47 protein-coding genes (1 of these 47 cut by a window edge) are annotated in these 57,671 nt (G+C 41.5%); 37 read left to right on the top strand and 10 right to left on the bottom strand.

Going from position 1 to position 57,671, the window contains the following annotated elements; all coding sequences use genetic code 11:
- The 7 genes from ABD930_RS06575 to ABD930_RS06605 form a co-directional block, all read right to left on the bottom strand.
- Positions 1-57, bottom strand: partial view of a Crp/Fnr family transcriptional regulator gene (locus tag ABD930_RS06575; protein WP_345230929.1) — the beginning only. Its footprint begins 510 nt before the window's first position; only the first 57 of its 567 coding nucleotides appear in the window; it begins with the start codon at positions 55-57; its stop codon lies off the left edge, out of view.
- Positions 58-113: 56 nt separating this feature from the next.
- Positions 114-854, bottom strand: coding sequence for an SDR family oxidoreductase (locus tag ABD930_RS06580; RefSeq protein ID WP_345230930.1), 741 nt, complete (start codon positions 852-854; stop codon positions 114-116).
- A gap of 51 nt (positions 855-905) precedes the next feature.
- Positions 906-1,409 (bottom strand): Crp/Fnr family transcriptional regulator, encoded by a 504-nt coding sequence (locus ABD930_RS06585; protein ID WP_345230931.1) that lies wholly within the window; start codon positions 1,407-1,409, stop codon positions 906-908.
- A complete protein-coding gene (locus ABD930_RS06590) occupies positions 1,390-1,998 on the bottom strand; it encodes a YdeI/OmpD-associated family protein (RefSeq protein ID WP_345230933.1) in 609 nt (202 codons plus the stop codon). Before ABD930_RS06590 ends, ABD930_RS06585 begins: the two co-directional genes overlap by 20 nt.
- A gap of 464 nt (positions 1,999-2,462) precedes the next feature.
- Complete coding sequence (locus tag ABD930_RS06595) at positions 2,463-2,675, bottom strand: hypothetical protein (RefSeq protein WP_345230935.1); 213 nt, start codon at positions 2,673-2,675, stop codon at positions 2,463-2,465.
- Between the two features lie 19 nt (positions 2,676-2,694).
- A complete protein-coding gene (locus ABD930_RS06600; RefSeq protein WP_345230936.1) occupies positions 2,695-3,453 on the bottom strand; it encodes an SDR family oxidoreductase in 759 nt (252 codons plus the stop codon).
- A gap of 266 nt (positions 3,454-3,719) precedes the next feature.
- Positions 3,720-3,941, bottom strand: a complete 222-nt coding sequence (locus ABD930_RS06605) for a hypothetical protein (protein ID WP_345230937.1) — start codon at positions 3,939-3,941, stop codon at positions 3,720-3,722.
- A gap of 108 nt (positions 3,942-4,049) precedes the next feature.
- Here ABD930_RS06605 and ABD930_RS06610 point away from each other — a divergent pair, with 108 nt between their 5' ends.
- From ABD930_RS06610 to ABD930_RS06760, 31 genes are all read left to right on the top strand, one after another.
- The gene (locus tag ABD930_RS06610; RefSeq protein ID WP_345230938.1) at positions 4,050-4,601 is read left to right on the top strand and encodes an RNA polymerase sigma-70 factor; all 552 of its coding nucleotides are present in this window, start codon (positions 4,050-4,052) and stop codon (positions 4,599-4,601) included.
- An 87-nt stretch (positions 4,602-4,688) separates the two neighbouring features.
- Positions 4,689-5,636, top strand: coding sequence for a FecR family protein (locus ABD930_RS06615; protein WP_345230939.1), 948 nt, complete (start codon positions 4,689-4,691; stop codon positions 5,634-5,636).
- 259 nt (positions 5,637-5,895) lie between these two features.
- Entirely contained in the window at positions 5,896-6,111 is a 216-nt protein-coding gene (locus ABD930_RS06620; protein WP_345230940.1) for a hypothetical protein, read from the top strand.
- A complete protein-coding gene (locus ABD930_RS06625; RefSeq protein ID WP_345230941.1) occupies positions 6,062-7,870 on the top strand; it encodes a TonB-dependent siderophore receptor in 1,809 nt (602 codons plus the stop codon). The genes ABD930_RS06620 and ABD930_RS06625 overlap by 50 nt, the downstream gene beginning before the upstream one ends.
- A gap of 3 nt (positions 7,871-7,873) precedes the next feature.
- Positions 7,874-9,025 (top strand): PepSY-associated TM helix domain-containing protein, encoded by a 1,152-nt coding sequence (locus tag ABD930_RS06630; RefSeq protein ID WP_345230942.1) that lies wholly within the window; start codon positions 7,874-7,876, stop codon positions 9,023-9,025.
- A gap of 158 nt (positions 9,026-9,183) precedes the next feature.
- On the top strand, positions 9,184-10,245 hold the full coding sequence (locus ABD930_RS06635; RefSeq protein ID WP_345230943.1) for a LacI family DNA-binding transcriptional regulator: 1,062 nt from the start codon (positions 9,184-9,186) through the stop codon (positions 10,243-10,245).
- Positions 10,246-10,477: 232 nt separating this feature from the next.
- Entirely contained in the window at positions 10,478-11,467 is a 990-nt protein-coding gene (locus ABD930_RS06640; RefSeq protein ID WP_345230944.1) for a Gfo/Idh/MocA family protein, read from the top strand.
- 33 nt (positions 11,468-11,500) lie between these two features.
- Complete coding sequence (locus ABD930_RS06645; RefSeq protein WP_345230945.1) at positions 11,501-12,856, top strand: DegT/DnrJ/EryC1/StrS family aminotransferase; 1,356 nt, start codon at positions 11,501-11,503, stop codon at positions 12,854-12,856.
- 3 nt (positions 12,857-12,859) lie between these two features.
- Positions 12,860-14,233 (top strand): neutral/alkaline non-lysosomal ceramidase N-terminal domain-containing protein, encoded by a 1,374-nt coding sequence (locus tag ABD930_RS06650; protein WP_345230946.1) that lies wholly within the window; start codon positions 12,860-12,862, stop codon positions 14,231-14,233.
- Positions 14,234-14,429: 196 nt separating this feature from the next.
- Entirely contained in the window at positions 14,430-17,567 is a 3,138-nt protein-coding gene (locus tag ABD930_RS06655; protein ID WP_345230947.1) for a SusC/RagA family TonB-linked outer membrane protein, read from the top strand.
- A gap of 29 nt (positions 17,568-17,596) precedes the next feature.
- Entirely contained in the window at positions 17,597-19,372 is a 1,776-nt protein-coding gene (locus tag ABD930_RS06660; RefSeq protein WP_345230948.1) for a RagB/SusD family nutrient uptake outer membrane protein, read from the top strand.
- An 8-nt stretch (positions 19,373-19,380) separates the two neighbouring features.
- A complete protein-coding gene (locus ABD930_RS06665) occupies positions 19,381-20,676 on the top strand; it encodes a ligand-binding sensor domain-containing protein (RefSeq protein ID WP_345230949.1) in 1,296 nt (431 codons plus the stop codon).
- A 166-nt stretch (positions 20,677-20,842) separates the two neighbouring features.
- Complete coding sequence (locus ABD930_RS06670; protein WP_345230950.1) at positions 20,843-22,198, top strand: Gfo/Idh/MocA family oxidoreductase; 1,356 nt, start codon at positions 20,843-20,845, stop codon at positions 22,196-22,198.
- A 73-nt stretch (positions 22,199-22,271) separates the two neighbouring features.
- On the top strand, positions 22,272-23,648 hold the full coding sequence (locus ABD930_RS06675; RefSeq protein ID WP_345230951.1) for a sugar MFS transporter: 1,377 nt from the start codon (positions 22,272-22,274) through the stop codon (positions 23,646-23,648).
- Positions 23,649-23,675: 27 nt separating this feature from the next.
- Complete coding sequence (gene nagA, locus ABD930_RS06680; protein ID WP_345230952.1) at positions 23,676-24,887, top strand: N-acetylglucosamine-6-phosphate deacetylase; 1,212 nt, start codon at positions 23,676-23,678, stop codon at positions 24,885-24,887.
- An 8-nt stretch (positions 24,888-24,895) separates the two neighbouring features.
- A complete protein-coding gene (locus ABD930_RS06685; protein ID WP_345230953.1) occupies positions 24,896-25,690 on the top strand; it encodes a 6-phosphogluconolactonase in 795 nt (264 codons plus the stop codon).
- Positions 25,691-25,955: 265 nt separating this feature from the next.
- Positions 25,956-26,795 carry a hypothetical protein gene (locus ABD930_RS06690; RefSeq protein ID WP_345230954.1) on the top strand — a complete coding sequence of 280 codons (840 nt, stop codon included), beginning with the start codon at positions 25,956-25,958 and terminating at the stop codon, positions 26,793-26,795.
- Positions 26,796-26,883: 88 nt separating this feature from the next.
- Positions 26,884-28,086 carry an MFS transporter gene (locus ABD930_RS06695; protein ID WP_345230955.1) on the top strand — a complete coding sequence of 401 codons (1,203 nt, stop codon included), beginning with the start codon at positions 26,884-26,886 and terminating at the stop codon, positions 28,084-28,086.
- A 213-nt stretch (positions 28,087-28,299) separates the two neighbouring features.
- Positions 28,300-29,142 carry a TlpA family protein disulfide reductase gene (locus ABD930_RS06700; RefSeq protein WP_345230957.1) on the top strand — a complete coding sequence of 281 codons (843 nt, stop codon included), beginning with the start codon at positions 28,300-28,302 and terminating at the stop codon, positions 29,140-29,142.
- An 80-nt stretch (positions 29,143-29,222) separates the two neighbouring features.
- Positions 29,223-29,588: a hypothetical protein gene (locus ABD930_RS06705; protein ID WP_345230958.1), complete on the top strand. Its 366-nt coding sequence runs from the start codon at positions 29,223-29,225 to the stop codon at positions 29,586-29,588.
- A gap of 66 nt (positions 29,589-29,654) precedes the next feature.
- A complete protein-coding gene (locus tag ABD930_RS06710; RefSeq protein ID WP_345230960.1) occupies positions 29,655-31,247 on the top strand; it encodes a TonB-dependent receptor in 1,593 nt (530 codons plus the stop codon).
- A 21-nt stretch (positions 31,248-31,268) separates the two neighbouring features.
- Positions 31,269-31,631 carry a hypothetical protein gene (locus tag ABD930_RS06715; protein WP_345230961.1) on the top strand — a complete coding sequence of 121 codons (363 nt, stop codon included), beginning with the start codon at positions 31,269-31,271 and terminating at the stop codon, positions 31,629-31,631.
- Positions 31,631-32,482 carry a hypothetical protein gene (locus ABD930_RS06720; RefSeq protein ID WP_345230962.1) on the top strand — a complete coding sequence of 284 codons (852 nt, stop codon included), beginning with the start codon at positions 31,631-31,633 and terminating at the stop codon, positions 32,480-32,482. Before ABD930_RS06715 ends, ABD930_RS06720 begins: the two co-directional genes overlap by 1 nt.
- Positions 32,483-32,486: 4 nt before the next feature.
- Positions 32,487-33,626, top strand: coding sequence for an adenylosuccinate synthetase (locus ABD930_RS06725; RefSeq protein WP_345230963.1), 1,140 nt, complete (start codon positions 32,487-32,489; stop codon positions 33,624-33,626).
- A gap of 450 nt (positions 33,627-34,076) precedes the next feature.
- Complete coding sequence (locus ABD930_RS06730) at positions 34,077-37,121, top strand: SusC/RagA family TonB-linked outer membrane protein (protein ID WP_345230965.1); 3,045 nt, start codon at positions 34,077-34,079, stop codon at positions 37,119-37,121.
- Positions 37,122-37,137: 16 nt separating this feature from the next.
- A complete protein-coding gene (locus ABD930_RS06735; RefSeq protein WP_345230966.1) occupies positions 37,138-38,712 on the top strand; it encodes a RagB/SusD family nutrient uptake outer membrane protein in 1,575 nt (524 codons plus the stop codon).
- Positions 38,713-38,743: 31 nt separating this feature from the next.
- Positions 38,744-40,369 carry an arylsulfatase gene (locus tag ABD930_RS06740; RefSeq protein ID WP_345230967.1) on the top strand — a complete coding sequence of 542 codons (1,626 nt, stop codon included), beginning with the start codon at positions 38,744-38,746 and terminating at the stop codon, positions 40,367-40,369.
- 76 nt (positions 40,370-40,445) lie between these two features.
- Positions 40,446-42,278: an arylsulfatase gene (locus ABD930_RS06745; protein WP_345230968.1), complete on the top strand. Its 1,833-nt coding sequence runs from the start codon at positions 40,446-40,448 to the stop codon at positions 42,276-42,278.
- A 27-nt stretch (positions 42,279-42,305) separates the two neighbouring features.
- Complete coding sequence (locus ABD930_RS06750; RefSeq protein ID WP_345230969.1) at positions 42,306-43,007, top strand: thioredoxin domain-containing protein; 702 nt, start codon at positions 42,306-42,308, stop codon at positions 43,005-43,007.
- Between the two features lie 118 nt (positions 43,008-43,125).
- Positions 43,126-43,311 (top strand): hypothetical protein, encoded by a 186-nt coding sequence (locus tag ABD930_RS06755; RefSeq protein ID WP_345230970.1) that lies wholly within the window; start codon positions 43,126-43,128, stop codon positions 43,309-43,311.
- A gap of 16 nt (positions 43,312-43,327) precedes the next feature.
- Positions 43,328-44,254, top strand: a complete 927-nt coding sequence (locus ABD930_RS06760; protein WP_345230971.1) for a sterol desaturase family protein — start codon at positions 43,328-43,330, stop codon at positions 44,252-44,254.
- 63 nt (positions 44,255-44,317) lie between these two features.
- Here ABD930_RS06760 and ABD930_RS06765 read toward each other — a convergent pair whose 3' ends face one another.
- Entirely contained in the window at positions 44,318-46,675 is a 2,358-nt protein-coding gene (locus ABD930_RS06765) for an ABC transporter permease (RefSeq protein ID WP_345230972.1), read from the bottom strand.
- 507 nt (positions 46,676-47,182) lie between these two features.
- On the opposite strand from ABD930_RS06765, the gene ABD930_RS06770 reads away from it, so the two are divergent.
- Complete coding sequence (locus tag ABD930_RS06770; protein ID WP_345230973.1) at positions 47,183-47,695, top strand: hypothetical protein; 513 nt, start codon at positions 47,183-47,185, stop codon at positions 47,693-47,695.
- Between the two features lie 19 nt (positions 47,696-47,714).
- Here the strand turns inward: ABD930_RS06770 and ggpS are convergent, their stop codons facing one another.
- Both ggpS and ABD930_RS06780 read right to left on the bottom strand, forming a co-directional pair.
- Positions 47,715-49,949, bottom strand: a complete 2,235-nt coding sequence (gene ggpS, locus ABD930_RS06775; RefSeq protein WP_345230974.1) for a glucosylglycerol-phosphate synthase — start codon at positions 49,947-49,949, stop codon at positions 47,715-47,717.
- Position 49,950: 1 nt separating this feature from the next.
- Positions 49,951-51,000 carry an NAD(P)H-dependent glycerol-3-phosphate dehydrogenase gene (locus ABD930_RS06780; RefSeq protein WP_345230975.1) on the bottom strand — a complete coding sequence of 350 codons (1,050 nt, stop codon included), beginning with the start codon at positions 50,998-51,000 and terminating at the stop codon, positions 49,951-49,953.
- 319 nt (positions 51,001-51,319) lie between these two features.
- Here ABD930_RS06780 and ABD930_RS06785 point away from each other — a divergent pair, with 319 nt between their 5' ends.
- The 5 genes from ABD930_RS06785 to ABD930_RS06805 all read left to right on the top strand — a co-directional run bounded on the left by ABD930_RS06785 (position 51,320) and on the right by ABD930_RS06805 (position 56,781).
- Positions 51,320-51,646: a magnetosome magnetite crystal formation protein family gene (locus tag ABD930_RS06785; RefSeq protein WP_345230976.1), complete on the top strand. Its 327-nt coding sequence runs from the start codon at positions 51,320-51,322 to the stop codon at positions 51,644-51,646.
- A 15-nt stretch (positions 51,647-51,661) separates the two neighbouring features.
- Positions 51,662-52,267: a zinc ribbon domain-containing protein gene (locus tag ABD930_RS06790; RefSeq protein ID WP_345230977.1), complete on the top strand. Its 606-nt coding sequence runs from the start codon at positions 51,662-51,664 to the stop codon at positions 52,265-52,267.
- 131 nt (positions 52,268-52,398) lie between these two features.
- Positions 52,399-53,595 carry an ankyrin repeat domain-containing protein gene (locus ABD930_RS06795; RefSeq protein WP_345230978.1) on the top strand — a complete coding sequence of 399 codons (1,197 nt, stop codon included), beginning with the start codon at positions 52,399-52,401 and terminating at the stop codon, positions 53,593-53,595.
- Between the two features lie 25 nt (positions 53,596-53,620).
- Positions 53,621-54,967, top strand: coding sequence for an ankyrin repeat domain-containing protein (locus ABD930_RS06800; RefSeq protein WP_345230979.1), 1,347 nt, complete (start codon positions 53,621-53,623; stop codon positions 54,965-54,967).
- A 146-nt stretch (positions 54,968-55,113) separates the two neighbouring features.
- A complete protein-coding gene (locus ABD930_RS06805; RefSeq protein WP_345230980.1) occupies positions 55,114-56,781 on the top strand; it encodes a sulfatase family protein in 1,668 nt (555 codons plus the stop codon).
- The last annotated feature ends 890 nt before the right edge of the window (positions 56,782-57,671 follow it).

A 57,671-nucleotide genomic window follows, 5' to 3' on the forward strand; every position in this document is an offset into this window, starting at 1 on the left:
AATTTGCTGTTGGTTAATATTCCCAAACTGCAATATGTACGCAATCAGTTCTTTCATTGTAACAAAATTAGCAAATGAATTAGAATAGCGTTTTATGTTTATTCATTTAATACTTACCACGGAATTTCACCCGTTTCCGGATTAGTTTCCTCACTAAAAAATTTTCCGGTAGGACCATCCTGTCCTATGAGCGCATATTTTGAAATACGTTTAGCTGCTACTTCCACCTCGCCACCATTTCCGAACGTAAAATCGGTCTTTGTATAACCTGGGCAAACGGCATTTACTTTAAATGGTGTATCCCGTAGTTCATAAGCCAGATGAACGGTGTACATATTCAGCGCTGCTTTGGATGAAGCATACACTCCATATTTTGCATAGTCGTACGCCGGCCAATGCGGATTACTTTGCAGTGTTAACGACCCTACGCTGGTGCTTACGTTGACAATTCTTGGTTCGGTGGATTTACGCAATAAATCAATAAATGCTTTTGTAACTCTTGCCGTACCCAATACATTGGTATTGAATGCTGAAAGAAATTCTTCGGAAGTGGCTTCCAATACGGTGTAAGGAGCACTGCCTCCGTTTACGCCTGCATTGTTAATTAATACATCTAATACATCCGTTTTTGCACCGACGGTTTCCCGTGCTACCTTTACAGAGTTATCATCGCTTACGTCAATTTGAATGGCTTCGACATGGGTCAGATTTTCCGCTCTTAGTTTTTCAACGGCTTGTAATCCATTTTCTAAACTTCTGCTTCCAATATAAACAAAAAGTCCTTTTTCTAATAATTGCTTTGCTGTTTCAAAGCCAATGCCTTTGTTGGCTCCAGTGATAAATGCTGTTTTCATTTTCATTTAAAATTTATAATGCAAAATTGCATTACATACAAATGAAAGCATTTACCAAATGGTAAAAAGCGCTTTTCGAGGATTTTGAGCTGCTGCATAAGCCCGTTGATAAACAAACCGGAAATAGCGTTCCATTTTGGGGAATGCTTTCAGCAATTTTTCCTGATTGTCTTGCGAAATGTAAAGTATCTGTGATTTTTCTAAAGCTTGAATGTAAAATTCAGTAGGTAGTTTATGTTCATAAGCAATATTATCGGTAAGCCACCAGGTTTCGACAGCAAATTCCGTAGTTTGTTCAATACCTTTTTCGTTAATGAAAAATTTGCGTAGCAATCCATTCAACACAAAATAATGGTATCTGCAAGTTTGCCCTTCTTCCAATAAGTTTTCTTTTTTCGACACCTGTTTTGTCTCAAAGAATTTCAAAATCTCTTCAAATTCTAAAAATTCGTTCACGATTTCGACTTTGCTATCAGTAGAAGCTTTGGCGGTGCTTTTCGTTGCAGTACTCAGGCACTGTTGAGAACGTTTTAATTTACGGATGAAATTTTTCACCTTTCTTTAACATCTCAAGTATTGTTTGGATTCGTTTATTTCTTGTTTCAGGTTTTTTGGCGGTTTGCAGTCGCCACACAATTGAATAGATATTTGTTTTGTTAAGTGTTTTGAAAAACGCTTCTGCCTTTTTATCCTTAGCTAATTCATTTAGAAAGTCCGTAGGTACAACCATGTTGCTTGACGATTCGTACGCTTGCTCCCATCTGCCATCTGCTTTTGCTGTTTCTACTTCTTCAATACCTGCTGCTTGCATCATTCCTAATTTGTCAAGTCGTTCAACATGCTCCCGATTTCTTTTAGACCATATGCTTTTATGTCTTCTTGGCGTGAATTTTTGAAGCCATGATGCTGTATCATAAGTTTTTTTTTGTCCATCAATCCAACCATAACATAATGCTACATCAAGTGCCTCCGCATATGTGATTGTTGTCACTCCAGATTTTATTTTGAAAAGCCGTATCCAAATGCCTGATGACTCTTTATGATGTTTTGCCAGCCATGAAGTGAAATCTTCAGTAGAGATGAATGTCAGAATTGGCAAATTCGGTTTTGCCGCTTTGTTTTCGCCCTTATTTTTATTTGTCATTTTAAAACTGGTTTCAAGTTAACACTATACTTTGTTCGGAGTGCAATGATTGCAGCCAAAGTCCAGTATAAGCGTAATAAGAGATTTGAAAGCATAACACTTTCAACCGAATACAAAGATAACAAAAAGGACTAACCTGTCATTTAGCACATTTGCCTGCAATATGTATTCGATGTTCCAGCTGTGCTTTTGTTAGCCGCTTCGATTATGAAAAAGATCGCCTGATCCAGCTTGGCGATATTAAGACGGTTATATTTAAGTGTATGAATATTTTGAAGAATTAATGAAATTAAGAATCTAGTAGCCATAAAAGGCAACCATGATGCCTGGTTTGAGAGGTTTATACAGACCGAATAAGTTGAATAGAAAAAAGAACGATCAAAGGGTTAGAAATAGCTACACACTTGTAAATACATTAATTGAATGTATTTCTAAATTCCAAAGGCGAAAGGTTTGTCTTTGTCTTAAATAATTTGCTGTCCGTAAAACATTTTGCTCACGCCACGCTTCAGCGAAATCGTGTAATGGCCGAAAACGACCGGAGTGTTTTCTTCAAATACACGGTCAAGGTCAGCATATTTGACAATGCTGATGAGCGGATGCTCCGGAGCGGGTAGATTGTAGAGCCGGTGATATTCGCTGACAGATTTAATATGGATAGGTTTACGATTTGTCATGATACAAATTTAATGATTTCTATAAACCTTGCCCGCCAGAAACTTCAATGCGCTGGCCGTTTATCCAATAGGCTTCTTCCGTGCATAGAAATGCGACCACACCGCCAATGTCATCTGGCAAACCTGTTCGTCCCAATGCTGTATTCCCAGCGATAAACGCATTGATTTCTTTATTGTCGCGTGTTCTGCCACCGCCAAAATCGGTTTCTATGGCTCCCGGAGCCACCACATTTACACGGATTTTACGGGAACCCAATTCCTTTGCCAAATAACGTGTCAGCGTTTCAACCGCTGTTTTCATGGAAGCATAAACCGATGAACCGGGTAAAGTAAATCTGGTTAATCCGGATGAAATATTGATAATCCCTCCGCCGTCATTCAGGAATGGTAATGCTTTCTGCGTCAGAAAGAAGACGCCTTTGTAATGGATATTGAACATTTCGTCCACCTTTTCTTCCGTTGTTTCTGTGGCAAGCGCATACAGAGCCGTTCCGGCATTGTTAATGAGAAAATCGAAACTGGGGTTTCCTCTTTTTTCCTGCAAATGTTCCGTAACTTCCTTTAGAAAATTATCAAACTGTTTTATATTGCTTGTGTCCAGCTGAAAAGCAACGGCTTTTTGTCCAAGCGATTGAATTTCAGATACCACCTCATCGGCAGCGGTTTTATTGCTGTTATAGGTCAGAACAATATAAATCCCTTTTTTTGCCAGGGCGATTGCCATATTTCTGCCCAACCCACGGCTTCCGCCTGTTACTAATGCTACTTTTGTACTCATTTTTTAATCGTTTTTTGTTGATGCAAAGTTGCACAAATACCAAAAAACAGATGTAGCCGAATCTATCTTTGTTGTAGTCAAAAATAGATTTGTTATTAAGTCTATTTTTTTAACTATTCTTCAATCCTTAATGGTTCAATATTTTTAAAAACGATTAAAAACTTAAGGGTCATTAAGACTATGTTTTTTCATACATACACTTTTATGAAAAAACTTCTTAGTTAAATCCCGACCGAAATGCCACCGGACTTTGATTGGTTAATAACTTAACCCAAAGGATAATTTCGGATGAAATCGGGATGAAAATACAAAACAAAACCTGCATAGCCTTTTGTATTTTCGGGTGCAACAACCATTTGCAGGGGTTTCAAAAATTCCAATCTACCTTCTTCAAAATCGTAAAATCCCTGTCCGTATTTTGTTTTTCCTTTGAAAGTATTTAGTATATGGTTAGCGTTGCCTATACTAGTGGCTGCGTAGAATAACATGATAATTCTAGGATAGCTTTAGTGGAGGAATGAAGATGTTAATAAATTATTTAGAATAAATCCATATAATATAATATCTTTGCACTTATTAATCAACTGATCATAGAGGTGGCAAAGAAAAGGCTTTTTTTTCAGAAAAAAGATGCGGAGGAATGGCTTGACGAAAAGTTTTTTAAAGAACTTTTCGACCACTATTGGCCAAATTTATTCGGATTTTGCTGTTACCATATACAAGATGAAGAAGTATCTAGGGAAATAGTACAAGATCTTTTTTTGTCGTTATGGGAAAGACGTAATCAACTGATCATCAATGTCAACATTGGGCATTATCTTTATCGCGCAGCTCGATTGCAGATTGTTCGATTTCATCGTGACCAGATATACGAGCGTCAGCGTATAGATAACGTAACAACCTTTTTTAGCCAAACGGCAAATAATACGGAGGAGCGTGTATACGCTCGTGATCTTGATCGTTATATAGCAGAAGTAGTAGATACATTGCCACCCAAATGCCGGAAGGTGTACCTCATGAGTAGACGTGACGGCCTTTCTATCTCCGAAATTGCCAATGCACTAAACCTATCTATAAAGACGGTAGAGGCCCATCTGACTAAAGCTTTACGCCATTTGCGAACGGAGCTAAGGGCAGCTGAAGTCTAACTTTTCTACCGGATCATCAATTTTTTTTTCCTTTAGACTAAGGGTAAACAGCTGTTGAAGGAACTGTTTTGCGTAAAATTAGGAAAGATGGATAAGATTGACCCGGATCTATTACGCAGATACGTGCAACAGCATTGTACAGCGCAGGAACGTGATGAAGTAGAAGCGTGGATGCGGGCTGGTGAGCCAAACGATTCCTTTGTGTCCGGCAATACAAAACGTACGAAGTTGAAGGACGAGGTTTGGATGCAACTGGTGCAAGCGAGAAATAAGCCGGTGCCATCGCGTTCGCGGCGTATTTCGCAGAAGGTTGCCTTATTTGGGGTAGCAGCGGTTGTGCTTACCTTAGTTTTCGTTTACCCTCTTTTGAAAGAGAAAATTGGGCCTAAGCAAGAACAAGTGGCTTATGAACTGGTTGAAGTGCCTTATGGTAAAAAGAAGAAACTACGTATGGCAGACGGAACACTGGTTCACTTGAACTCGGGAAGTGTATTTCGTTATCCAACTCGTTTTGAAAGAAAACAACGACTTGTTTTTCTGCGGGGTGAAGGGTTTTTTGAGGTGGCGAAAGATGAAAAAAGACCTTTCCTAATTAGCACAGAACGTTCTTTGACGAGGGTATTGGGTACACGGTTTAACCTTCGCGATTATGCTGCTGAGCAAACACCGAAAATTACGCTCTTGGAAGGCATGGTGGCTTATTCGGGTAGGGATGGTAAAAATCCGATGCTGGTAAAGGCGCATGAAGAAGCCTTTTGGACGGGTAAGGTATGGGCGAAACGTGTGGTTAACGGATCCCACACAGCTGATTGGAAAGATAATGTGATCCATTTAGAGAACTTAACCTTAGCAGAAGCGGTACCTGTATTGGAGCGTTGGTACAATGTTAAAATAGATTTCGATCCTAACCTTGCTGCTTTGCAGCTGAATGGAAGTTTCCAGAATCCACCCTTGGAAAAACTGTTAAAAGATATCAGCTACATTACCAATATTCAATATACATTAAAAAATCGACATGTTTTACTTCATCATTAGCTAATGAATACACGCTTTCCGCCCTAATTTACGAATAAAATTCCCGGTGCATCGTCGCCAAACTGAACACCGGGTTTGCAATAGACTTCATTATTCAATCCATTACAATGCTTCAAAAATATGAACTTTTTGTTATTACTTTCTTTTTTTTAAATTAAACAAATTAATTATTCGTATCGGCCTGACGGTTTATTTATGGTGCGCTTTCCAAACTGCTTTTGCACAAACGGATGTTTTACACCAGCGGCTATCTATCGAATTGGGCGAAACGACATTAGGCAACGCTTTTCAAGTGCTGGAACAGGAAACGGGCTATCGGCTGCTCTATAGTCCGAGTTTGATTAAGCCTGACCAGACCTTACAGGTTTCCTTTAAACAAACACCATTACAGGAGATTCTGGAAAGTATGCTTTGGTTTAAATGTGATGCGGAATGGCGTAGCGGTATCCAACACGGCAGGCCCATTATATGGTGATAATATTGAACAGGTAGATGTGCTAAAAGGTCCGGCCTCTATCCAATACGGGGATATTGCTCCGGGATCTGTCATGAATCTGGTGACCAAGAAGCCCCTGTATTATGACTATAAGCGCTTGGAAATGAAACTAGGGGAGCATGGTCTACTGCGCCCAACGATTGATGTAAGTGGCCCTTTAAATGCCGGTAAAACAGTGCTGTTTAGATTGAATTCATCTTTGGAGAAGTCGAACAGCTTCCGAGACGAAATTAATAACCAGACCTTTCTATTTGCACCGACGATTACGTGGAAGATTACGCCGAAGTTGTCCTGGAATATAGAAGGGGTGTATAATAACGATAATCGTACAGCAGATCCCGGTATTATATCACCTGATAACACCTATGAAGGATTATCCAAACTTCGTTTTAATACGTTTTTGGGCGAACCGGCAAATGTATATCGGAGTACAGATGAAAACCTTTTTTCTACCTTATCATATCAATTATCGGATAATTGGAAAATTCGAAACATAACGTATTATACGAAAGCTACCCGTGGTTATGGATGGATGTCTTTTGATCTAAACAGTTTAAGTGATAGCGGATATGTAGACCGCAATTATTCCGCTGAAACGGGAAAGTACACCGGCTGGGGTACAACGGTAGACCTCTTGGGTACCATCAATTGGGGGCTTACCCGCCACCATGTGCTGGTAGGAGGGGAATACCTGTATGATGATCGCGATCGTTCGTTATCCGGATGGGGAAAATTAGATGAACCGATTAATGTATATAACCCCATCTATGGCCAATCGACACTCATTATTGATAATCAGGGTACACCTGGAGATCCTTCCTCTAACCGAAAGCGCCTGGGTGCTTATGTGCAGGATCAGATTGCGTTACTACATGATCGGTTGCAGTTGCTGTTAGGGGTGCGGATGAACCATATCGAACGAGCCTCAACATGGTCAACAGGCGATGTTCCGGATGTTTATAAACCGGATAAACAAACCATTTTTAATCCGCGTTTCGGTGTCTTGGTTAAACCGGTAGATTGGCTGTCGGTATTCTCTTCATACACCAACTCGTTTGAAATGAATGGACAGAATAGAATAACCGGTGAGTTGCTCGATCCATCAGATGCACACCAATACGAAGTAGGCTTTAAGACAAGTTTGCTGCAAGATCGCTTTGGATTAACCCTAGCTACATTTAAAATCGATAAAAAGAACATTAGTGGCTATGTAACCGGTTTAACGGCGCCTCCAACCTTTGAACATACGAATTATAGTCCGGAAAGCGGAACGGCTTCTTATTCGGGAGCTAACCATCAAAGTAAGGGTTTAGAGCTTGATATCAATGGCCGTATCATCCCGGATTTGTTTATCAATGCAGCATTTTCCTATATCGACGCAAAAATAGTAGACGATCCGGCTTATCCTTCCGGCAATCAGTTGGGAGGTTCACCAAAGGTAATTGCTAACCTGTGGCTTAATTATAGTTTTAATAAGACTGTGTTAAAGGGATTCGATGTTGGGGGTGGTTATTCCTTTAGAAGTAAAAATTATGCTACCAGCTATAACCTGCCCACCGAGCGCGTTCCGAACTATGGAACGGTGGATGTTACGCTGGGATATGCCTTTAAGAATTTCTTTACCCGCTTGAATGTCAGTAATATTACAAATGAGAAAAGCTATACGTATGGGATGTATGGTGGATATTACCCATTATGGACACGTCGGGCAGTACTGAGCATAGGCTTTAACATGTAGGAAATGCGGATTAAAAAAAGGCTGCTTGCATTGAATTTATGGCTTCATCGGTGGCTTGGCCTGTCTTCCGGGTTGGTGGTATTTATCGTTGGTTTGACAGGCTGTGTACTGACCTTTCAGAAAGAAATAGAAGATTGGATGGAGCCATATCGGCTGATTGAGGAAGAACATTATAGGCCATTGCGACCACAGTATTTACTGCGCCCTCTTTTGGATAGTGTTGACACGATAAATATGATGGCTATTAACTATCTTGGTACGGGCAGAACGGCAGTTGCATTGTATGAAACAAGGGAAGGCGAACGATATCAAGCCTTTATTCACCCTGCAACGGGGAATATCAAGCACATCAAACGCCAGCAGATAAGTTTTTTTATGGTTATGCTGCAGTTGCATGTACGTTTGTTGATTCCAGGGGAAATCGGACAATATATTGTTTCCTATGCTACATTGATCTTTATGGTGCTGCTATTGGGAGGTATGATTCTTTGGTGGCCAAAGAAGTGGAAAGGAAAAATGCTGAAAAACAGTTTATGGGTGAATTGGAAAGCTAAAACGAAAAGGTTGAATTATGATCTGCATAACGTGTATGGGTTTTATGCCTTTTTGCCTGCTCTGGTAATTGCTTTTACAGGAGTATTTATTAGTGTGAGTTGGCTAAATAAATCGGTATACCGAATTGCAAGTAAGGGCCAGGTACTCCCGGAACGGACAATGCCCCATAGTACAATAGTACCTGGAGAGATGGGCTTAACCGGTTTGGAAGCGGTTGATTCGGTGTGGTTTTTGTTGGGTAGCCATAAGCATCAGGCATCTTATGCGCTTAGCTTTATTGTGCCGCAGAAACCAGATGATGTGGTTACGGTTACCGATAACCCGGATCCTGAAACTGCTCGTTTGGCTGTTATCAGACATTTCGATCGCTATTCTTTCCGACCTATACCCATGCCGCATTATTGGCAAAAAGAATATGAATCGAGTAATTTTGGTGATCTCATAGGACGTTATAACTTTGATATTCATGTTGGCCGAATAGGAGGTATGCCCGGTAAATTTCTGGCCTTTATGGCCTCTTTAGTTTGTACATCATTACCAATTACCGGATTTTTTATCTGGTTTAATCGGAGAAAGGGTAAACGGAAAAGGCTTTTCTAATAGAAAAAAAGCCTTGGCTATCAGGTTGGAAGCTCCTTTTTTGTCTCCATAGGAATAATTACCATCGATCCGGATGGGGCAACCGCTGTTTGTAAACGCAATCCCATTTTTTAAGGCAAGTGAAATTAGCTATACTTGTGTAAATTTTGGGCTAAACGATGGATAAAAAGAAAAGTAGTTCCTTGTCTGGAGTTAAAGAAATTGCCAGAAGAGCAAATGTGTCAATAGCCACGGTAGATCGGGTGATCCATAACCGAAAAGGGGTTTCGCAGGAAACAAAAGACAAAATTAATGAAATTATAAAAGAAATCGGTTTTCAACCGAATATTTTGGCCAGTCGCCTAGCTTCAAAAAAGACCAATCGCTTTTTGGTCATTATACCGCAATCTGCCGAAAACGAATATTGGGAAGCCTGTAATAAAGGGATAGACCGCTCGTATGCAGAAATCAAGCAATATGGAATTAGTGTTGATAAACGATTCTATGATTTAGATAACAAACAATCTTTTGTAAAGCTGGTGGATAGCACGTCCATCGTTCCTTATGATGGCGTATTATTGGCCCCATCGTTTTTTGATGAAGGGGTACGCTTAGCCAGTAGGTGTAAGGAAAATAACATTCCACTAGTTTTTGTGAATTCAGACATTCCGGGTGAAGATAGCTTGTCTTATATTGGTCCGGATTTGTACAAAAGTGGTCGGCAGGCAGCCAGTTTAATTAATTTCGGCATACAAAAAGGGAAGGTATTAATTGTTAATATTTCTAAGGAGATTGATACCTATCACCATTTGCTGCGTAAAGAAGATGGATTCAGAGCATACTTCAATGATTTACCCAGCAAACAACCAGCACTAATAAAGCTGGATATTCGCGATACGCGCGAAGAGATAATTGAAAAGATGGTGGATGAATGTTTACAGCAGCACCCAAATATCGAAGCTGTATTTGTAACCAACTCACGCGTAAGGGTGATTGCACGATATTTTGAAAAACAGCACATCGATAAAATTTTAGTAGGCTATGACGTGATTAAGGATAATGTGCACTATTTAAAACAAGGTGTTATCGATTTCCTGATTGGGCAGAAACCTGAAGAACAGGGGTACCGTGGTTTAACAAGTCTTTTTCAACATACGGTTATCGGAACAAATATTCCTAAATATTGTTTTATGCCTATTGACATTATTACTAAAGAAAACGTTGAGTTTTACCGGAATTAGGCCTTTAAAGCCGGTTATTAAACCAATTTTAACCATAAGCGATAGAAAATTGTAGAAAAAATTTGCAACTGCAAAATTTATTGCTTTACTTAGCGTGTACGTTACCGCTTATAAATCGAAAAATTCTACTGAGGTCTTGAAAAGTGTGAAAAGTATGGTCTAAAAGCCAAACTTTTTTTAATATTAAATAACGGGTACGTACACGTTAATGAAAATCTTAAATAAATGCTGTATGAATAGAAGAAAATTCATTAGTAATGCTTCGGTTGCACTTACCATGGCAGGAGCATTTTCGGGAGATCTGCTCGCTGCAGTAAACCCGCAAACTTCACCGAAACGTATTGGTATTATCGGCTTGGATACGTCACACAGTATCGCATTCACGAAGGCCCTGAATGGTGAATCACCAAAGCCGGAGTTTGCTAATTTCCGTATCGTTGCGGCTTACCCTTATGGTAGTAAAACCATTGAGAGTAGTGCAACGCGAATTCCGGGATACATCGATGAGGTGAAGAAATTGGGGGTAAAGATAGTAGACTCCATCGAGGCACTGCTGGAAACGGTCGATTATGTACTGCTCGAAACGAATGATGGGACCTTGCATTTGGAACAGGCTTTACCGGTAATCAAGGCTAAAAAGCCTGTTTTTATTGATAAACCGATTGCTGCTTCCTTAAAAGATGTACAGGCCATTTATGAGACAGCTCATAAAGCGGGGGTGCCGATATTTTCTGCTTCTTCACTGCGCTATATGGATACGGTGCAACAGGCGATTCACGGTAAGGTTGGTAAGGTTCTAGGGGCCGACACCTATAGTCCGGCAACCTTGGAACCACATCATCCGGATTTTTTCTGGTATGGCATCCATGGGATTGAAATGCTGATCGCCTTAATGGGAACGGGTTGCAAACAGGTATCTCGGGTGCATACGGATGGTACCGATGTAGTGGTAGGGGTATGGAACGATGGGCGTATCGGTACCTTTAGGGGTACACGTACCGGAAAACACACATACGGCGGAACAGTGTATGGCGAGAATGGAGACCTTACTTTAGGGCCTTATGATGGTTATGATGCGCTGCTGGTGCAGATTATACAGTTTTTTATTTCGGGCAAATCGCCGATAGATGAACGGGAAACCATGGAGATCTACGCATTTATGGAGGCTGCTGACCAGAGTAAACAGGCAAATGGAAAGGTGATTCAATTGGCCCATCTGTAATTTGCCTTTTACGTTTTTCAAATCAATACGATTATGGGGTATACAAGACGAAAATTTATTCAAAACACGACTTTACTTGGTGCAGGAACGGCCTTAGCATGGCCCTTTTCTACCAGTTTTGCAGAGGCTACGGCAAAGCCGGCCTTACTTGGAGGGGCACCCTTGATGGAGGTTAAAAAATGGCCAACTTGGCCACGCTGGGTATCGGCTGCAGACGAGTCGAAAATCATAGACGTATTGCGCAGCGGCGTATGGTCGCGGGCGGATAAAACGGATGCCTTTGAAAAACATTGGGCGCAGACCATCGGTACGAAACGTTGTTTAACGGTGGTAAATGGTACCAATGCGCTGATTACTACACTGGCAAATTTGGGTGTGGGTGCTGGCGATGAGGTCATTGTGCCGCCTTACACCTTCATTGCAACGGTTATGGCTGTCTTGGCAGTTGGTGCAATGCCTGTTTTTGTAGATGTGGAATTGGATACATTCTTAATTGATCCAAGCCGGGTGGAGGAAAAAATTACCGCTCAAACGAAAGCCATGATCCCGGTGCATATCGCAGGTTTGCCAGCGGATATGGATCGCCTGCTGGCACTGGCAAAAAAACATCACTTGCTGGTGGTAGAAGATGCCTGTCAGGCTCATCTGGCGGCATATAGGGGCAAGCTAGTGGGATCGCTCGGAGATGCGGGTTGCTTTAGCTTTCAAAATTCAAAGAACATGGCAATAGGTGAGGGGGGAGCAATCACGTCTAATAATGACGCTTTTATGGATAGATGTTATTCTTATCATAATTTGGGCTTACCTTATGGCAGTGCGGTGGGCACTGTAACTTCTGGAAGCGTGATCGCAGGGACAAAGGTGCGTTTTACGGAGTATCAAGCAGCCATCGGTATAGCGATGCTTCATCGTTTAGAGGAAGAGACGAGGCTTCGAAACGAAAATGCCGCCTATTTACATCGTTTGCTGGCGGATATCCAAGGTGTACATCCCTATCGTTTATACGAGGGCGTTACCCGTGGTGCCTACCACCTCTTTCCTTTTCGCTTGGATAAAGAGGAGTTTAAAGGACTGTCGCGCGATCTTTTTCTAAAAGCGCTTCAGGCAGAAGGTGTTCCGTGCAGTGCTGGTTATGCCACGTTAACCGACAAACCTTACTTGGCTAGCGCCTTTAGCGAGCGCCGTTTTGTACAGGCCTATCCAAAGGAAATGCTCGATTTTAACGGTTTTGTGGAACGGAATCGTTGTCCAAATAATGAAAAATTATGTCAGGAACAGGCGGTGTGGTTTACACAAAACTTGTTGCTGGGTACGAAAACAGATATGGAAGGCATAGCTGCCGCTATCCGGCGCATCTATGACCATGCAGAGGCCATTAAAAAAGCTTGAGTAATGAAAAGATTGCAATCATGTATAACGCTTGCCTGCCTCATCTGCTGCTGTGCCGTTATAGGTCGGGCACGGCCGCTGCAACAAGACTTCTGGAAAGTAGGCTTGGCGAAGAGTATTATTACACCTAAACAACCGATGTGGATGGCCGGTTACGCTACTCGGAATAAACCTGCCGAGGGTACAATGCACGATTTATGGGCGAAGGCGGCTGCTTTTCAGGATGCCTCCGGCAAACGTTGGGTGTGCGTGAGCACTGATTTACTCGGTATCCCGCGGGATTTGGAAATAGCAGTTTGCACGGCCGCCGAAAAGCGATTTGGCTTGCCGAGAGCGGCCATTTTATTGAATAGTTCGCATACACATTCGGCACCGGTGTTACAGGGTGCATTACAGGATATTTACGTATTGGATGAGCAGGAAAAGCAGAAGATTGCGGATTACTCGACATGGCTGTGTCAGGAATTACTGGATTTAATCAGCCGAGCATTAGGTGATATGAAGGAGGCACAGGTGGCTATCGGAAAGGGATATGTTCGCTTTGGGGTAAACCGCAGAAATAATAAGGAAGCGGATCTAGTAGACCTGCCTGCACTAAATGGACCGAGCGATTACAGTGTACCCCTAATAAGGGTGACCGACCGTAAGGGGAATTTGATGGCCTTGCTTTTTAGTTATGCTTGCCACGCAACAGTATTGGATGGTTACCAGTGGAGTGGCGATTATGTGGGATTTGCACAATTGGAGTTGGAAAAGAAATATGCGGGATGCCAGGCGATGTTTCTGCAGGGGGCGGGGGCGGACCAAAATCCATTGCCCCGAAAATCGATAGGCAGAGCACAACAATATGGAAAGGAATTAGCGGCCGCTGTGGAGCAGGTATTGGATGATCGTTTATGCCAGCCACTTAAACCAAAGGTAAGCCTTGCTTTTGAAGAGATAGCACTTCCACTAGAGGTTAAGGATCAACGCTATTATGCAGAAATAAGCTCGTCTGCTACACAACCATTTTATGCAAAAACGTGGGCTAAGCGGATGTTGCAACGCTTGCAAAACGGTGAGGTTCTAGAGCAACATTACCCATATCCGATTCAGTGCATTGTGTTAGATCAGCAATTAATCTTTGCTTTGGGAGGTGAACTAACAGTGCAATATGCCTTGGATTTAAAAAAGATTTTTGGTCGCGAAACAGTCGTATTTGGATATAGCAATGATGTGATGGCGTATATCCCATCCGAAGTGATTTTGAAGGAAGGAGGTTATGAAGGGGAAAGTTCGCAGCTGGTTTATGGCCGACCGGCTAAATGGCAAGTGGGCATTGAAAAACGAATAATAGATGCTTGTGTGCAATTGCAGCATCAACTGGAAAAAAGATGATCGGTATACCGTTAAGCAGACGCACCGATAGAATAAAAGCGGGTAACGATAAAACGTACAAAGAATGGGAAAATAAGCAGTAATCATGTCATAAAAAGAGGGGTATGTGTTGACCCCCTCCTTCTATTTAAATAGTTAAACCGGTATCCATTGGCAGATGAATACTGGCGATGTTAACTTAAATCGCTTCAAATTTATGAAAAAAAGATGTTTTATGCTGATGTTAATGAATTTATTGGTGTTCTTAACCTTTAATTCAGTAGCATCTAACAATCCTACTTGGCTAACCCCGACCACAAAATTTACAGAAGCAGATAGGCAGCTTCAACAGCAATTGAAAGGATTGGTGGTCGACACTAAAGGTCAGCCAATCTCCGGTGTAACGGTCACCGTAAAGGGAACGGGCATTGTTTTGGGCACCGATATCGAAGGACATTTTGTTTTAGATAAGGTTGCGTCAAATGCTGTGCTGGTGCTGAAAAGTATGGGCTATAAGATGCAAGAAGTAGCGGTAGCGGGTAAAAAAGAGCTACGCATTGTAATGGAAGATGATGTAGCAGGACTGGATGAAGTAATTGTGGTGGGATATGGAACGGCAAAGAAAAGCGACTTGACCGGCGCTGTCGCCCGTGTAAGCGCGAGCGACTTTCAAGATCAAGGCACAACACAGCTGACGGATATGCTGGCAGGTACGGTGGCGGGTTTTCAAGCAAACCAAAGTACTTCAGCCTCTGGCGGAAGCTCAATGGAAATTAGAGGGGTAAACTCCATTAATGCGTCTACTTCTCCGATGATTGTGCTGGACGGGGTGATCTATAATGGTGATATTGCCGACATTAATCCGAATGATATCGAATCGATCGATATTTTGAAAGATGCCAGCTCGGCAGCAGTATACGGTGCACGTGCCGCTAATGGGGTAATGCTGGTAACTACAAAAAAGGGATTAACCGGGAAACCGACCATTAACTTTTCAACTAAACAAGGACTTACACAGGCAACATCCACTGATTTTGGTGCTCGAGATCCGGAAAATTACATTAACTACCGGCGTGATTTTCTGCGAACACTCGGCAATACGGTACCTGCCTATTATTATGATAACCCGAGCGCCTTGACGGATGGCGTAACGCTTGAGCAATGGCGTAGTGCGAGCAATAACCCGAATCCGGATAATACAAAGGAATGGTTAAGTCGACTTAATTTTTTCCCACCAGAGATTGAAAGCTATTTGTCGGGAAATACGGTGAATTGGACAGATGAGGTACTGAAGACAGCTAGAAGGCAGGAGTATGATGTGAGTATTAATGGAGGGAGCGACCGCATGAAATACTACTGGTCATTGGGTTATTTGGATAATGAGGGAATCATTATTGGCGATAAATACAATACCGTTCGTGCACGGATTAACCTGGATACGAAGATAACCGACTGGTTTAATGTGGGTATTAATGCACAATATGCCTATCGTAACCAAGGATCGGTACCGGCAAACCTGAACCAGATGAGTGCGGTAAGTCCATTTGCTTCGATTTATGAAGCTGATGGGACGATTAATTTTTATCCGCATGGCTACATCTCTCCAAATCCGTTGCTCAATACACTCGGTCAAGACCGGAGTAATAATGTGCAAACCTTATTTGCTTCCCTTTACGGTGAATTGAAATTACCCTTCGGGATTACGTACCGTCTGTCTTTTCAACCGCGTACAAAATTGGATAAAGACTATAATTTCTGGTCTACAGAGACTATTACCGGACGCGAAACTTACAGTAATGGCTATGCAACACGGGAAGATTTTTCATCTTTTGAGTGGATGATTGATAATTTATTGAAATGGAACAAAACCTTTGGCATACATAGTTTCGATGTGACCCTTTTGTATAATGCAGAAAAATATAGATCATGGAGCTCTAATATGGGAAACCAGTCGTTCCAGCCGAGTCCGACTTTAGGCTATGGGGGTTTGCAATTTGGAAATAATCCATCTGTAAATACCAATGATACGAAATATACAGGGGACGGTTTAATGGCTCGGGTGAATTATGCTTTAATGGAAAAGTATTTGGTAACAGCCTCTGTGCGGCGTGATGGCTTTAGTGGTTTTGGTCAGGAAAACCCCTATGCAACCTTTCCTGCAGCAGCGATAGCCTGGCAAGTGCATAAAGAAAAGTTTTTTCATGTGCCCGCAGTTAATCAATTGAAATTGCGAGCATCTTGGGGTAAAAATGGAAACCGTGATATCGGTCCGTATGCCTCATTTGCACAAATGGAATCGGTTCAATATTATGATGGAAGCAACCAGATAGTCGGCATCTACACATCAACACTTTCCAATCCGGCATTGTCATGGGAAGAAACCGAATCACTGAATTTTGGGATAGATGCGGCATTATTTAATAATCGCTTTAGCTTAACGGCAGAGTTTTATAATGCCAAAACCAATAAATTGCTGGTGAATCGTTCTTTACCAACCATTACGGGTTTTGATAATGTTACCACCAATATTGGTTCTTTAGCGAATAAGGGTTTTGAGTTGACACTCAATAGCTTGAATATGCAAGGGCCTAATTTTACATGGCGATCGGTCTTGAATTTTTCGCTAAACCGGAATAAAATTAACAGTCTCTTTGGTGAAATGGGTTCGTACACCTTGGCGGGTAAAACGCTAACAGGGGAAATTCCGGATTATTCCAACAAATGGTTTGTAGGGCAGCCACTGGATGTCATCTGGGATTATCAGGTGAATGGTATATGGCAACAGGAGGAAGCGGAAGAGGCTGCTAAATATGGTTTGCAGCCAGGCGATTTTAAGGTAACCGACTTGGATGGAAATTATCGCTATGAGGCGTTGCAGGATAAACAGTTTATTGGTTTCAGTGCGCCCCGTTATCTGTTAGGCTTACGCAATGAGTTTACCTTTCTGAAGAATTTCAGTGCGAGCATTTTTCTACGGGCCGATTTAGGACACAAACGTAAATTTAATGAAATTGTAGCCGATTACTCGATGAATGATCGGCAAAGTTCGGCCAATTTCCAGTACTGGACACCGGAAAATAGATCGAATGAATATCCTAAATTAAGCAGAAACATGACCGTTTTTGGCGGAAACCTTATCCCTTACTTTAACACCGCTTTCTTGCGCGTACAGGATGTTACGCTTTCCTACACCTTTCCACCAACATGGATAGAACGGTTTAAAGCGAAAAATGTACGTATATTTTTCTCGGCCAGAAACCTGTTGACGATATCGGATTGGCCGGGTTGGGATCCCGAATCGGGTAATGTGCCGATGCCCAAGTTGTTTACGTTGGGTTTGAATGCTGCACTTTAATGAAATACGGAATGACAAAATTAATGGTTATGGCTCATTTAAGAAAAACACGTGATATGCTGCTTCTGCTGGCAGTTGTTTTAGTAATAGGTGCTTGTTCCAAAAGTTTTTTGGAACCTGAACCCTTGTCTTTTTTTACTCCTGAAAATGTTTTTGTGAATAAAGAGGGGTATCAGGCGTTGTTGGTAACGATGCGTAAAGACCTTACCCGCGAGCAGACGGGTCAGAAAAACTTTTTAGCACATCAATGGGCTGCTTCAGAAGCGGGGGTACCTTGGCTTCAAATGGATTTTACACGCCTAACACCCAATAGTGATACGTATCAGCAATTCGTTAATCAGATTAACGATATTTTCGAAATGGTACGTAATGCTAATACGGTGATTAGCCGCATTGATGATATTGAATGGGCTAGTGAGACCGACCGGAATGGGATTTTGGCAGAGGCCTTGTGGCATCGGGCATATTGGTATTATCGCTTAATCGGTAATTATGGTGATTTGCCTTTTGTTCAAGAAGAAGTGCGCAGCGCACGCGTAGATTTTAAGACCCATAGCCGCTGGGCAATCTTGGATAAAATCCAGGCGGATCTTGAATTTGCTGTGCAGTGGATGCCTGTATCTGCCGCTGCTGGTGTGCCCTCAAAGGGGGCGGCAAACCACCTCTTAACTAAGGTTTATTTAGCAAATATGGAGTTTGATAAGGCAGTGGAAGCGGCTTCTGCGGTTATTAATGGGCCTTATGCTTTGATGAAAAATCGTTTTGGCATCGATGCGGCTGATCCGGCGAAGAATGTTATTTGGGATTTACACCGACCAGAAAATAAAAATCTTACCGAAAATAAGGAGACGATACTGGCTTTTGTTGATCGTTGGGAAGCGCCTGTGGAAGCGCGTTCTCCAGGGCTGTTTACCATGCGCGTATATAATTGTGCCTGGTATAACAATACACTAGCAAAGGATAAGGATGGCAATTTGGGAATGATTGATAAAGGGCCTTTATACGATTCATTAGGACGGGGAAATCCGGATGTGGCCTTAAGTGATTACCATAGCTATACCATATGGAAAGATGGTGATTACAATAGTAAGAACACACCAGACTTGCGTAGGGCAGATGTAAACTGGTGGGATCGCGATGAGCTATTTTATAATAATCCGGCCTCTAGCCAATACGGACAGCCGTTTGACCCACAAAATATGGATAACCCAAGTGAGTATTGGGCGCGTATTTATGCTATGCCTTTTTACAAAACCTATGTGCCGAATAAGCCAGACCAGGCAGGAGTACCATACGGAAGCAACGGCGATTGGTATTTGTTTCGTTTAGCAGAGACCTATTTACTACGAGCGGAAGCCTACCTATGGCTAGGACAAAATGAACTGGCTGCCCAAGACATCAATCAAGTTAGAAGTCGGGCGCATGCATCGTTAATATCGGCTGCCGAGGTAACGATCGACTTTATTTTCGATGAACGGGCGCGTGAGCTTTTTGCAGAAGAACCACGTCAAAATGAATTGAACCGGGTATCTTACATTTTAGCGGCCCGCAATGAAAGAGGCTATAGCTTGTCGAATATCCATCAAAAAAATTGGTTTTATGACCGTGTGCGCAACCTGAATAACTTTTATGACCACTATGGTGAGGTAACGCAGCTAGGGCAAAGTCCGCGTATTGAGCCTTACCATTTTCAATGGCCTATTGATGATAATATCATTACGGCAAATACATTAGGAAGGATTAATCAAAATGAGGGCTATGTGGGTGCGGAGAACAACGAACCACCATTAGAGGTGGTTGAATAAAAATAACTATGGAACAATTAGAAGAAATCATGAACATTACGTTGAGGGCAAAAACCTATTATTCTGGTTTTCAGCACGCACATGATACATACAATGCAATCAGTAAAGCAAGTGACGGTAATATTTACTATATCCTTTCTTCCGAGCGTTTAGAGGAGGGAGGGAAACTATATGTGTTTGATCCACTGAAGGAAGAAACAAGATTATTAGCAGATCTGACCGAGATTTGTGGTGAAGCCGATAAAAAAACCGTGCCCCAAGGAAAATCACATGCACGGTTTTATGAATATGAGGGGAAACTGTTTTTTTCCACGCATGTGGGATATTATGAAATGATTGAGGGAATGGAGCGACTTCCGATGCGCGTTCCAGAAGGTTTTGCGCGTTATCCTGGCGGACATATACTCAGTTATGATATCACAAACGGTACGTTTACCGATTGGGCCATTGCACCCGCTGGGGAGGGAATTGTGGCTATGCACATGGACGTAATTCGAGGGCAACTATTTTGTATAACATGGCCCACGGGTTTATTCTTGCATTTTGATGTAAAAACGAAACAACTGATTAACCTAGGGCCAGTATCGGCAAATGGGGAGGCTGGTAAACCTGGAGCAGACTTCCGCACATTATGCCGTTCTATACTGGTCGATTCGGCAGGAAAGGCATATTTCAGTACGGCAGAAGGTTTGGTGTTTTGCTATGATACCGCAAAAAGGTCATTGCAGCAACTGGATGTGGATCTTCGTCTAGACTATTTGGGTACCTACGATGCTACCCGGCCGGGTTCAATGGCGTATAATTGGCGGAAGATCTTTTGGTATGAACCCGAACAGGTTGCTTATGGCATACATGGCAATTCGGGTTACCTGTTTCGCTTTGATCCAAAGAAATCGCATATCGAACTCGTACAACGGATTGCTTCGGAAGCTTCGCAACGTTGCGGTATGTTTGATCAGTTTAGCTATGGATATTTGGGATTTCAGCTTGGACCGGACGGCGAAACAATTTATTACCTTACGGGAAGTCCTATTTTTAAGAATGGCAAACGGGTTAAAGGTGTGGAAACGCTAGCGAAGGGTGGATCAAAAGGGCAAGAATACCTGCATTTGATTACCTATCATATCCCTAGCGCTACTTACCGCGATCATGGCGCTATCTTTTACGAAAATGGCGAATGGCCGTCATATGTAAATGCAATTGCTGTAGGCAATGCTAGCACGGTATACACCTTGGGTCGTATGCTACACGAAGGGAGAGAAATCGCCGATTTAATTGTTATTAGTAGACCAACAGAAGGATAAAAATGGTCAATTTACGTCAAAGGTGAGATCTCTCGACTAGGCTCGGAATGATGAAGTGCTTCACTGGAGATAATGGTAGGGAATTTTGTAGATACGTTCAAATAAAATAAACCAAGACCTATATGAAATAGGTTAAATAGCTATATATATCAAAATGGATGAATCGATGAATAAAAAATCAAATTCGAGAAGAACTTTCCTGAAGCACGCAACGGTTTTGGGAACTGGTGTTGCCGTTGGCGGCATTCTGCCGGGATTTAGTGCAAAGAGTTATGGCCGGATAATAGGGGCCAATGAAAAAATAAATGTAGCGATGATGGGAGTAAATTCACGTGGTTTTGCCCTTGCTAGCAACTTTTCATCACAGTCGAATTGCGAAGTCATCTATATTGCCGATGTGGACGAGCGTGCTGCGGCAAAATGCAAAGCCGAAGTGGTTAAAAACCAATCTGCTGCGCCTACCCTGAAAACGGATTTTAGAAAAGCCCTGGAAGATAAGCAGGTGGATGCATTAGTGGTTGCTGCCCCCGATCATTGGCATGCTCCTGCTGCAATATTGGCGTCAAAAGCGGGTAAACATGTGTACTTGGAAAAACCTTGTAGCCATAATCCGCATGAGGGGGAGCTATTGGTCGCAGTAAGTAAGAAATACGGTAATGTCATACAGATGGGTAACCAACGGCGGTCTTGGCCTAAGGTAGCCCAGGCAATCAAGGAATTGCACGAGGGGATTATAGGCAAACCCTATATGGCTAAAACGTGGTATACCAATAATCGGGATACTATCGGCATCGGTAAAAAAACAAAGGTACCCGCTTGGCTAGATTTTGAACTTTGGCAAGGACCAGCTCCCCGAAGGGATTTTCAAGATAATCTGTTGCATTACAACTGGCATTGGTTTTGGCATTGGGGAACCGGGGAAGCACTGAACAACGGAACGCATATGGTTGACCTTGCCCGTTGGGGCCTGCAAGTCGACTTCCCTACACGCGTAACCTCTACCGGCGGAAGGTACCGTTATCAAGACGATTGGGAGACGCCGGATACGCAATTAATTACATGGGATTATGGTGATAAGGGCATGATGAGCTGGGAAGGACGTAGTTGCAATGGACGAACGAATGAGGGCGAATCAGTAGGTGTGATTTTCTATGGTGAAACCGGTGCACTGCAAATTTTGGGAGGTAATGCCTATCAGATTTTTGACTTGAAAAATAAGCTGATCAAAGAGGTAAAGAACGATGTCGCCATTGACCCAAGAAATAAAACAAGTCCGTCACAATCGTTAGACGCAATCCATATCCAGAATTTCTTCGACGGCATAAAGAAAGGGGCACCACTTGCGGCGGATATTTCCAGTGGCTATATCAGTACTGTATTGGTCCAGATAGGAAATATTGCGCAAAGAACTAGCGGACTATTAGAAATTGATTCCAGTAATGGGCATATTCTACACGATGAAGAGGCACAGCAATATTGGAAGCGTACCTATGAAAAAGGTTGGGAACCGACATTGTCGTAGTGAAAACCCTATCGCTGGCACGACAAGGTTTATGGCTTTTGTGATGGTTTAATCAAACGATAAAATGAAATAAATGAAAGATGCTGTAGAAACAAGGGATGTACATGGGCTCTCCCCAAGCCAGTTAAAAATATCGATGGGTATCATCGGTGGAATGTTTTTTGTATTCGGGTTTCTATCTTGGATCAATGCGATTTTAATTCCGTATTTTAAGATCGCTTGCGAATTAAGCCATTTTGAATCGTATTTTGTTGCCTTCGCATTTTATATTGCTTATTTTGTGATGTCGGTACCGGCATCGTATTTACTTAAAGTTGCCGGTTTTAAAAAAGGTATGATGGTTGGTTTCTTTGCCTTAGCATTAGGAGCCTTTATCTTTGTCCCTGCTGCATTAACGCGAACTTACGGTATTTTCTTGGTTGGACTTTTTACCCTCGGAATTGGTCTGGCAATCTTGCAGACGGCAGCTAATCCTTATATTACGATTTTAGGTCCGGCAGAACGTGCCGCCCAACGCATCAGTATCATGGGAATCTGCAATAAGTTTGCCGGTATATTGGCTCCTTTACTCTTTGCTGCAGCGGTATTAAAGCCGACAGACCAAACGCTTTTCGATAGCTTGGCCTCTCTAAGTGATACGGCACGCGCTACTGCATTGGATGCTTTGATTAGGAGGGTGATACTGCCTTATAGTCTAGTAGGGACGTTTTTACTGCTCTTTGGATTAGGAATTCGTTACTCGCCATTACCAGAATTGGATACTGATCAACAGGATACTTCAGCTAATGCGGCTGAACATGATAAAAAGCAGCATATTTTCCATTTTCCTCACTTAATATTGGGGGCGGTAGCTATATTTTTACATGTAGGGACGCAGGTGATCGCCGTGGATACGGTTATTAATTATGCAACCTCTTTTGGAATACAACTTTTAGAAGCAAAGGTTTTTCCCTCATTTACCCTTTTTATTACCATCTGTGGTTACCTCTTAGGTATTGTGTGCATACCCCGCTTTTTTAGTCAGACAACAGCACTTAAACTATGCACAACCTTGGGCTTATGTTTCTCTCTGATGATCTTAGTAGCGAAAGGAATGGTCACGTTCTTAGGACATCAGGTGGATGCATCGGTATGGTTTATTGTGCTGTTGGGATTGCCCAACTCATTGGTTTGGGCAGCGATATGGCCTTTAGCATTAGACGGACTAGGAAGGTTTGTGAAAATTGGCTCATCGCTATTGATTATGGGATTAAGTGGTAATGCCTTGATACCACTGGTTTATGGCTTTTTGGCAGATCGATGGGGGTTGAGGGAAGCTTATGTGTTGTTAATACCTTGCTATCTATACTTAATCTTTTATGCTTTTTGGGGCCACAAGATTAGGTATTGGAAAAAGGAGAAGCGAAAATTGGAACCTGAAACGAAGTCATCGGCTTCGTTGGTGGGTTGAATGATGGACAGTAGACGTATAAATTAAATGCAAAGCAAGAAAATAAAAATAAAAAATGCCCATATCATTACACCCCATCGGATTATACGAAACGGGCAATTGCTCATTGAAGAGGGTAGGATAGTGGATTTTGGGGAGACCGAACTGGAGGTGACAGATGCGCGGATAATAGATGCAAAAGGTTTATACCTCGCGCCGGGTTTTGTCGATATCCATGTACATGGTGGTGGTGGTTGTGATTTTATGGATAACACAGTAGAGGCTTATCAGACAATTGCGAAAACACATGCCCGTTTTGGAACAACGGCTATGGTGCCAACAACCTTAACCAGCGGCAAGGGTGAATTGTTGAAAACACTGGCTATTTTTGATCAGGTAAAATTGCAACAGCCCATGGGTGCAAAATTTATCGGTATGCATATCGAAGGTCCTTACTTTTCCATGAACCAGCGTGGAGCACAAGACCCACGTTATATCCGTGATCCTGATCCAGTAGAGTATACCGAAATATTGGATAGCTCTTCAGCTATTATACGGTGGAGCGCTGCCCCGGAAAGAAAAGGCGCTATTGCTTTTGGTAGCCTGCTGCGAAGAAGAGGCATTTTACCTTCTATTGCACATACCGATGCTGTTTATGATGATGTGATTAAGGCTTATGAGGAAGGGTATACCTTAGCAACCCACTTATATTCCGCCATGTCTGGCGTTACCAGAAAACAGGCTTTCCGCTTTGGTGGAGTGGTCGAAAGTGCATTCCTGTTAACAGGAATGGATGTGGAGATAATTGCTGATGGTAAGCATCTGCCACCGGAATTACTAAAATTGGTGGTTAAAATTAAAGGAATAGAACGTACAGCCTTAATAACGGACGCTATGCGAGGGGCTGCCATGCCCGAGGGGAAAAGCATCCTAGGGAACTTGCACAATGGTATGGAAGTACTGATAGAGGATGGAGTAGCCAAATTGCCCGACAAATCGGGCTTTGCCGGAAGTGTAGCCACCTGTGATCTGCTGGTGAGAAACATGATGCGTTTAGCCGATGTTTCTTTACAAGATGCGGTGCATATGATGACCTTAACTCCCGCACGAATCATCGGTATTGATGGGCAAACCGGATCAATAGCTGTGGGTAAGGATGCCGATCTGGTTCTTTTTGATGAAGAAATTGCGGTAAAGAAGACCTTTGTTTCGGGCAATGTGGTTTATGACGGACAGGTTAATAAACTTATTGATTTATAAATTAATAGATGGTATCTAAACGAATTCAATTAGATCAACTAATTGTTGAATGCTTTGACACGCGCGAAGCACTGGGAGCAGCGGCAGGCAAAGAAGTGTTACATCGGCTGTCAATACTATTGGCCGAAAAGGAAGAAGTTAATATGATTTTTGCGGCGGCACCTTCACAAGTTGAGCTGCTGACCGCCTTGGTTAAGGCTAAACAGCTGGACTGGAACCGTGTTAACGCATTTCATATGGATGAATATGTTGGCTTGGATAAAGTCGCTCCTCAGGGATTTGGTAATTTTCTTGACCGTCATTTATTTGCACACTTACCTTTTAAACGGGTATTTTATCTGACTCCATTTGGAAAATCTGCGGCAAGTGCTTGTGAGGCGTATGCAAATGCGTTACAGGCTTATCCTACCGATATTGTATGCATGGGTATTGGCGAAAATGGACATATTGCCTTTAATGATCCGCACGTTGCCGATTTTGATGATCCGGAATTAGTTAAAATAGTACATCTTGATGAGGCCTGTCGGCAACAGCAAGTAAATGATAAATGTTTCCATACACTCAATGAGGTGCCATCTATGGCACTGACGTTAACAGTACCAGCATTAATGCGTGCACGGTACGCTTTCTGTACCGTACCTGCCGCATCTAAGGCATTAGCGGTATATCGAACCTTGGCTGAACCTATACGGGAAGAATGTCCAGCGTCCATTTTACGAAGACATCCTAAGGCAAAACTATTTGTAGATCGCGATAGCTTTACGCAGTATGCCAATCGAATAAGCAATACTGAAACCAGATAATTGAGGTGCTGTTTTGTCATCTTTTAATCATTCTTGAAAAAAGCGTTGAAATGATTTGTAAGTGTGTATTATGTACACTATCTTTGTATCATTCATAATTTAGGTTTATAATTGGTTAGTTAAGAAGCCTTCAATCTCCCCGGTTGGAGGCTTTTTTTACACCTTAGTTATTTTTTATTATAGGACTGTAGGATAAATTACTGAAGGGAAATAACCGGTCATTCCTCCCGTAGTGAAGGAATCCATTCGATATCTCGATTTCTTTATGCTTCATTCAGCAGGGCGAGAAAAGGTTTTGGTATTTCAAGTAGACGTTCCGATAGTCATTTTTTATGATATAGAGTATATGCTTTTTATTTATTCCGTTTACGAACACCTTTTAGGTGAAAAAGAAATTCAGGCTACATTAAAGGATGAAGTAGAACCCAAATCCTATACCTTACGGATCGTTACGCAGGCTAGGCGATTTATTGGTTTGCCTTTCGGTGGAGGTCTGGTAAAATTGTCAAGGCTTTATGATACGCATGGCCAACTGATTAGTCCTAGAAAATATTCGGCCTCATTGAAAAGCCAGATTAAGGAATTTAAAAAGGAATGCCCAATCCCGTATTTTAAGTTATGGAAGGGCTTTGTCTATGTTCTTGTAGCGCTTGGTGTAGGAAGTTTGATTTTTGGTATAAATAACAAGATAACAAGTAGTCATCGCGAAAATCAGGCTGCATTTACGCAGCATCAACTTTCTGCGATAGCAGCAGGGCAACGGTATGGGGTTACATTTTTTACAGACGTGCAGGGAAACAATATCGACGGTTTACCGGAAGGATGGATTAAAATTGTAAAGGTGGAAGGAGACACCGTTTTTGCGCAGCGCGGCAAAAAAACAGTACCGTTAAAATCAGTTTTTGATATCGATCATATACGACCTATTCTTCCAGCATCCGACAGCGATTGGGAAGAAACGGTAGAGCGATTTGATTACCAGCTTTTGAAAGCTGAAGTCGCTAAGTCGTCAACGCGTGGCAGTTTTGATCTGCTTTATGTAGCACCCGATAAAGAAAAGTATAGCGGTGTGGTTCTGAGCATCAAAGGTGCCCTGAACAACTAATAGTGATTGTTAAGGGACTAAATTAGCTAATAATATTGTTGTCGAAAGCGAGAATTTTAGGCCCTGCAAATAAAAAATGCATTCCGAGATGAAGAATTCCAGCATGTTGGTTTTGACACAGAAACCAAGTTTTGTTATTGCGAACTATGTTTTATTGACCTTTTACGGCTATTTTACGATCGGACTTACCTTAGCCGTTTTGCCCATGTTTATCCATCAAACCTTAGGATATAATACCATTATTGCTGGTGGAGTGGTAAGTCTGCAATATGTAATGACTTTTATCATGAGGGCTTATGCCGGAAAGATGGTTGATCATCAGGGACCAAAGCGAGCGGTCATGATCAGCATGTCGTGTTTTATCGGCGTCGGTTTGCTGTTGATTTTTGCCTTTGCGTTAGCCGGCAAACCGCTGTGGAGCTTATGTCTATTGATTATTTCTCGTCTACTTACCGGATGTGGAGAAGGAATGGTAGGAGCGAGCCCTGTTAACTGGGCGATGTTAAGGGTAGGCGAGGAGCATACGGCTACGGCGATATCGTATAACGGGATTGCCAACTACAGTTCGATGGCCATAGCCGCTCCTTTGGGTGTTTGGCTTTCGGCAACGCTCGGAAATTGGTCGCTAGGTTTGCTAACCTTGGCCATTGGCTTCATTGGATTTTGGTCGGCCTATATGAAGGAACCCCTAAAAAGTGCTTCAGATGCACCAAAGCAGCCTTTCTTTAAAGTATTAAAAGCAGTAAGTCCCTTTGGTTCGGGATTGGCTTTGGCAGGGATAGGCTTCGGGGCCTTATCGACATTCGTAACCCTTTATTTTGCTGCGCATCGCTGGGAGAACGCGGCGACTTGCATAACGACCTTCGGCCTCTTTTTTATCTTTGGACGGCTGGCCTTTTCAAAAGCAATAGCAAGGCATGGGGGCATTCCGGTAGCGATGGCAAGTATCGCAGTGGAATGTCTCGGTTTGGTGTTTATTTCACTGGCTGCATCACCACATGTGGTGATGCTTGGTGCTGCGCTTACTGGCTTAGGCTTTGCCTTGGTTTTTCCCGCCCTTGGTGTTGAAGCCGTACAGCAAGTTTCTAGTGCCAATAAAGGAGCGGCTTTAGGAGCTTATGGCTTATTTATTGACATCTCACTCGGAATTACGGGACCATTGGTAGGCTTCGTGGCCAAAAGTTATGGCATGGAGGCGATTTTTCCATTCAGTACCCTGATGGTGCTTGGTGGTTTTTTTATTTGTATGGCATTGAAATGGCGATCACGCAGCGTGGTACGAAGGTCATGATGGTTGTGCTACGCACGGTGAAATGTATTGTTGCCGAACAATCGTTTGGTTATGTTCTTCCAAAGACTACTAAGGTAACGTTGTGCCTTTAAAAATAAGCACATGATGAATCCCGAAGTATCTTATTAATTTACCTTATACTCTTCGATGCAAAATATTTTCATTAAATTTGGGTGAGATATCTGCGTCGGTATCAAAAAATAATACCTAAATATGAGTGTACGTATTAAAAACCTTTGGTTGGTGCTTTTTATACTATCTTGCCAGGAGCCGAATAAACCAACTGCCGAAAAATCGGTATCGAAATCTGCTGAAAAAGAAATACGCCAAGAAAGCACTGAGAATTTAGGCTCACCGATTATTCCCAAAGAATCGATTGTAAACGATTTTAAAAGTTTTTGGAATTATTATAGTCGTTATGTTGAATTGTATAATGATTTTTATGGATTGGATGAAAAAGGGCAGAAAATCAGCCGGATAATGTTTTTAAAAGAAATGTCCAAGGGAAAGTATTATCCCTTATTGGTACATGGCGCTGAAACGGGGAAACACTATCAGCTAACACCAATCCCTGCACAGGCAGATGCCGATATTTCTGTCTACATGAAAGATTTTGCGCAGACTCAGCTGGTGTTTTGCGAAATGGAAGGGAAAGCCTTGCCTACTTTTACTTTTGTTGATCTTAGGGGAAATACCTACACATCGGCGAATACGAAGGGTAAACTGCTGGTCTTGAAATGTTGGTTCATTAACTGTGTTCCCTGTGTGGAAGAAATGCCCGACTTAAATAAATTAGTGGAAAAATATAAAAGTCGAGACGATATCGTGTTTATCGGTTTAGCACTAGACGATAAACAAGCGCTCGAACAGTTTCTGAAACAGAAAACATTTGATTACCACATTATACCCCATCAAAAGGAGTACATAACAGGAAAATTGCACGTTAACGCTTATCCTACTCATTTTCTCATTAACAAAAAGGGAGAATTAGTGCATAATTTTCCAGATGCAAAACACGTAGAAGAAGCAATACAACAAGAACTGAAGATCCTTTAGTCTCTTTCTATACCAACCGGAGCTTGGATATCCCATTTTTTTAATGCAATTTTGTGGCGAAAAATAATCAGCACTAGCCTATGCTCTGGATAAGAAGAATACAGTTACCGTTAGCCATCTTGTTTTTGATGGTATATGGGGGTATTCAAATCGGGATAGGTTTACACACCCATTCGCCACTCCCGAGCTTGGACACGGTAGAAACTATGGGTAAACAACAGGTACTAACTGCAGGGAAGCATTGTCCTATTTGTGATTTCCTGTATAAAAAAGTACCTGAAAAAGAGGAAAATCCTCCTGTATTACTATCGAGCCTGTTTTTAACACTTGTTTTTCCTTGGATTGAGCACCCGATATTAACCGGTTTACCTGCGATCATCTCACCAAAGCCGGGTAGAGCACCTCCTGCTCTTTATGGCAATTTGCTATTCAGGCTTGTCTCCTAGAGGACAGGACGAGCCGTGTCTTTTTTTGATTCAAAATAATCGCTTTCATTTTTTTAATCTAATCGTATGATGAGGTTGAAGCATTCGCTAATGCTTACCTGTTGTTTTTGCCATTTATTTGCGTTTACTCATGCGCAGTTTCGGGTATTGGATAGCCAAAGCCATGAGCCCATAGCGGGAGTATACCTGGTTATCAAGCAGGAAGGGAGACAGCTCAGCGGTTCCAGTGATGAACAGGGCTTTTTTCGTAAGCCATTTTCCCTTCCGGCAACAATATGCTTAAAGGCTATCGGCTACCATGAAATCAAGGATTCTGTACTTCAACAGTTGCCGGATATGATCTACCTCGAACCGATGAAAACATCCTTAAACGAAGTTGAGGTTTCTTCGAGAAGCTTGCAGGCGACGACTATTCCGCATAATAACTACCATACGCAGGTATTCAGCCAGGAATTGATTACCCAAAAGGGGGCCGTTAATATGGGCGACTTGCTGAATACGGAACTGAATGCAAAGGTGATTAATAATGGAAATGATGGCAGTAGCTTGCTGCTACAAGGGCTTAGCGGACAGAATGTCAAGATTTTGGTTGATGGCATTCCGCAAGTATTGGGCATGTCTAATGAGTTTGACCTGCAACAGCTCAACTTGACTAATGTAGAACGGGTAGAGTTGGTGGAAGGACCGCTCAGTGTACAGTATGGTACCAATGCCTTAGCGGGAACATTGAATATCATTACGCGGAAAATGGACACCGGCAAGGATTGGGGAATAGGACTGCACAGCTTTATGGAATCGATTGGTCAATATAACATGGGCCTCTGGTTGGGAAAAAACTGGAAAGGGTGGAATACAACGCTGGATTTGAGTTATAATCATTTTCCGGGTTATGCCTCGCATATCTACCGTTCACGCATCAATAACCCAACACATACAGTTAGAGGCTATAACTGGAGCCCAAAGAGGATGCTTAATGGAACGGTTAAGGTATACCGAAATTGGAAAGGTGTAGATATCGGTTTGCAACACAATCAGTTGCATCAAGTGATTGATAATAAGGGCGAGCAGGACGCCGGAACGGCTTATCTTACCGCAAATGATCATTGGAATGTGAGCGACCGCTGGAATACGAGTTTATACGCACATGGTACATTGGGTAATCAAGCGCTGCTCGACTTATCCAATAGTTACGGACAGTACCGTTTGGAGCAGACCGAATACCTGGTTAATGTACAGAATGGCACACGGAAAATACTGGAAAATCCAGTCGACCGCTTCCATACATGGACATTCAGGGGCTTGTATGCTACCTCGGCTACAGAAGGTTCTCCTGTAGATGTGCAAGTGGGATATGATGTGAATCTTAATGATGGAAAGGGTGAAAGTATAGCCGATACAGCAAAGGCTGTAAACGATTATGGCATTTATGGAGGACTGGGGGTTAAGGTTTGGCGGATGCTGGAGCTACGAGGGATGTTGCGCTATATTTATAATAACCGCTATGATGCTTCATCGATTAATCTCTTAGGAGCTGGGCTTCCCGTGGTACCTGGAATGTACGTCTTCCAGAACCGCACGCAAATGCCAGGTAAAATACCGAATTTCAGCTATACTATCTATATGTGGAAAGCGTTATATTTGATCAAATGTTATAGTTGACCAAAGCAAAAAACAGATAAGATGGATGCCAATTTCGACCAGACAAATGCGCAAGGTGCATTTATAGATTCCCTGAAGCGTAATAATGCCAAAATCAGAGATGATCGAGCCAATGCAATTGTAGAAGATGCGCAGCTCATGTATAAAAGGGAAGTGGAAGACTTAGCGCTTTCGCTAAAAAAATTGAAACGGGAACAGGAGAATATGCTCGACCTTAGTCCGGCAGATGCCAATAGCTTAGTACTGGCTTCTGATTTTGATGCCAAAGATTATGTGGTTAAGGATTTGGAAATGGCAGTTAAAATCCGCAATTTGGAAATTAAACTGGACTTAGCAACAAAACGTTATGCCTATTTATTTGGAGAAGAACTAAAATTGAACTAATGGGAGGAGGACGTTATACCTACGAAGCCTTCAGCAGACTGAAGGTGAGTAAATCATATGATCATAAATCAAGGGAAGAAATTTTTACCGCACGGAATATCGATCCAGAAATGGATCCGAAAACGATTAAGATACGTGAATCGCGCGATTCAGAAGAACACCCTGAATCTTTGTCGATTATCATTGGGCTGGATGTGACCGGCAGTATGGGCTTTGTACCGGAAGATATTGTGAGAAATACCTTGCCCGATTTGATGGGATCATTAATTGAGGCAGGAATTAAACATCCGCAGGTGCTATTCCTGGGTATTGGTGATTTTGTTTATGATGAGGCACCTTTGCAGGTCGGACAATTCGAATCTTCGGCTGAACTGCTAGATCGTTGGCTTACCAAAGTATACCTTGAAGGTGGTGGTGGAGGTAATAATAAAGAGGGATATAATTTTGCTTACTTATTTGCTGCGCGCCATACAGTTATCGATTGTTGGGAAAAACGAAAACAAAAAGGTTTTCTCTTTACGATAGGTGATGAGCCGGTGTACAGCGAAATTCCAGCCGATATTATTACCCGTTATACTGTGGCCACAGAGGCTAGAAAAGTGTCTACAGAAGCTCTTATTAAGGAGGTGTCGGAACGTTATGAGATTTTTCACCTACACTTGGAACATGATGCATGGTCAAAAGAAGAGGAGCGGAAAGGTAACTGGAAATCTTTACTAGGGGAACGTTTGGTGATTATTCCCGACTATAAACGAGTAGCGAAGCGTATCGCTGAACTGGTTATCCAGCATGTTCATGCTGCATCTGCAAAAGGCCTAACAGCACGTAACGATACGGAGGATATGCTCTAGTTACATGGCAAACTGCGACTTGGTTATTGACCTCGGCTTTGGTGATGCTGGAAAAGGACATATGGTGGATTATCTGCTAGAGAAATCTGCGGCTGATCGTAAATTGGTGGTACGCTTCTCCGGGGGGCACCAAGTTGGCCATACAGTTGTACAGTCTGATATAGAACATACATTCAGTAATTTTGGCTCAGGCACCCTACAGGGTGTACCTACTTACTACAGTGAACATACCACTATTTTTCCTCCGGGTATTCATTTGGAAGGCGAACAGTTGCAGGCTTTCCGTCCACACCTTTTCATCCATCCTCTAACGATGGTAAGCACTCCTTATGATATTTTATATAACCGCTTTTTAGAAAAACAACAAGATCATGGCAGCTGTGGCCTTGGTTTTGGCGCTACCGTAGAAAGAAATCGCGCGGAAGTGCATTTCCATGCCTTGGATTTAATGAATAGATGGATGATCCGTCAAAGGCTGAACAGTATCAGGCGTTATTACGAAGGGCGTATAGCCGCTGTATTTGAAAAAAACGATCAGCAGCTTTTTATGGAGGAACTGGCTGCTTATGACGAGGAATTATTTATAGATCATTGCCTGACAATACAAGTTTATTACACCTTGTCGACTTTCAATGCGCTGGAACGCAATTTTGATTATATTGTTTTTGAAGGAAGTCAGGGAATTATGCTGGATACACAATTTGGTATTTACCCACATACAACCTGGAGTCATACAAGTACTAAAAATGCGTTGGATATTATACGTCAGACTCAGCGTGATAGGATGGATAATATTCAGGTATATTACCTTACACGTTGTTACCAAACCCGGCATGGCAATGGCCCCATGAGCACTGCTGAGATACCGGCTTTGGTGAATAACGAAACAGAAACCAATATAACCAATGCGTTTCAGGGCGATTTTAGAATAGCTAAATTAGATGAAGAACTGCTGCGTTATGCCCTTCATGCAGACGCTTTATTCCATGAGGGATACCCGATTCGACGTATATTGGTGCTCACATGCCTCGATCAATTGCCAGACTTTTCTGTCGAAGTATTGTTAGACAAACTAGCTATTGACTTTGATGCCGTGTTGGGGAGTTATGGGCGTACTAATGAAGCTATTCGGACAATTCGCTAATAGATGCAAAAAAAGGAAGTATTTCGTACTTTAATAGGAAAATATTCTTCTTACCACTGTGTAATAAAACCGATTACATTTGTGATGATTAAAGTATAGTATTTTAGTAGATTTAATTAACACATATTTTCTTATTTAAAATAAAAGATGAAGAATTTCAAATTTCCTTACAGCCCTTTTTCCGGTAGCATATCCGGTACACGCATGCTAATCGTATCTACTGTCTATCCAACCGACCACATGTGCATCACACATGATATGGCCTGTTCCTGTTGTTAGGGCAGCGCTAATTCCCCTATAAATTTTATCCCCAATCTTTATTATCCTATTTAATTTTTAAAGGCAATGTTTTGTCATGCCTAATTGATATGTAATATGGTCGATTTTTTCAATACTAGCGTATATCCGTTTTTTTTTCGTGATGTAAACGTCAAGTTACTTATCCTGTTCATGGGATGTTTTTTTCTTACTCCATATGCGGCTGATGCCCAGCAAACGGTTCCGCTGATCAACTCGACTTTGGATGGTAGGGTTATCGATACGCACACAAAAGAACCGTTACCTGGTGCAACAGTAGCCATTGAAGGTACAACACATAAAGCCAGCACAGATGCTGAAGGGAAGTTTAAGTTTATTACCGGACAAAAGTTTCCATACACACTTATTATCAATTACGTCGGTTATAAAACAAATAAGGTAGTGGCTACTGGATCGCCCATCGAGATAGGTCTTGAACCTGATTTTAACCAACTGGAAGATGTCGTGGTGATTGGGTATGGTACCCAAAAAAGAGGAGATTTGACGGGCTCCATTGCTTCTGTTCCTGCAGAAGTGAAAAGCCAACCAGTAGCCTCTCCAGAGCGTCTTTTACAAGGTTCTGTTCCGGGAGCAGTGGTTACACAGACTTCTGGTCAGCCGGGCGGAGGGGTGAGTGTGCAAATTCGTGGAAGCAATTCCATCACAGCGGGTAGCGACCCACTTTACGTCATCGATGGTTTCCCGATCAGTAATGACTACTCGCTGAATGATGCTGGTGTGAATACAGGCTCTAAAATCAATCCACTTTCTACAATTAATACCTCAGATATTGAGTCTATAGATGTCTTGAAAGATGCATCGGCAACGGCAATTTATGGTTCTCGAGGAGCAAATGGAGTGGTGATTATCACGACGAAAAATGGCAAGAACAACCAGTCTTCTGTTAACTACGATGCTTATTACGGTTTTCAAGAGGTGGTGAAAACGATTCCTTTGCTCAATGCTGCCGAATGGTGGCAATTGCGTAAAGATGCAGCAGCAAATTCTGGAAAATCAGCTTCCTTACCCGCAGTTTCTGGTTATAATTTAGATACCAGTGGCGTAGGAACGGATTGGCAAGCGGCAGCTTTTAGGGACGCAGCCATCCAAAACCACAACCTTTCTATCCTTACCGGTGGTGAAAAAACGAGATTGGCCATATCGGGGAATTACTTTGATCAGGATGGAATTTTACAAAACACGGGTTTTCAACGTTTATCGGGCCGGGTCAATGTTATCCATAACTATAACGAACGATTTAAGATTACAGGTAATATATCTGGAAGTCGATCAAAGGCGAATATTGCACCTACTGCTGTAGTGGGTAACTTATTGCTCACACCACCTGCACTTCCAATTTATCAGGACGACGGTTCTTTTGTGATCAATAGTCCTTTCGAATCGAGTTTGCAGAACCCAATTAATTCCCTGTATAATCAGCTGAATGAGAGTAAAACCAATCGGCTTTTGGCAAATTTCTCAGGCGAATATGAAATTATCAGAGGCTTAAAGGCTAAGGTTTTGGTGGGGATAGATCTCGTCGATAATAAACAAAATCGTTATTTGCCTAAAACAACCGCCGAAGGCTTGGATTTAGGTGGATTGGCTCAGGTGGGGTCCCTGTTTACATCTAATTGGTTGAATGAAAATACCTTAAGCTACGAAACAACCTTTAAGGATAAACATAGGATCAATGCAATTGTAGGATTTACAGCCCAGCAATCAAACAGTGAAGGGGCCGTGGCTGAGGCAGCAGGCTTTGCCACCGATGCGCTTTCGTTTAATGATTTAGGTACGGGTATTACGAACAGAACGCCTAGCTCTGTGGCCAACGAATGGTCGTTGGCTTCATACCTTGGAAGGCTTAATTATGCTTATGATGATCGCTATCTGGTTACGCTGACTATCCGTTCGGATGGTTCCTCCAAATTCGGGGCGGGCAATAAATGGGGTTATTTCCCTTCGGCTGCTTTTGGCTGGAATATCAGTAACGAGTCGTTCTTTAAAGACGTTCGATCGATTAGTCAGCTGAAGTTCAGGTTAAGTGCCGGACTTACGGGTAATCAGAATATTCCGTCCTATCAATCGCTATCACAGCTCGACTATTTTAGATACAATTTCTCTAATACCACCGTGCATGGGTTTGCGCCGATTACCGTTCCGAATCCAGATTTAGGATGGGAAAAGACGTTCCAGTTTGATACAGGCTTTGATCTCGGTTTGCTGGATAACCGCATTACTGTTGTGGCTGATTATTATTATAAGAAAACAACGGATTTATTGTTAGACAGAACGGTTCCGGGAACATCAGGTTTGGCAGATTTTGGTGGTGGACAAGCCTCTGCCATCTATCAAAATATAGGTGCAGTATCCAACCAAGGGATAGAACTCTACATTAATTCGAATAACTTAATAGGGAACTTCGGTTGGAAAACAACAGCCATTTTTTCGAAAAATACCAATAAGATCCTAGATCTCGGAGCCGGTGTCGACCAAATTATTCCGTCTATTTCCCAGCCTTCAATTGCTAAGGTAGGTTATCCTTTGGGATCATTTATCGTGTACCAAACAGACGGGATTATTCAGGAAGGGGATACCCCATTAACGCCACAACAAAATAAGAATCCAGGTGGACAAAAGTATAAAGATTTAAATGGTGACGGTGAAATTACCCAGGCAGGAGACCGCATTGTGATCGCTAATCAACCAGGTGTTAATGTGGGCTTAACAAATAATTTCAGTTATAAGGGTTTTGACCTGTCCGTTTTCTTTCAAAGCTCTTTTGGCGGCAAATTGTATAACGCCAATCGTGCCAATTTAGAATTAGGAACCGGCTACGTGAACGCGTCTAAAGTGCTATTAAACCGTTGGACACCTACGAATACCGATACGGACGTTAAAGCTGCTTTTCAGGATCCAGCCATTACCATTTCGGATCGTTTTATTGAAAGTGCTTCCTACATCCGTTTGAAAAACGTATCCCTCGGTTATACCATTCCAAAACGAGTATTTGGTAAATCGGGTTTTGATTCCTTGCGTATTTATGTTTCCGCACAAAATGCGTGGACGTGGACCGACTATACAGGCTTTGACCCGGAGGTAAGCTCAGCGGAACAGGCGCTTATCAATAAAGGGATTGACAATGGCATTTACCCAAATAACAAATCATTTCAGCTTGGCGTTTCTCTCACCCTATAATTTAAGTACTACGAACATGACACGATACCATAAGCTTCTATCGATTTTCTTGCTAACGTTCATTGCAGGATTAACTTCCTGCAAGAAGTTTCTGGAAGAAAAGCCGGCATCAACGATATCGGAAGATCAATTTTATAACACACAAGATGATGCACTAAATGCAATTAATGCAGTGTATTTTATGTTGAATTCTGGTGGAACTTCCGTACAAACCCCTTATAATACGTTGTTTAATACAGGAATGAATATGGCCGATGACGATGAAGATCCGGGTCCGGGAGCAACCAATCCTGATGTACGGTCTTTGTCAGTATTGGCACATTCATCTACCAATTTACGGATATATGAAATTTGGCAACAACATTATGCCGCCATTAAGCGAGCTAACGTGGCATTAGAGAAGGTACCGCAAATTGATTTCGATGAAAATCTAAAGAATCGCCTACTGGCCGAGGCTAAATTTTTAAGGGCATTGTATTATTTCAATCTGGTACGTTTATATGGCGATGTTCCATTGGTGACTACTTACCAAAAGTATGTAAATGCTACTGATTATGCGATCGAGCGATCGTCTTCTGCAGAAGTATATGCACAGATTGAACAGGATTTGAAGGAAGCTGCTGAGGTACTGCCTGCGAATTATAGTGCCCCGGATGTAGGAAGAGCAACGTCGGGTGCGGCGAAGGCGTTGTTGGCGAAGGTATATCTTACAGAAGCTTCCCTTCCCCTTCGCTTGGAGCAACATTATGCTGATGCGGTTCAATGGGCAGAAGAAGTGCTTTCTCCGCAGGATGGTGGCACCGGTCAATATGCTTATCATCTTCGGGATAATTATGCAGAGGTATTTCTTCCAGATTATAAAAATAATGAAGAACATATTTTTTCTGCGCAGTTCAAATCCAATTCGTTAAATCAAGGTAACAATGAAAGCCCCCGAGCCATATTGAGTGGTATACCCGGACTTCGAGGGAATTATGCTCATATGGTTCGTTACTACAAAGAAGGGAACGATAACTTCTTTAGTATATACAAGTTATATCATTCATTGGATAAACGTAGAGATGTAACATTTGTGACCCATTATGTGAGTCCGACTAACGGTAAATCATATGGCCTAGCGCTGAATAATCCGGCGGTTTCAGGCGATTCGACGCCTTTCTTTAATAAATGGTGGGACCCGAATTCAACTGCTGTGACTAGTGAATCTGCTGCCAATGTGCCCATTATTCGCTATGCAGAACTGCTACTTATCCATGCAGAAGCAGAAAATGAGTTGCATGGCCCCACTGCAAAAGCGTACCAGTCTATTAACCGGGTAAGAGAAAGGGCAGGCTTACCTAAACTCAGCTCAGGCCTTACAAAAGACGAGTTTCGTGAAGCCGTGTACTTGGAACGCCGTTTAGAGCTCGTATATGAATACCAGCGTTGGTTTGATTTGATTCGTGAAAAAGATGCCTCGGGTGCTGGCATATTTGTGAAAAGCTTGCATAAAGTGGGAAAAACGAATGCAGCAGAGAAACATGCATTGTATCCTATTCCGCAATCAGAGTTAGATAATAATGCCTTGTTAACACAAAATCCAGGATATTGATGAAAAGAAATAGTTATTAACGAATATACAGATGAAAAAAAAGATGTTATCTATGGGGTTGTTGCTGATGTCCACTTTGGTCTGGTCTAACGTGAGGGCACAGCAACAAAGACCAAATATCGTCGTCATATTGGCAGATGATTTGGGATATGCCGATATAGGGTGTTTCGGCAGTGAAATTCCTACACCAAATTTGGATGCCCTTGCGGCACATGGTGTACGGCTAACGAATTTTTATAATACCGCCAGGTGTTGTCCTACCCGTGCGTCCTTATTGACTGGTGTTTATGCTCATCAGGCAGGAATAGGACATATGATGGAAGATAAGGGTGAAAATCATCCAGCTTACAGAGGGCATTTGAATGACCATACGGTTACAATAGCGGAAGTCTTAAAAGATGCGGGTTACTTCACGGTGATGACGGGAAAATGGCATGTTGGTCAACAGGCAGGTGTAGTGCCTTGGAAAAGAGGTTTCGATCGGTCGTTAAATGCACCTGCTGGAGGGTTTTATTATAAAGACGCAAAAAATGCGCGGGTTTTTTTAAATGGCGAGGAAATCCGTAAGGATTCGGATAAATTGCCGAAGAACTGGTATACAACTGATTTGTGGACAGATTTTGGACTGAAATTTATCGATGAAGCCATAACAGAAAAAAAGCCTTTTCTGCTTTACTTAGCGCATAACGCTCCCCATTTTCCTTTGCAGGCGCCCGAAGAGGAAATTGCAAAATTCCGGGGGAAATATCGTGCGGGATGGGCCAAACTTCGGGAAGCAAGATATAAGAAGCAAATAGCACTTGGTTTGATCGATTCTTCATGGCATTTGCCTCCTATTAATCCTAACGTCCCCAATTGGGATAGCTTAAGCGAACAAGATAAAAAGCGATATGATGATGTAATGGCCATTTATGCTGCTGTTATTTCGCACCTTGACAAAAGTGTCGGTGATTTGATAACTGGGCTTAAGAAACGTGGTGTTTTTGATAATACCGTTATTCTTTTTGTCTCGGATAACGGCGGAAATGCTGAACCGGGAGCCGAAGGTAAATATGAAGGTGAACATCCTGGATCGGTGCAGTCGACCGTATTCCTCGGTGAGGGATGGGCGGAAGCTGCATGTACGCCGTTTTGGTCGTATAAGCATCATACACATGAAGGAGGCATTGCATCACCAACGATTGTTTCCTGGCCAAAAGGTATTCCCCAATCACGTAATGGATCTTTTGAACGCCAACCTGCCCATGTGACGGATATACTGGCCACCTTAGTAGACCTGGCTGGAGCAACATACCCGACAACATATCGTGGACAATCCATTATACCGACAGTAGGAACGAGCTTCACACCGCTTTTTGTGGGTAAACCATTACATAGGCAACGGCCAATCTTTTGGGAACATGAAGGCAACAGAGCAGTATTGGATGGAAAATGGAAATTGGTAGCCGAACGGACGGAAAACTGGCAATTGTATAACTTAGAAACAGATCGGACAGAATTGCACAATGTAATCGGTGAAAACCCTAAAGTGGCAGAACGGCTAAAGAGCTTGTATGATACGTGGTATCAGCAAGTAGGGGCGGAACCCTATCCCAGACAGGTCAAATGGTTTTATAACTATGAAAAAGCGAAAGCGGAAGTTGCCATTGGAAAATAAAGAGAAGGTTTAGGTGAAATGGGCCTTTATGCGTAATACCTATCAAATTAGATAATAAACAAGTAATTAAGGTACGATGAAAATTTTTTATAAGACAACCTGGTTTTTGGCACTTTCTGCCATATCAGCAACAGTGCATGCACAAAATATCACGCAACAGCAACAGCCTTTTAAAGGTGTTATCGGTAAGGAGTATAGCGATTCTAAAGAAGTATGGACAGATCCCATCAGGGCTCCAAAGGATGCACCTAACGTGGTATGGATTTTATTGGATGATGTTGGCTTTGGAGCGAGTAGTGCTTTTGGTGGACTTATCCCCACACCAACATTCGATAGTCTGGCAAATAATGGATTGCGGTATACTAACTTCCACACAACAGCGATTTGTGCCCCTACACGTGCAGCGTTACTGACGGGAAGAAATTCCAGTAGGGTACATGAGGCCGGATTCTCACATAAATGGGCATCTTTTGGTTTTCCTGGTTGGGATGGCAGGATACCCTCCGATAAGGGAACCATCGCTGAAATTTTGCGGGAATATGGCTATAATACGTTTGCTGTTGGCAAATATGGCTTAACCCCGGATCAGGATGCTACTGATGGCGGCCCGTTTGATCGTTGGCCATTGGGTAAAGGTTTCGATCACTTCTTTGGTTTCTTGGGCTCGGCAACCGATCAATATAAGCCTGACTTGGTAGAAGATAATGCTCATGTGCAAACTGACGGTAGGCATTTGAGCGCGCAGATTACCGACAAAGCAATTAGCTTCATCGATCGTCAGAAAAAGGCTACCCCAAACAAACCCTTCTTCTTGTACTACGCTCCGGCAGCAACTCATTCGCCACATCAACTTGAGCAAAAATGGCGAGATCTGTATAAAGGAAAGTTTGAGAAAGGATGGGATGTATACCGCGAAGAAGTTTTTAAAAGGCAGAAAGCTGCCGGAATTATACCAGCCAATGCAACATTGCCTCCTCGTAATCCGTATATAAAGGCTTGGGATAAATTGTCTGCAGACGAAAAGAAAGTATACGCCCGCTTTTTTGAGGTATATGCAGGTTATTTAACGTATACGGATTACGAGATCAATCGTCTAATCCAGCATCTAAAGGAAATTGGCCAGTTCGATAATACCTTGATATTATTGGTAATAGGAGATAATGGAGCCAGTAAAGAAGGTACTTTCTATGGAACTATCAAAAGAAATAATAATGCAGCTGGAAAGCCGCAATCAGCGGAGGAAACCGTTAAGGCACATTTACAAAATTTTGACGTGATCGGTACGCCGGAGGCAAGTAATGGGAATTACCCCCTAGGTTGGGCACAAGCTGCTAATACACCGTTTAAATACTGGAAACAAGATGCGCATGCTGAAGGTGGTACACGGAATCCTTTAATTGTGTTTTACCCCAAAGGTATTCAGGAAAAAGGTGGCATCCGTCAGCAATATGGCCACGTGATTGACTTGCTGCCCACTACGTTGGAGTTTTTGGGACTTCAAGCACCGACGGATATCCGGGGAATTAAACAGGACACCATACAAGGGACATCTTTATTGTACTCCTTTAATGATAAAAACGCTCCTTCAAGGCATACGACACAGTATTATTACATCTACGGTTCTAGATCAATTTACAAAGATGGTTGGAAAGCAAGTTTAGCCTTTAAAATTGATGATAATAAAGGAGCTAATCAACGCAATGTCAGTTTCGATGACCCAAATCATATTGACTGGCAGTTGTTTAACCTAAACGAAGATTTTAATGAACAGCATAACTTGGCTAAAAAATATCCAGAAAAGCTTGAAGAACTCAAACAACTGTTTGACGAAGAAGCCAGAAAGAATAACCTCTACCCACTGATTAACTGGGATGACGTAGCGGATCATCGACAAAATGCAACTAAATAAAGATTATATATTAAAATATGACGTAATATGAAACAACTAACTGTTATGCTGATATTGACCCTTGCTGTTAAGGTTGTAATGAGCCAGGAAACACCAAAACAGCAGTTACCTTTCAAGGTGTTCGAAGAGAAACTAAAAGCGGCGGGGGCTCATGCGCAGATTTTAGATGCTCGATCGGAAGAAGAATACCAACAGAATCACATAAAATGTGCCCAGAGTGTGCCTGATGAAAAAGAATTTCAACGCATAACAGCGCATCTCAGTAAAAATAAACCCGTGTTTGTCTATTCCATTGGAAATGGAAGAAGCGGCATATTGGCTAATCATTTAACTAAACTGGGCTTCAAAAATGTGTATGAGTTTCCAGGGGGATTAAGCAAATGGATCGGTCTAGGTCATCCCGTAGAATCGACTGTGGGTGAAGGCTTAACACTGTCCGAATTTAATCATCAGATTATATCGGATAAATTGGTGTTGGTGGATGTGAGTTCGCGTTATTGCGGGGGATGCAAGAAATTGAAGCCCGTCGTAGAGGAGGTGGCTAACACCCATCAGGAGCGTTTAAAGTTAGTCAATATTGAAGCTTATGACAACAAACAACTAACGCAGCAACTAGCTGTGGAAGGGCTACCAACACTCATCTTATATAAGGGACAAAATGTCGTTTGGAAGAAACGGGGAATCAGTTCAAAAGAAGAAATTCTCGCTCAGGTGAGTAAATATCAATAATAGCTATGCTGACGTTAAAGGATATTATTTTATTAGCGAAGAAAATTTTAGTAGGAATTATTGTGGCGCTTATTCCCGCCATCATTATACTATTCGGCGTGCTTATTTTACAAAAATTATGGGCATAGCACCTGTGGTGGTTTTGCTGTCTAATACCCTTATTGAATTATTTATGAAAATGGAAAAAGAAGTAAAAGATCGGATAGTCAGAAACGTGTTGCTTAGCTTATTGATTTATGCTTTGCCCGTATTACTGATGTTCCTCTATTTTTGGATCACGGGTCAGAAACCTTGGATGAAATAATTAAAAAACGTTTTTTATGATACTGTTTATTGAAGCAATTTTCAAAAACCTCAACACTTGGGGTTTATCTGCACTGACACTTATTCTTGGTATTGCCGAGTTCTCTTTAGGGCTTTATGGTAAAAAATGGAACCGTAATGAAAAATTATTGGATTTAGCTTGTTACGCGCTTCCAAGATTGGTTATAAGACCTTTGGTTGCCTATTTTAGTTTAAAATTTTTACCCCACATTTTACCGGATGGGAAAGACGTATTGAGTTGGGTGCCGTTTTTTTGGGGTTTTATCATCATTTGTGTTTATGATGATCTGACACAGTACTGGTATCATCGTTTGCATCATGAGATTCCGTGGCTATGGCGTTTTCACCGTACGCATCACTCGGCATCATATATGGGCATGGCTATGGCTTCACGGCAAAACTTAATTTATACCATGTTCTTTTCCCAGATATACCTGACCTCGTTTTTGGTTTATCTTGGACTTGGATATCCTGCGTTATTTGCAACGGGAATTAAATCCCTGATTACCAAATTGGCACATTCTAGTATCAAATGGGATAAACCTTTGTACCAAAAGAAGTGGTTGCATCCACTTGCTTGGATTTTGGAACGAACCATTTCTACCCCTGCTACACATCATGCCCATCATGCCGACACAACAGACGACGGAGTGGGTTACTATAAGGGCAATTTTGGTAATATGTTCTTTTTATGGGATGTAATTTTTGGAACGGCCCATATTACACGGCAATACCCTAAAAGTTATGGTATTTCACATTATGAAGGCGATGAATGGTATGCGCAATTGCTTTGGCCGATTTTAAAATCGAAGATAAAGGGAAGCGAGCTGGCAGCTGATGGTCCAATGGTTAGAGAAGATATTAAAAAGGTCGAACCCGTGGTGGAAGAACACGTGACAAATTTGAAGCCGGTATTGGAATGAAGCTGTCCACGTTCAAAAACGAGCAGCAAATCGTAAGTTGAGTTTTTCATTATGGGTGGAATTTTATTCATTCCTTAAACTTTTGACAGGATTTGTTATGGCTGCTTTAATGGAATGATGGCTGATTGTTAAAAATGCAATCAGCATGGCGATAATGCCGGCCATTATAAAAATCCATAAGCTAAGTTCAGTACGATAAGCAAAAGACGCTAGCCAGGCATGCATGGCTAGCCATGCTATGGGTAAGGCAATAGCGATAGCAATCAAAACTAAACGTAAAAAGCCGGCTGCCATTAGTTGTACGATATTAAGCGTATTGGCTCCCAATACTTTGCGGATACCAATTTCCTTTGTTCGTGCCTGAGCGGTAAAAACCGTCAAGCCCAATAGGCCTAAACAAGAGAGAAAAATCGCAATGGCCGAAAAATAATTGAATAAAGTGGCTTCATGCAATTCTCCTTGATAGAGATAATTAAAGATGTCGTCTAGAAAAAGATAGGAAAATGGATAGGAAGCATTATATTTTTTAAACTGACTTTCTGCGGCGTTAATGGCTTGCTGTGCTTGAACTGATGTGGTTTTGATCTGTAAAATGTTGGCTTTTTCAGGGGCATAATAAAAAATAGCTGGCTTGATTTTGTTTTTCATGGATTCGAAATGGAAGTCTTTCACTACGCCAATGATTGTCCCTTCTTTATCCCATAACCTAAATCGCTTACCTATAGGCTCTTTTATACCAGCTTCCTTTATGGCGGTTTCATTGAGTATGAAATGACTGCTGTCGCTTGGCATACCGCTGAAATTTTTTCCTTGTTGCAATTTCATTTTATAAAAAGAAAGAAAATTATAGTCTACAGCAACGGGATGAAGGATAAAAGTAGTGTTTGATTGCTTACCATCCCAATGATTATCGCCGGTGATATTGCCTAACCAAAGGATATTACCCATAGAGCGGGTAACATCGCTGATGCCCGGTTGCTTTAGTAGTTCGGCCTTTATGGCATCGTAGTGGACCGCTAAATCGTGCATACCCATACCTAATACCTGGTCTTTGTTATAGCCCAGATCCTTTGTGCGCATATAATGCAATTGTTTAGTAATCAATATCGTGCTGGCAATCAGTACAATCGAAAAAACGAATTGAATGACAACCAATATTTTTCGAAAAAGTAAGTCACCAATGGTATTAGAGATCTTACCCTTCAGCGCCTTTAAAGGTTCGAATGAAGATAATAGCAGGGCAGGGTAGATGCTGGATGCGATGAGTGTAGCTCCTATTGCAGTAAAAAAAATACCCCAAAACTGCTTGTTGGTAAAGTCTAAAACAAGTTGTTTGCCGGATAATTCATTAAAAATAGGCATGAGTGCAGACATGAGGACAATAGCGAGTAATGCGACAAACAAAAATAGCAATACGGTCTCTAGGATAAACTGCATGAACAACTGTCCCTTGCCTGCCCCAATGATTTTGCGGGTGCTGACTTCCTTTGCACGTAGCATGGCGCGGGCAGTGGAAAGGTTGACATAGTTGATGCAGGCAATGAGCAAAATAACGAGCGCAATAGCTATAAAAATTTTTACAGTTTTCATGCCGCGATCGGTACCATCTGCTTGATACAAATGATTCTCGCTTATAGGTTGTATCAGGTAATCTACATCGGTGTCTTCGGCTTTGTGTGCTAGATGGAGCTGATTCAATTGTTGGCGTAGCTTACTGATAGACGTTTGCGGTTTCAGTTGTAGATAAAGCTCATAATTGAAGGTGGAGAAATCATTCATGATATCATGTCCCTTTAGCCGCTCGCTTTTAATATGATAACTCATGGGTAACATCAGTTCGTAATCGAAGCTGGAGTTGGGTTGGAAATTGGCAATAACGGCACTAACGGTTAAGGGTATACTGTCATTAGCGAGTATGATTTTTCCAAGCGCATTGCTTCTACCAAAATACTTTCGTGCTGCCTTTTCGGTTAATACAACGGATTGGTCATCAATAAAAGGTTTGCTTGATTTCCCGTTAACAATAGATAGATCGAACATGGAAAAGAAAGCAGGATCTACGAATACCGCATGGTCACCGTTAAATACTTCATCGCCATAACGGTAAAGGGAAAACTCTCCTGCAGAAGTAATACGTGCCTGATCAATCACTTCAGGGAAAGCCTCTTTGGCCAATGGCCCCATTGGAGCAACGTCGACCGACCAAATTTGCCTACTATAACCTGTACCTCCAAATAGTTCTAATTTATAGAGCTGAGCTGATTTGGGATAAAAACTGTCGAAAGTTAACTCATCTTGTACCCAGATCAAAATAAGGGTACCTATGGCTAAGCCAACAGTTAGTCCTAAAATGTGGATAGAAGTAAAAAACTTGTTTTTCCAAATGTTGCGCCAAGCGGTCTTGAGGTAATTTTTAAACATGCCTTTATGACTTTGGAAAAATAGGGATCAATTATGCTGCCACAGGAAGAACAGGCGTTCAGCGTGCAACAAAAGCTATATGTAAAAGTGTGGGTGTTCGAAAACGAACATTTCATTGCACGATAATGAACATTGCGTTAAAGTTTAGAATAGGTATCACTTTAGCACTTTAAAAATCGAAGTTGACAGCTTGTCGCGATTGTAGCTCATAAATTAAACTTATTGTCATACGTATCTCATGTTCAAAATAAATAAGGAGAAAGTTTGTATATGTGTATTAAATACACTATCTTTGTGTCATCATAATTTAGGTTTATAATTGGTTAGTTAAAAGCCTTCAATCTCCCCGGTTGAAGGCTTTTTTACATTCAGCATCTGTGTCGGTGAGGCCATGGTATTGTTTTTGTACTAGATTAAACGTGTACAGGAATTATAGCCGCAAAGTCAAACGTAGTGAAGCTACTCATGTGCGTTTAAAAAAATGAATAACAGAACAATAAAATGCTGATGAAAAAGGTAATGATACCAACAGGTAAGTTGATATTTAGTGCATTATTTAGTATGGTGCTGGCGGTAAGCGCTTGTACAAATCGTTCCAATGAACAAACAGATACTAAGATCATAACAGATACAACAAAAAATGAAGTGATTGACATACCCTATACCGTTGCTAAGAATTATTTTGTACGCAATGATTTTGATCCTTCAAAGTTGTTGACACCGAAAATTACTACCCAAGAAAGTTTTGACAAATTATTTGGTATGGCTACTGTAATGGGCAAAGATGGAAAACCAACACCCATCGATTTTACCCGACAATATGCAATTGCCGTTATCTTGCCCGCTGCTGAAAGAAGAATAAAGTTAACAGTGGAAGCTTTACAACAAAGCAATCAGCAGATTATCCTTCGTTATACAGAAGAGGATGAGGGTAGTAGTAGCACTATGAAAATGCAACCGTTTTTATTGCTTATCGTAGATAGGCAATATGGTGGCCATGTAGTCGTAGAACAAATGTAAAGCGAAGCTACCAGATGTTTCAGGATTTCTCTAGTTCTTGCACAAAGTCTCGCCCCCAATATTCGACATCATAATACGAGACGGCCTCAAAAGAACGTTTTAACCTTATTTCCTTTTCTTGTGTATCCATCATCAATCCTTTTAATAACGATTCAATCATACTTTTGCGATCATACGGATTGGTCAAGATAGCGTAAGGGAGCTCAACGGAAGCTCCTGCAAATTCTGAAAGAACCAAGGCACCATCAAAATCAGCCAACAGACCTTTGGTAGCGATATATTCTTTTGCAACGAGATTCAAGCCGTCGCGGAGCGGAGTGATCCAGGCAACATCGCTAATAGCATAATAGGTAACGACATCGTCAAAGGGTAATGATCGATAGAAATACTGAATGGGAAGCCAATCCATGGTGGCGTATTTACCATTAATCTCGCCAACAGCTTGATGAAGTTCGTCTCTGATTTGATCGTAAATTTTCATACCTTGAGAGGGCGGTGTGCAAATATTGATGAGTTCTACTTTGCCTCGATATTCGGGATAGTCTTTTAAAAACTCACCAAACGCATTGATCTTTTCCAGTGGTCCTTTAACGTAATCCAAACGCTCTACTGATAAAACCGTTTTAATGTTTTTGCGCTGCTTAGCTTCTTGAAGGCGTTGGATATTGGGTTTTACTTTCGCGCTTGTTAAAGAGCGGGTGATACTTCCCATATTCACACCAACAGGTTGGGCACCTAACCTAATCCGACGACCTTCTACCTCGATAATCTTTGTCATACTTTCTACACCCAAAGCACAACTGTAGGTAAGAAATTGCTTGGCTGCTTGGATCGATTTGATGACGCGGAAGGGTACGTGACTGCGTAATACATCAATGAAGTTTTCTACATAACGCGGGATATGGAAGCTTATAAAATCGCACAATAGTAAAGATCCAACAATTTCACGTCGCCAAGGTAGGATATTGAACACATCGGCTGCAGGAAAGGCTGTGTGGTGGAAAAAACCGATTTTGAGATCAGGCCGCATAGGTTTAAGAAAAGCAGGTACCATCCAAAGGTTATATTCATGTATCCAAACAAAGGCACCCTGATCGGCTTCGCGCGCTACACGGTCGGCAAAGCGCTTGTTGATATATAAGTAATGACTCCAGTCTTCATGATTAAATTTAGCTTTATCGACAAACGAAAAGATGGTAGGCCAGAAAGCTTCTTTGGAAAAGACTCTATAAAATTGATCAATGTCCTTTTTGGATAATGAAATAGTGGAGCTCCAAAGTTTGGGATATTTCTCCTGATCGATGAGTTGATTAGGGACGTCTTGTTCGTCTTTCTGTTGTGCTTCTTCACCAATCCAAATACCTGATCGGCCTGTTTCAAACAATCCAAGCAAAGAGGGAATGATGCCATTTGGACTTTTAGGAGCATGGCGCACCGTCTTTCCTTTAATAACGGTTTTTTCGTAGGGTAGCCGATGGTAAACAATAACCAATTGATTTTTTGCTTTTTGGCGTTTTGTTTTAGTTGTCTTGCGTGTTGAAAACAGTTTTTGAAAGGCATCTAAGTGTTGCATGGCTTCTAAAATACCGCCAGCACCTGCTTCTTGTGCATGGTATACACCTAAAATGTCTTTAGTGGCATCCAATAAGGCCTGTTCAGATGCTCCAACGGCTACTCCTTTGCAGCCAATTTGGAACATGGCTAAGTCATTTAGTGTATCGCCTGCTACGAGTACTTCATCGTCTTCTGTGGTCAGGATGTTTACCAATTTACGCAATGTAGAACCCTTGTTCACCCCTTTTGGTAAAAAGTCGAGATATTTATCTAGTGACGTAATTACATCTAGGTTTTTTTGTTTGGCTACAGCCATCGCTTGACTTAGATCTGTTGCTTTCGAATAAAAAAAGGAACTTCTTCGTTGTTGCGGAACATCTTGTGGTTCAATGCCATCAATTTGTGCTAATTGTTGCCGTAAATCAAATACTTCAGTCCAATTACGTTCTATCTCTGATTGGATGGGTTCAATTTTATCTAATGTATGTCCATTGACAACGGTGGCACCTACGTCGGCAATGATATAGTCGGGTGTTGGAATGAGTGGATCATTAAGCAGCGGGATAACTGTTTCTAATCCACGACCCGTAACGAAGATCAATGTAAAATCCTTGGCCTCTTTAATGAGTTGATAGAGCTCCATTCGTTTATTTAGTTCACCACCAAGAAAAGTTCCATCTAAGTCGGTTGCTAATAGCATACTATTTTAGTTTTTGTTCTAATAATTTGAATTCGGTAGAAGCAGGCATATGTTTAAACAATACCCGATAAGCAGCTTGTAATATGGGGAAATCTGCTGGTAGCTGCTGGACAGTTTGATAAAGCCCTTGTGTTGCACCATATCCTTCGGCTACCATCTGCATGGATCGCTTGGCTTTTTCTACACTATAACCTCTGCCAATTAATTCGCCAAAGGTACGGTTACGACTGTGCTCCGAGTAAGCGGTTACCAGTAAATCGCCCGCATAAGAAGAATTTAATATAGGCTGTACACTACCGATGGATTGAAGCATATTACTCATTTCATGCAGTGCATTAGCCACCAATACGGCTATAAAATTATCACCGTAACGCAATCCTTTAGCCATCCCACAAACGATGCCCACGACATTCTTATAAATCGCAGCATAACTGACTCCCCTGATATCGTGACAAGATTGTACATGCATATAGTTCGTATTGAAGCAAGCGCTCAACAATTCTTGTATCTCGGCGTTGGGTGAAGCAATGGTTAAATAAGTCTTTTTGCCTAAACCTACCTCTTCGGCGTGACATGGACCGGCAAGAATAGCTTGCTGTTGATGGTCCACGCTAAAATAGGTCGCGATAACATCTGTTGGTATGTCGTAATAAGGACCAACCGTCCCTTTAATCGTACTGATCACGATTTTATCGGTTATCCAATCGCTTTCGAAATGATCCAGTAATGTAGGGAGCTGCGCACTGGGAACCGCAAAAAGTAAGGCCTTGCTACGTTGCGCAGTTTGTTGTATATTCGATAGCGTTCGAATATAGCGTGTGTCTAAAGACACCAAATTTAAATAATCTGGATTATAACCTGTTTTTTCTATAGCTTGTGCTTGTAGTGATCTTTTGATATACCAGTTAACTAATAATTTATTATCCGTTAAAATTTTTACTAATGCAGTAGCCCAACTGCCACCGCCAAAAACACCAAATTCAATCAAAATAAGTGATTTTAGATAAATAGAAATTAGACCGTCTAACAATTTGGTCTGATTGGTTTGCAAAGGTACTGTTTTTTGGAAAAAATACCAACTTTTAGTTAAATATCTTCTGTTGATAGTGGCTAAGTATTTGTAAAAAAGTGTTTTGCGAAGAAATGTAGATTTCTAGTAATACCGTATATATACGATGGATTATAGATACATGTACGGATGTTTTTTGTATCAACTTGCTGTAAATGAATTGATTGTATAGTAATGGTAGACAGATTGTAGACGAGTGTCTATCCATGTTGTAGTTTTATTGTAGACTTACTTGCTCAGGTAAGCGAGGTGCAAACCGTTACTTTTGCCTTCAGTTGTTGAACAATTAAATTTTTGAATCATGACAAATCGAAACATGGCTATTGTAGGTTACATTACTATTATCGGATGGGCTATTGCCTATTTTTCTTATCGTAATGGAAAAGAAAAGAGTTCCTTTGTTCGCTACCATCTAAATCAATCATTGGGAATAGTACTTTTATCTGTTGCTTTGAGTTTCATTAGCGCTATTTTGCTTAGCATCGTTCCGTCATTAGCTACATTGCTGTACCTGGTCTCCTTAATTCCATTCGTATTTATGTTATTGGGAATTATCACTGCAGCTAATGAGACACAACGCCCTGTACCAGTTATTGGTAAGTGGGTAGAAGGGAAGTTTAATCTATAACGTAATAAGGAAGCGATGATTATTTTTGGAACACGGGGCAGCTTGGTAAACACCAGCGAACCGAAAGCAAATTGCGTTTATTGTGGCTCGGAACATAGTGTCGGGTTTCATGGCTATGTGCGTTATTTCCATATTTTCTGGATTCCAGTATTCCCCTATAGCAGAAAGGTGATGAGTTATTGTGCCCATTGCCGACAAGTACTTTCTAAAGAGGAAATGCCAGCCGATCTGGCGATTCAGGCAAAAACGGAAAGGCCTCGCTTGCGTTTGTGGCATTTTAGTGGTATTGGTCTTATTGTAGCCTGCTTGGCCTTTGCAGGTATTGCCGAGAGTTATGAAAAAAAACAGACAAAAACATTTATGCAAGATCCAGAAGTTGGTGACGTTTATGGCATAAAATTAGCTAATGGGCATTATACGTTGTGCGTATTAAGTAAAATTGAACCTGATTCTTTGGGGTTTCGTATGAATAATTATGAGGTCGATGCGGCGGCCGACTTAAGTAAGCTTCGAAATCATTATGCAAATGATTATGAAGATAGCTTGTATTTTTGGCCTAAGTTTGAATTAGAGCGATTGCTGAACGAAAACTATATCGTCCAAATTAAACGAGACAAGTAACCCTCACTGGCATGGGAACTTTAGTTTAGCATGTAATTACTTGCAGTTTACCAAATAAATATAACGTATATACGTTCTAGTTTTGAATGAATTACCTCAAGCTATTTTTCTTGAGCATAACTTGGTTACTAATGACGAATGAAGAATTAATATTGATCGCTAATGCTGCGAGTAAAGGAGACATCGAAACCATGGGAGATATCCTGAAGCAAGCCTCAGGAAAAGTGGACTTCCAAGACTATACATTAAAAAATACGGTAAGCCAGTTGATCCGGCACAACCATTACGAAATCTTGAATCAATTTATACAGAAAGGTATACTGTCTACAGATCTTTATGATTATGATCGTTTGGATACAGCGGTTATTGATGTATTGGTAAGGCCTCAAGTTTTAGCAGAAGACGCGTTAACAGACTACTTAGATTGGTTGCGTGGTTATCTGACGCAAATTGATGATATTGATGAAGAAGTAGCTTCTGTTACCTTATTAGAGCATGCCTTAACGGTAAAAGCACCTGTGTCAATTTTAAAGACCATTGTTGATGCAGGAGCCGATTTGCATCGTACGGATCAATATGGACAAACATTGCTTTTCAAGGTTTGCAATTTACGTATGCAGGATCCACAACGTATTTGTGAACTGATAGATTGGTTGCTAGCTGAAGGGGTTGATCCCAATGCAGCCAATGTTGAACAGAAAACACCTTTACACGTAGCTGTCGATACGGTAAAGATAGAAGCGGTAGAGAAGTTGCTGCAAGCAGGAGCCGATCCGAATTTGGCAGATTGGAACGGAGAAACTGTTTTTTACTATGCAGTTGCGCGACAATTTAATGCTACGTTATTGGAAAAACTGTTACATGATGCTACCCCTGATTTCCACAGGCAAACCAAACAGGGTGAAAACCTATTGAATGCTTTTCTTAGGATGATCTATAACGATAGTGAACAAAACGTAAAGATTGTGAATTTATTATTAGAACATGGTGCAGATTTAAAGGAAGCTTCGCTTTGGTATCAACGTGAAAAAACTGGTGTAGATTGGTTGGCCGAGCGATCAGCAGCTTTGTTGGAAAATGTGATGGAAAGAGGGTATCTGGATGTAGATTATCGCGATAACCTAGGGAATACGCTCTTACACAAAGTGTGTCAGGTAGAACTTAATTATGACGAGAACAAAGCCCGTGACTTATATAGGAAAGTAAAATACCTCATTCAACAGGGGATAAATCCCCAAATAGAAAACACAGAGGATAAGAAAGCAGTTGATTATGCTATGGCCGATAACCTGAAGGTTAAAACAGTGGAGTGGCTATTGAAGCAATAAACGTACTGAAATAAATTAATTATTTATGTCTCAATCATTTATCGTTGCTTGCGAAGGAGGAAAACGCAAGATTGCTGAAATTTTATTAGAAAAGGATCAGGTTGATGTATCCTATACCGACGAGTATGGGCGTACAGCATTGCATTACGCTGCCCATAGGGGTTACTTGGATTTGGTAAAGAAACTGCTTGCCGCAGGGGCATCCGTTGATTATGAGGATCATCATGGAGAAACGCCCTTGTTTTTTGCTTTGTTACAAAAGCAGAAACAAACAGCCAATTGCCTACTTGAACATGGGGCAAATATACATATCAATGACTTTAAAGGGAATAGTTTACTTCATATCGCAGCTCGTACCGGACAACAGGATATGGTAGAAAAGTTGCTTGCTGAAGGTTTAGATGTAAATGCCTTGAATAATGATGCGGTATCACCTTTATTATTAGCCGTGCAATACAAATACCCTCCAGTAGTGCAATTATTGGTACAACAAGGAGCAGACGTGGATATTACTGATAAAGCTGGAAATACATCCTTGAATTTGGCGATTTCTTCAGGATCAGTACCGATTGTTAATACCTTGTTAGATCATGGTGCGGCAGTCAATTTACTCAATGATCAGAGCGAGGGACCGTTATTGTTGGCGGTAATGACTGGTAACCGGATTATTGCACAGAAATTGGTAGAGCAAGGAAGCGATATCTTTGCCGAATCAGCTGAAGGTATTTCACCAATCTGGTACGTATGTAATAGTAATCAAAAAGAATTACTTGCTTTATTTTTGGAAAAAGGGCTATCGCCAAACTATGCTCGCCCGGTCGATTCTTTTGATGGAAAAGATGGACGATACCTGGAAAAATTAACCGCTCATACGGGTAGACAAACATTTATTCTTGGTTTTGAACCGCATTATGCGGGTGAAACTTTGTTACAAACGGCAACGAAAATGGGCTACCTTTCTCTGGTGAAGCAATTACTTGACGCGGGCGCCTCCATTGATAAACAAGACGCCTCCGGCAATACGGCGTTACACTATGCAGCAGCTTATGGGAAAAAAGATGTTCTTCGTTACCTTTTGTCGCATGGTGCAACTACAGACGTGGCCAATGTACTCGAACAGAAACCGATCGACTATGCTAACATGCAAGGCTTTAACGAGATTACAGCGCTGCTAATTGATTATGGCGCTAAAACGAATGATATCAGTGACGGACCAGTAAAGGCAGGACAACCTGTTAAGCCAGAGGTACAACAAGGGATGGATATGGCGCAGAAAAAACAGGCATTGTTTGATCTTAAAGAATTGTTGGATGCTGGTATCATCAGCCAAGGAGAATTTGATGCCGAAAAAGCAAAAGTGCTAAAATCGTAAACATTTGTCGCTTTTTTTCTTAAAAAGATAAACGTTAAAACTTATTTTGAGCATTTGCAAAATATTTAATACTATTGTAAGGCATTAGGATGGTAAGCCAGCAGGCATCTGGCTTGTGAAAATGGATATTATAAACCCTTTTTAAAATGACTTTTATTATACGCTATTTTTACAGTGCTTGCGTGTTGCTTGTTGGGGCTTTTGTTTGCTATAGTTGTAATAATAGTAACCAATCTGGCGTAAAAGCAAGCAAGAAACCCAATATTATCTTTATCTTTTCGGATGATCATGCCTACCAAGCCATAGGAGCGTATGGTAATTCTTATGCCAAAACACCTAATATTGATCGTATTGCCAAAGAAGGAGCTATTTTTAATAACTTTTTAGTTGGTAATTCGCTTTGTGGTCCAAGCAGGGCAAGTCTACTTACCGGTAAGTATAGCCATGCTAATGGTTACCTAGCCAACGAAGGGAAATTTGATGTGAGCCAACAGTTGTTTAGTCGTTTGCTAAAACAGGCCGATTACCAAACGGCCTGGATTGGTAAGTGGCATTTGGGTACTTTACCGGGAGATGCTTTTGATTATTGGAATATTCCGCCGGGCCAAGGTAATTATTATAACCCTGATTTTATCAATCAACAGCATGATACTACACGTATAGCGGGATATATTACCAATATTATAACCGATTTGGCTACATCGTGGTTAGATAAACGCGATCAGGATAAACCCTTTTTTCTGGTGGTGGGTGAAAAAGCAACCCATCGTGAATGGCTGCCGGATTTACCAGATTTAGGGGCGTATGATTCGGTGAATTTTCCTTTACCAGAAACGTTTTATGATAGCTATGAAGGGAGGAAGGCTGCTGCTGATCAGGATATGACGATTGCTAACACGATGCGTTTAAAAGAAGATTTGAAAGTCCATGTGGATTATTCGATGGCCGATTTACCGGAAAGGCGAGAAAAACTTAAACAGAAATTTTTTGGCGACAAGACACTTACTGCTGAACAAGAGCAATGGTTGAATAATCGACTTAACAGTGGATTATACCAACGTTTTAATGAAGAGCAACGCAAACAGTTCAGTGCATATTACGAAAAAATATCTAAAGAATTTGATGCTAAAAAGTTAAGCGGTAAAGCGCTTACTGAATGGAAATACCAGCGATATATTAAAGACTACCTATCTACGGCTAATGCTTTAGATCGTAATATCGGTAAATTACTAGCCTATTTAGACAACCATGATCTAGCCGAAAATACGATTGTGGTTTACGGTTCGGATCAGGGATTCTATATGGGTGAGCATGGTTGGTTTGATAAACGTTTTATTTACCAGGAGTCTTTACGCACACCTTTCGTGATTCGATATCCTGGTGTAATCAAACCTGGTACCAAAATAAATCAGCATGTATTGAATATTGATTGGGCTCCAACCTTATTAGACATTGCAGGTGTACCTATTCCAAAGGATATTCAAGGACAATCCTTCCTGCCCATATTACAGGCAAATGGAAAAGCAGTTGAGCTACGTGAGGCCAGCTATTACCATTATTACGAATTCCCAGAGCCACATCATGTATCACCACATTTCGGCATCACGACGTCAAAATATAAATTGGTGCGCTTTTACAAAGGACAAGAGGCTTGGGAGCTCTACGATTTAGAAAAAGATCCACACGAGTTGCACAATGTCTATGCAGATCAAGCCTATCAACAGACTATCGTAAAGCTAAAAGATACCTTGAAAAATCTGATTGATCAATACCACGATACGGATGCTGCCAAGATTTTTGCTAAGCAGATTTAGTACTCTTGTGTAGACGGTTCTTTTATCCAAATTATGATACTCCCCATTGGTTGGACAACAATATCACTAAATTAAGATACATTTTTCACTTTGTCTGCATATTTTTCATCCGGTGTAACCTTTCCGATAGACTTGTGCNGTTTTCGGTGTATCTAGATTTATAGAGATTTCGGAGCTGGAGACCACTGGATTCCGTCGCGGATTGACCATTGTCGCTGATTAAACAATAAGACGAAAAGATGTGTCTTTGAACGTTTAAGTCTGGTTTTTAGCTGGTCAAACTTATTCGTATTGTTTGGTCAATGATTTCCGAAATAGGGTGATCAATGATACCGAAATTTCCAACAATAACGTATATTTGAAATATACCTTGGAAAATATCATGTCCATCAACCACAAAAATCTAAAGAATCTCTATCCGCAGAACTTTAACAATATTACCCCGCAATCAAACATGTAGTTCGTCGGACGGATACGAAGCACTGCACTTGATTTAACCACGTCAGCCCCCATTGCGGCAAACGGCTGTTGGCGGTAACTTTTCTATCTGTATTCATATGCACAAACTAAGCGATCGGTTTATCCAACCTTCGGCGATGAGATATAGTATATAAATACCTAATGCAACAATGCCTAGGTATAGGAGGACGAATACAATGGGAAAGTACATCATACTTCAGGGTTTAGCTTTAGGTTGATCTGATGACACAGTTCACGTTACACTCCCGGTTTACTACAAAAGTGGAAATGTTAAAATATAAATGGAACTTGATTCCCAATAACTTCAGCCACCTAGGTCTGATGTCTAAATTTGAGACATCAAAATAATATCTATTGTTTTTTATTTTCTGTTTACTTTGATAAATAAGTCCTTATTACTCAACTCGATT

Source organism: Olivibacter ginsenosidimutans (assembly GCF_039542865.1).
Taxonomy (GTDB): Bacteria; Bacteroidota; Bacteroidia; order Sphingobacteriales; family Sphingobacteriaceae; genus Olivibacter; species Olivibacter ginsenosidimutans.

Bases quoted from the DNA above. Each gene is read 5' to 3' on its own strand.
- ABD930_RS06765 (WP_345230972.1), bottom strand. From the start codon at position 46,675: ATGTTTAAAAATTACCTCAAGACCGCTTGGCGCAACATTTGGAAAAAC.
- ABD930_RS06690 (WP_345230954.1), top strand. From the start codon at position 25,956: ATGCTTCATTCAGCAGGGCGAGAAAAGGTTTTGGTATTTCAAGTAGAC.
- ABD930_RS06785 (WP_345230976.1), top strand. From the start codon at position 51,320: ATGACAAATCGAAACATGGCTATTGTAGGTTACATTACTATTATCGGA.
- ABD930_RS06630 (WP_345230942.1), top strand. From the start codon at position 7,874: ATGCGGATTAAAAAAAGGCTGCTTGCATTGAATTTATGGCTTCATCGG.
- ABD930_RS06665 (WP_345230949.1), top strand. From the start codon at position 19,381: ATGGAACAATTAGAAGAAATCATGAACATTACGTTGAGGGCAAAAACC.
- ABD930_RS06600 (WP_345230936.1), bottom strand. From the start codon at position 3,453: ATGAGTACAAAAGTAGCATTAGTAACAGGCGGAAGCCGTGGGTTGGGC.
- nagA (WP_345230952.1), top strand. From the start codon at position 23,676: ATGCAAAGCAAGAAAATAAAAATAAAAAATGCCCATATCATTACACCC.
- ABD930_RS06740 (WP_345230967.1), top strand. From the start codon at position 38,744: ATGAAAAAAAAGATGTTATCTATGGGGTTGTTGCTGATGTCCACTTTG.
- ABD930_RS06770 (WP_345230973.1), top strand. From the start codon at position 47,183: ATGAAAAAGGTAATGATACCAACAGGTAAGTTGATATTTAGTGCATTA.
- ABD930_RS06635 (WP_345230943.1), top strand. From the start codon at position 9,184: ATGGATAAAAAGAAAAGTAGTTCCTTGTCTGGAGTTAAAGAAATTGCC.
- ABD930_RS06670 (WP_345230950.1), top strand. From the start codon at position 20,843: ATGAATAAAAAATCAAATTCGAGAAGAACTTTCCTGAAGCACGCAACG.
- ABD930_RS06800 (WP_345230979.1), top strand. From the start codon at position 53,621: ATGTCTCAATCATTTATCGTTGCTTGCGAAGGAGGAAAACGCAAGATT.
- ABD930_RS06655 (WP_345230947.1), top strand. From the start codon at position 14,430: ATGAAAAAAAGATGTTTTATGCTGATGTTAATGAATTTATTGGTGTTC.
- ABD930_RS06725 (WP_345230963.1), top strand. From the start codon at position 32,487: ATGGCAAACTGCGACTTGGTTATTGACCTCGGCTTTGGTGATGCTGGA.
- ABD930_RS06590 (WP_345230933.1), bottom strand. From the start codon at position 1,998: ATGACAAATAAAAATAAGGGCGAAAACAAAGCGGCAAAACCGAATTTG.
- ABD930_RS06605 (WP_345230937.1), bottom strand. From the start codon at position 3,941: ATGTTATTCTACGCAGCCACTAGTATAGGCAACGCTAACCATATACTA.
- ABD930_RS06760 (WP_345230971.1), top strand. From the start codon at position 43,328: ATGATACTGTTTATTGAAGCAATTTTCAAAAACCTCAACACTTGGGGT.
- ABD930_RS06735 (WP_345230966.1), top strand. From the start codon at position 37,138: ATGACACGATACCATAAGCTTCTATCGATTTTCTTGCTAACGTTCATT.
- ABD930_RS06645 (WP_345230945.1), top strand. From the start codon at position 11,501: ATGGGGTATACAAGACGAAAATTTATTCAAAACACGACTTTACTTGGT.
- ABD930_RS06615 (WP_345230939.1), top strand. From the start codon at position 4,689: ATGGATAAGATTGACCCGGATCTATTACGCAGATACGTGCAACAGCAT.
- ABD930_RS06660 (WP_345230948.1), top strand. From the start codon at position 17,597: ATGGCTCATTTAAGAAAAACACGTGATATGCTGCTTCTGCTGGCAGTT.
- ABD930_RS06720 (WP_345230962.1), top strand. From the start codon at position 31,631: ATGGGAGGAGGACGTTATACCTACGAAGCCTTCAGCAGACTGAAGGTG.
- ABD930_RS06730 (WP_345230965.1), top strand. From the start codon at position 34,077: ATGGGATGTTTTTTTCTTACTCCATATGCGGCTGATGCCCAGCAAACG.
- ABD930_RS06700 (WP_345230957.1), top strand. From the start codon at position 28,300: ATGAGTGTACGTATTAAAAACCTTTGGTTGGTGCTTTTTATACTATCT.
- ABD930_RS06675 (WP_345230951.1), top strand. From the start codon at position 22,272: ATGAAAGATGCTGTAGAAACAAGGGATGTACATGGGCTCTCCCCAAGC.
- ABD930_RS06705 (WP_345230958.1), top strand. From the start codon at position 29,223: ATGCTCTGGATAAGAAGAATACAGTTACCGTTAGCCATCTTGTTTTTG.
- ABD930_RS06755 (WP_345230970.1), top strand. From the start codon at position 43,126: ATGGGCATAGCACCTGTGGTGGTTTTGCTGTCTAATACCCTTATTGAA.
- ABD930_RS06695 (WP_345230955.1), top strand. From the start codon at position 26,884: ATGAAGAATTCCAGCATGTTGGTTTTGACACAGAAACCAAGTTTTGTT.
- ABD930_RS06710 (WP_345230960.1), top strand. From the start codon at position 29,655: ATGATGAGGTTGAAGCATTCGCTAATGCTTACCTGTTGTTTTTGCCAT.
- ABD930_RS06745 (WP_345230968.1), top strand. From the start codon at position 40,446: ATGAAAATTTTTTATAAGACAACCTGGTTTTTGGCACTTTCTGCCATA.
- ggpS (WP_345230974.1), bottom strand. From the start codon at position 49,949: ATGCTATTAGCAACCGACTTAGATGGAACTTTTCTTGGTGGTGAACTA.
- ABD930_RS06805 (WP_345230980.1), top strand. From the start codon at position 55,114: ATGACTTTTATTATACGCTATTTTTACAGTGCTTGCGTGTTGCTTGTT.
- ABD930_RS06685 (WP_345230953.1), top strand. From the start codon at position 24,896: ATGGTATCTAAACGAATTCAATTAGATCAACTAATTGTTGAATGCTTT.
- ABD930_RS06650 (WP_345230946.1), top strand. From the start codon at position 12,860: ATGAAAAGATTGCAATCATGTATAACGCTTGCCTGCCTCATCTGCTGC.
- ABD930_RS06580 (WP_345230930.1), bottom strand. From the start codon at position 854: ATGAAAACAGCATTTATCACTGGAGCCAACAAAGGCATTGGCTTTGAA.
- ABD930_RS06750 (WP_345230969.1), top strand. From the start codon at position 42,306: ATGAAACAACTAACTGTTATGCTGATATTGACCCTTGCTGTTAAGGTT.
- ABD930_RS06595 (WP_345230935.1), bottom strand. From the start codon at position 2,675: ATGACAAATCGTAAACCTATCCATATTAAATCTGTCAGCGAATATCAC.
- ABD930_RS06625 (WP_345230941.1), top strand. From the start codon at position 6,062: ATGCGGAATGGCGTAGCGGTATCCAACACGGCAGGCCCATTATATGGT.
- ABD930_RS06640 (WP_345230944.1), top strand. From the start codon at position 10,478: ATGAATAGAAGAAAATTCATTAGTAATGCTTCGGTTGCACTTACCATG.
- ABD930_RS06790 (WP_345230977.1), top strand. From the start codon at position 51,662: ATGATTATTTTTGGAACACGGGGCAGCTTGGTAAACACCAGCGAACCG.
- ABD930_RS06715 (WP_345230961.1), top strand. From the start codon at position 31,269: ATGGATGCCAATTTCGACCAGACAAATGCGCAAGGTGCATTTATAGAT.
- ABD930_RS06795 (WP_345230978.1), top strand. From the start codon at position 52,399: ATGACGAATGAAGAATTAATATTGATCGCTAATGCTGCGAGTAAAGGA.